The organism is Streptomyces canus, from assembly GCF_030816965.1.
GTDB classification, from domain to species: Bacteria; Actinomycetota; Actinomycetes; order Streptomycetales; family Streptomycetaceae; genus Streptomyces; species Streptomyces canus_E.
This window is the reverse complement of the sequence record NZ_JAUSYQ010000002.1, coordinates 9477217-9531887: the sequence shown is the minus strand read 5'-3', so window position 1 is coordinate 9531887 and position 54671 is coordinate 9477217. Positions and strand designations below refer to the sequence as shown.

At 71.5% G+C, this 54671-nt stretch carries 58 protein-coding genes and 1 pseudogene (2 of these 59 only partly in view); 22 read left to right on the top strand and 37 right to left on the bottom strand.

The annotated features are described in order from the left end of the window. On the top strand, positions 1-149 hold the 3' portion of the coding sequence (locus QF027_RS44520; protein ID WP_266511975.1) for a DUF4235 domain-containing protein. 148 nt of this gene lie to the left of the window's left edge; 149 of the gene's 297 nt are visible here — the last part of the coding sequence; its start codon lies off the left edge, out of view; the stop codon is at positions 147-149. 1 nt (position 150) lies between these two features. On the opposite strand, the gene QF027_RS44515 is transcribed toward QF027_RS44520, so the two are convergent. From QF027_RS44515 to QF027_RS44505, 3 genes are all read right to left on the bottom strand, one after another. Then, a complete protein-coding gene (locus tag QF027_RS44515; RefSeq protein WP_306973176.1) occupies positions 151-543 on the bottom strand; it encodes a VOC family protein in 393 nt (130 codons plus the stop codon). 78 nt (positions 544-621) lie between these two features. Then, positions 622-1089, bottom strand: a complete 468-nt coding sequence (locus tag QF027_RS44510; protein WP_307081184.1) for a pyridoxamine 5'-phosphate oxidase family protein — start codon at positions 1087-1089, stop codon at positions 622-624. Between the two features lie 22 nt (positions 1090-1111). After that, positions 1112-1645: a GNAT family N-acetyltransferase gene (locus QF027_RS44505; protein ID WP_307081183.1), complete on the bottom strand. Its 534-nt coding sequence runs from the start codon at positions 1643-1645 to the stop codon at positions 1112-1114. A gap of 91 nt (positions 1646-1736) precedes the next feature. Between QF027_RS44505 and QF027_RS44500 the strand changes: the two genes are divergently transcribed. Together QF027_RS44500 and QF027_RS44495 are read left to right on the top strand one after the other, a co-directional pair. Next, positions 1737-2099, top strand: a complete 363-nt coding sequence (locus QF027_RS44500; RefSeq protein WP_307081181.1) for a DUF1304 domain-containing protein — start codon at positions 1737-1739, stop codon at positions 2097-2099. Then, positions 2096-2659, top strand: coding sequence for a TetR/AcrR family transcriptional regulator (locus QF027_RS44495; RefSeq protein ID WP_266511964.1), 564 nt, complete (start codon positions 2096-2098; stop codon positions 2657-2659). The genes QF027_RS44500 and QF027_RS44495 overlap by 4 nt, the downstream gene beginning before the upstream one ends. A gap of 7 nt (positions 2660-2666) precedes the next feature. Here QF027_RS44495 and QF027_RS44490 read toward each other — a convergent pair whose 3' ends face one another. Together QF027_RS44490 and QF027_RS44485 are read right to left on the bottom strand one after the other, a co-directional pair. Next, the gene (locus QF027_RS44490) at positions 2667-3506 is read right to left on the bottom strand and encodes a hypothetical protein (RefSeq protein WP_307081179.1); all 840 of its coding nucleotides are present in this window, start codon (positions 3504-3506) and stop codon (positions 2667-2669) included. 61 nt (positions 3507-3567) lie between these two features. Then, on the bottom strand, positions 3568-4494 hold the full coding sequence (locus QF027_RS44485; protein ID WP_307081177.1) for a GlxA family transcriptional regulator: 927 nt from the start codon (positions 4492-4494) through the stop codon (positions 3568-3570). A gap of 164 nt (positions 4495-4658) precedes the next feature. Here QF027_RS44485 and QF027_RS44480 point away from each other — a divergent pair, with 164 nt between their 5' ends. Then, positions 4659-5444: an NADP-dependent oxidoreductase gene (locus QF027_RS44480; protein WP_307081175.1), complete on the top strand. Its 786-nt coding sequence runs from the start codon at positions 4659-4661 to the stop codon at positions 5442-5444. Positions 5445-5448: 4 nt separating this feature from the next. Here the strand turns inward: QF027_RS44480 and QF027_RS44475 are convergent, their stop codons facing one another. Continuing rightward, positions 5449-6555, bottom strand: coding sequence for an NAD(P)-dependent alcohol dehydrogenase (locus tag QF027_RS44475; RefSeq protein ID WP_306973183.1), 1107 nt, complete (start codon positions 6553-6555; stop codon positions 5449-5451). A gap of 42 nt (positions 6556-6597) precedes the next feature. After that, positions 6598-8052 carry an aldehyde dehydrogenase family protein gene (locus QF027_RS44470; RefSeq protein WP_307081173.1) on the bottom strand — a complete coding sequence of 485 codons (1455 nt, stop codon included), beginning with the start codon at positions 8050-8052 and terminating at the stop codon, positions 6598-6600. 103 nt (positions 8053-8155) lie between these two features. On the opposite strand from QF027_RS44470, the gene QF027_RS44465 reads away from it, so the two are divergent. Next, on the top strand, positions 8156-8593 hold the full coding sequence (locus QF027_RS44465) for a MarR family winged helix-turn-helix transcriptional regulator (RefSeq protein ID WP_057612947.1): 438 nt from the start codon (positions 8156-8158) through the stop codon (positions 8591-8593). 118 nt (positions 8594-8711) lie between these two features. Next, on the top strand, positions 8712-9143 hold the full coding sequence (locus QF027_RS44460) for an anti-sigma factor antagonist (protein WP_307081171.1): 432 nt from the start codon (positions 8712-8714) through the stop codon (positions 9141-9143). 7 nt (positions 9144-9150) lie between these two features. Here QF027_RS44460 and QF027_RS44455 read toward each other — a convergent pair whose 3' ends face one another. Continuing rightward, positions 9151-10104 (bottom strand): ribose-phosphate diphosphokinase, encoded by a 954-nt coding sequence (locus tag QF027_RS44455; protein ID WP_307081169.1) that lies wholly within the window; start codon positions 10102-10104, stop codon positions 9151-9153. Positions 10105-10324: 220 nt separating this feature from the next. Here QF027_RS44455 and otr(A) point away from each other — a divergent pair, with 220 nt between their 5' ends. Beyond that, complete coding sequence (otr(A), locus tag QF027_RS44450; protein WP_307081167.1) at positions 10325-12172, top strand: tetracycline resistance ribosomal protection protein Otr(A); 1848 nt, start codon at positions 10325-10327, stop codon at positions 12170-12172. Positions 12173-12178: 6 nt separating this feature from the next. Here otr(A) and QF027_RS44445 read toward each other — a convergent pair whose 3' ends face one another. Then, the gene (locus QF027_RS44445) at positions 12179-13372 is read right to left on the bottom strand and encodes a cytochrome P450 (RefSeq protein WP_306973188.1); all 1194 of its coding nucleotides are present in this window, start codon (positions 13370-13372) and stop codon (positions 12179-12181) included. Between the two features lie 151 nt (positions 13373-13523). Between QF027_RS44445 and QF027_RS44440 the strand changes: the two genes are divergently transcribed. Beyond that, positions 13524-14186 carry a DUF4230 domain-containing protein gene (locus tag QF027_RS44440; RefSeq protein ID WP_307081165.1) on the top strand — a complete coding sequence of 221 codons (663 nt, stop codon included), beginning with the start codon at positions 13524-13526 and terminating at the stop codon, positions 14184-14186. Here the strand turns inward: QF027_RS44440 and QF027_RS44435 are convergent, their stop codons facing one another. The 6 genes from QF027_RS44435 to QF027_RS44410 are packed head-to-tail and all read right to left on the bottom strand — an operon-like array spanning position 14187 to position 17918. Beyond that, positions 14187-15947 (bottom strand): complex I subunit 5 family protein, encoded by a 1761-nt coding sequence (locus QF027_RS44435; protein WP_307081163.1) that lies wholly within the window; start codon positions 15945-15947, stop codon positions 14187-14189. Further along, the gene (locus QF027_RS44430) at positions 15947-16294 is read right to left on the bottom strand and encodes a sodium:proton antiporter (RefSeq protein WP_062040132.1); all 348 of its coding nucleotides are present in this window, start codon (positions 16292-16294) and stop codon (positions 15947-15949) included. The genes QF027_RS44435 and QF027_RS44430 overlap by 1 nt, the downstream gene beginning before the upstream one ends. Next, positions 16294-17037, bottom strand: a complete 744-nt coding sequence (locus QF027_RS44425) for an MnhB domain-containing protein (protein ID WP_306973191.1) — start codon at positions 17035-17037, stop codon at positions 16294-16296. Before QF027_RS44425 ends, QF027_RS44430 begins: the two co-directional genes overlap by 1 nt. After that, positions 17034-17294 carry a hydrogenase subunit MbhD domain-containing protein gene (locus QF027_RS44420; protein WP_306973192.1) on the bottom strand — a complete coding sequence of 87 codons (261 nt, stop codon included), beginning with the start codon at positions 17292-17294 and terminating at the stop codon, positions 17034-17036. The genes QF027_RS44425 and QF027_RS44420 overlap by 4 nt, the downstream gene beginning before the upstream one ends. Further along, positions 17287-17739 carry a monovalent cation/H+ antiporter complex subunit F gene (locus tag QF027_RS44415; RefSeq protein ID WP_307081161.1) on the bottom strand — a complete coding sequence of 151 codons (453 nt, stop codon included), beginning with the start codon at positions 17737-17739 and terminating at the stop codon, positions 17287-17289. Before QF027_RS44415 ends, QF027_RS44420 begins: the two co-directional genes overlap by 8 nt. Beyond that, the gene (locus tag QF027_RS44410) at positions 17736-17918 is read right to left on the bottom strand and encodes a hypothetical protein (protein ID WP_306973194.1); all 183 of its coding nucleotides are present in this window, start codon (positions 17916-17918) and stop codon (positions 17736-17738) included. Before QF027_RS44410 ends, QF027_RS44415 begins: the two co-directional genes overlap by 4 nt. Positions 17919-18133: 215 nt before the next feature. On the opposite strand from QF027_RS44410, the gene QF027_RS44405 reads away from it, so the two are divergent. Both QF027_RS44405 and QF027_RS44400 read left to right on the top strand, forming a co-directional pair. Next, positions 18134-18697: a VanZ family protein gene (locus QF027_RS44405; protein ID WP_306973195.1), complete on the top strand. Its 564-nt coding sequence runs from the start codon at positions 18134-18136 to the stop codon at positions 18695-18697. Between the two features lie 111 nt (positions 18698-18808). Then, on the top strand, positions 18809-20029 hold the full coding sequence (locus QF027_RS44400; protein WP_307081159.1) for a glycoside hydrolase family 16 protein: 1221 nt from the start codon (positions 18809-18811) through the stop codon (positions 20027-20029). 7 nt (positions 20030-20036) lie between these two features. On the opposite strand, the gene QF027_RS44395 is transcribed toward QF027_RS44400, so the two are convergent. The 3 genes and pseudogenes from QF027_RS44395 to QF027_RS44385 all read right to left on the bottom strand — a co-directional run bounded on the left by QF027_RS44395 (position 20037) and on the right by QF027_RS44385 (position 22176). Continuing rightward, positions 20037-20273, bottom strand: a complete 237-nt coding sequence (locus QF027_RS44395) for a hypothetical protein (protein ID WP_069760801.1) — start codon at positions 20271-20273, stop codon at positions 20037-20039. Positions 20274-20316: 43 nt separating this feature from the next. Beyond that, positions 20317-21370, bottom strand: a pseudogene (locus QF027_RS44390) (DNA topoisomerase IB). Further along, positions 21367-22176, bottom strand: coding sequence for an SDR family oxidoreductase (locus tag QF027_RS44385; RefSeq protein ID WP_306973197.1), 810 nt, complete (start codon positions 22174-22176; stop codon positions 21367-21369). The pseudogene QF027_RS44390 and the gene QF027_RS44385 overlap by 4 nt, the downstream one beginning before the upstream one ends. Before the next feature lie 180 nt (positions 22177-22356). On the opposite strand from QF027_RS44385, the gene QF027_RS44380 reads away from it, so the two are divergent. From QF027_RS44380 to QF027_RS44365, 4 genes are all read left to right on the top strand, one after another. Beyond that, a complete protein-coding gene (locus tag QF027_RS44380) occupies positions 22357-23394 on the top strand; it encodes a PHP domain-containing protein (protein WP_307081157.1) in 1038 nt (345 codons plus the stop codon). 39 nt (positions 23395-23433) lie between these two features. Next, entirely contained in the window at positions 23434-24090 is a 657-nt protein-coding gene (locus tag QF027_RS44375; protein ID WP_307081155.1) for an HAD family hydrolase, read from the top strand. A 29-nt stretch (positions 24091-24119) separates the two neighbouring features. Continuing rightward, entirely contained in the window at positions 24120-25289 is a 1170-nt protein-coding gene (locus QF027_RS44370; RefSeq protein WP_306973200.1) for an FUSC family protein, read from the top strand. Positions 25290-25586: 297 nt separating this feature from the next. Beyond that, positions 25587-26546, top strand: a complete 960-nt coding sequence (locus QF027_RS44365; protein ID WP_306973201.1) for an SDR family NAD(P)-dependent oxidoreductase — start codon at positions 25587-25589, stop codon at positions 26544-26546. A gap of 618 nt (positions 26547-27164) precedes the next feature. On the opposite strand, the gene QF027_RS44360 is transcribed toward QF027_RS44365, so the two are convergent. Then, the gene (locus QF027_RS44360; RefSeq protein WP_306973202.1) at positions 27165-27821 is read right to left on the bottom strand and encodes a M15 family metallopeptidase; all 657 of its coding nucleotides are present in this window, start codon (positions 27819-27821) and stop codon (positions 27165-27167) included. Positions 27822-27925: 104 nt separating this feature from the next. On the opposite strand from QF027_RS44360, the gene QF027_RS44355 reads away from it, so the two are divergent. Continuing rightward, entirely contained in the window at positions 27926-28954 is a 1029-nt protein-coding gene (locus QF027_RS44355; RefSeq protein WP_307081153.1) for an SDR family oxidoreductase, read from the top strand. Between the two features lie 21 nt (positions 28955-28975). On the opposite strand, the gene QF027_RS44350 is transcribed toward QF027_RS44355, so the two are convergent. The 5 genes from QF027_RS44350 to QF027_RS44330 form a co-directional block, all read right to left on the bottom strand. Beyond that, complete coding sequence (locus QF027_RS44350; protein ID WP_307081151.1) at positions 28976-29218, bottom strand: hypothetical protein; 243 nt, start codon at positions 29216-29218, stop codon at positions 28976-28978. A gap of 61 nt (positions 29219-29279) precedes the next feature. Continuing rightward, positions 29280-30560 carry an ROK family protein gene (locus QF027_RS44345; protein ID WP_307081149.1) on the bottom strand — a complete coding sequence of 427 codons (1281 nt, stop codon included), beginning with the start codon at positions 30558-30560 and terminating at the stop codon, positions 29280-29282. A gap of 6 nt (positions 30561-30566) precedes the next feature. Continuing rightward, entirely contained in the window at positions 30567-31610 is a 1044-nt protein-coding gene (locus tag QF027_RS44340; RefSeq protein ID WP_307081147.1) for a phosphotransferase family protein, read from the bottom strand. Between the two features lie 56 nt (positions 31611-31666). After that, a complete protein-coding gene (locus QF027_RS44335; RefSeq protein ID WP_306973206.1) occupies positions 31667-32566 on the bottom strand; it encodes a DUF3626 domain-containing protein in 900 nt (299 codons plus the stop codon). A 70-nt stretch (positions 32567-32636) separates the two neighbouring features. Then, positions 32637-33644: a quinone oxidoreductase family protein gene (locus QF027_RS44330; RefSeq protein ID WP_307081145.1), complete on the bottom strand. Its 1008-nt coding sequence runs from the start codon at positions 33642-33644 to the stop codon at positions 32637-32639. Between the two features lie 138 nt (positions 33645-33782). Here QF027_RS44330 and QF027_RS44325 point away from each other — a divergent pair, with 138 nt between their 5' ends. Then, the gene (locus tag QF027_RS44325; protein WP_306973208.1) at positions 33783-34370 is read left to right on the top strand and encodes a CGNR zinc finger domain-containing protein; all 588 of its coding nucleotides are present in this window, start codon (positions 33783-33785) and stop codon (positions 34368-34370) included. Here the strand turns inward: QF027_RS44325 and QF027_RS44320 are convergent. Beyond that, on the bottom strand, positions 34334-35644 hold the full coding sequence (locus QF027_RS44320) for an erythromycin esterase family protein (protein WP_307081143.1): 1311 nt from the start codon (positions 35642-35644) through the stop codon (positions 34334-34336). The genes QF027_RS44325 and QF027_RS44320 overlap by 37 nt on opposite strands. Before the next feature lie 225 nt (positions 35645-35869). On the opposite strand from QF027_RS44320, the gene QF027_RS44315 reads away from it, so the two are divergent. The 3 genes from QF027_RS44315 to QF027_RS44305 all read left to right on the top strand — a co-directional run bounded on the left by QF027_RS44315 (position 35870) and on the right by QF027_RS44305 (position 39515). Further along, positions 35870-37147, top strand: a complete 1278-nt coding sequence (locus QF027_RS44315) for an FUSC family protein (RefSeq protein WP_306973210.1) — start codon at positions 35870-35872, stop codon at positions 37145-37147. A gap of 35 nt (positions 37148-37182) precedes the next feature. Next, a complete protein-coding gene (locus tag QF027_RS44310) occupies positions 37183-38205 on the top strand; it encodes a hypothetical protein (RefSeq protein WP_307081142.1) in 1023 nt (340 codons plus the stop codon). A 92-nt stretch (positions 38206-38297) separates the two neighbouring features. After that, entirely contained in the window at positions 38298-39515 is a 1218-nt protein-coding gene (locus QF027_RS44305; RefSeq protein ID WP_307081140.1) for a lactonase family protein, read from the top strand. On the opposite strand, the gene QF027_RS44300 is transcribed toward QF027_RS44305, so the two are convergent. Continuing rightward, positions 39483-40208, bottom strand: a complete 726-nt coding sequence (locus QF027_RS44300) for a DUF2470 domain-containing protein (protein ID WP_306973212.1) — start codon at positions 40206-40208, stop codon at positions 39483-39485. The genes QF027_RS44305 and QF027_RS44300 overlap by 33 nt on opposite strands. A 90-nt stretch (positions 40209-40298) precedes the next feature. Continuing rightward, positions 40299-40907 (bottom strand): TetR/AcrR family transcriptional regulator, encoded by a 609-nt coding sequence (locus tag QF027_RS44295; protein ID WP_306973213.1) that lies wholly within the window; start codon positions 40905-40907, stop codon positions 40299-40301. 107 nt (positions 40908-41014) lie between these two features. Here QF027_RS44295 and QF027_RS44290 point away from each other — a divergent pair, with 107 nt between their 5' ends. After that, a complete protein-coding gene (locus tag QF027_RS44290; RefSeq protein WP_306973214.1) occupies positions 41015-42535 on the top strand; it encodes a cytochrome P450 in 1521 nt (506 codons plus the stop codon). Here the strand turns inward: QF027_RS44290 and QF027_RS44285 are convergent. Beyond that, entirely contained in the window at positions 42503-43324 is an 822-nt protein-coding gene (locus QF027_RS44285) for a pentapeptide repeat-containing protein (RefSeq protein WP_307081137.1), read from the bottom strand. The genes QF027_RS44290 and QF027_RS44285 overlap by 33 nt on opposite strands. A 161-nt stretch (positions 43325-43485) precedes the next feature. Here QF027_RS44285 and QF027_RS44280 point away from each other — a divergent pair, with 161 nt between their 5' ends. Beyond that, on the top strand, positions 43486-43686 hold the full coding sequence (locus tag QF027_RS44280) for a DUF5999 family protein (RefSeq protein ID WP_306973216.1): 201 nt from the start codon (positions 43486-43488) through the stop codon (positions 43684-43686). Position 43687: 1 nt separating this feature from the next. Here the strand turns inward: QF027_RS44280 and QF027_RS44275 are convergent, their stop codons facing one another. The 9 genes from QF027_RS44275 to QF027_RS44235 form a co-directional block, all read right to left on the bottom strand. Next, positions 43688-44293 (bottom strand): hypothetical protein, encoded by a 606-nt coding sequence (locus QF027_RS44275; protein ID WP_307081134.1) that lies wholly within the window; start codon positions 44291-44293, stop codon positions 43688-43690. A 108-nt stretch (positions 44294-44401) separates the two neighbouring features. Continuing rightward, positions 44402-45703 carry an alpha/beta fold hydrolase gene (locus tag QF027_RS44270; RefSeq protein ID WP_307081132.1) on the bottom strand — a complete coding sequence of 434 codons (1302 nt, stop codon included), beginning with the start codon at positions 45701-45703 and terminating at the stop codon, positions 44402-44404. A 104-nt stretch (positions 45704-45807) separates the two neighbouring features. Beyond that, entirely contained in the window at positions 45808-46833 is a 1026-nt protein-coding gene (locus QF027_RS44265; RefSeq protein ID WP_306973219.1) for a LacI family DNA-binding transcriptional regulator, read from the bottom strand. An 80-nt stretch (positions 46834-46913) separates the two neighbouring features. Then, positions 46914-48338: a BNR repeat-containing protein gene (locus QF027_RS44260; protein ID WP_307081129.1), complete on the bottom strand. Its 1425-nt coding sequence runs from the start codon at positions 48336-48338 to the stop codon at positions 46914-46916. Positions 48339-48369: 31 nt separating this feature from the next. Continuing rightward, a complete protein-coding gene (locus QF027_RS44255; protein ID WP_062040203.1) occupies positions 48370-48690 on the bottom strand; it encodes an L-rhamnose mutarotase in 321 nt (106 codons plus the stop codon). Between the two features lie 17 nt (positions 48691-48707). Next, positions 48708-49787, bottom strand: a complete 1080-nt coding sequence (gene rhaS / locus QF027_RS44250) for a rhamnose ABC transporter substrate-binding protein (RefSeq protein ID WP_306973222.1) — start codon at positions 49785-49787, stop codon at positions 48708-48710. A 55-nt stretch (positions 49788-49842) separates the two neighbouring features. Next, positions 49843-50853, bottom strand: coding sequence for an ABC transporter permease (locus tag QF027_RS44245; RefSeq protein ID WP_266556048.1), 1011 nt, complete (start codon positions 50851-50853; stop codon positions 49843-49845). Next, entirely contained in the window at positions 50846-51886 is a 1041-nt protein-coding gene (locus tag QF027_RS44240) for an ABC transporter permease (RefSeq protein ID WP_306973223.1), read from the bottom strand. The genes QF027_RS44245 and QF027_RS44240 overlap by 8 nt, the downstream gene beginning before the upstream one ends. After that, a complete protein-coding gene (locus QF027_RS44235) occupies positions 51883-53400 on the bottom strand; it encodes a sugar ABC transporter ATP-binding protein (protein ID WP_306973224.1) in 1518 nt (505 codons plus the stop codon). The genes QF027_RS44240 and QF027_RS44235 overlap by 4 nt, the downstream gene beginning before the upstream one ends. A gap of 274 nt (positions 53401-53674) precedes the next feature. Here QF027_RS44235 and rhaI point away from each other — a divergent pair, with 274 nt between their 5' ends. Continuing rightward, positions 53675-54671 carry the 5' portion of an L-rhamnose isomerase gene (gene rhaI, locus QF027_RS44230; protein ID WP_306973225.1) on the top strand. Its footprint extends 164 nt past the window's final position, so only the first 997 of its 1161 coding nucleotides appear in the window; it begins with the start codon at positions 53675-53677; the stop codon falls past the right edge of the window.

Sequence of the window (54671 nt, the reverse complement as noted above, 5' to 3'; positions counted from 1 at the left end):
ACCGCGGCTGGGGGGAGATCCTCCTGGCGGCCGCCATCCAGGGCGCCATCTTCGCCGCGGTGCGCAGTGCAGTGGACCGCACGGGCGCAAAGGCCATCGAGCGGTCCACCGGCACCTGGCCGGCCTCCGAGAAGGGCGGCCGGGACTGACTCAGCCCTGTTTGGGCGCGGTCGGTGTGACCATGCGCAGGGTGAAGGAGTGGCCGGCGGGGTCGGCGTAGCCGCGTTCCTCGTACGGCCCCGAGGGGTCCTTCGTCTCCAGTGGGCGCCCGCCGAGCTCCACCACCTTGCGCTCCGTCGCGTCCAGGTCGTCCACGACGAAGTCGATGTGGGCCTGGAGGGAGTTCTCGGGACGGGGCCAGCTCGGCGGTGTCGCGTTCACGTCGCGGCGGAACCCGAGCCGGAAGCCGTCCGCGCCCCTGATCTCCACGCGGTTGGCGGTCGCGTCCGTCTCCTCGGCGCCCAGCAGCTCCTTGTAGAACACGGCGAGCTTCTCGGGCTCGGCACAGTCGAGCACGACGACCCCCGCTTTCACCAGTGCCATGTCTCCTCCGAAGGGTTCGGCCACGGGGTGTTGGCGCCCCGCGGCCTTGTACCTTGCGGATATCCCGGCACGGCCGATTCAGTCGGCGACCAGCCACTGTCCCTCCGACATCAGCTCACGCCCCATGAGCTCATCGGCCTCCCGCCAGGCCTGCACCCGCTGCGGGTGGACCCTGAAGTACAGGTAGGGCGTGGTGAGTCGGCGGGGGTCGAAGCCGGTTCGTGCGGCGAACCGGTCCCCCTCCTCGCCGGTCAGTTCGGCCTGGGTGACGGTGTCGACGGTGCCCTCGATCATCACGACGTCCCGGGTGGGCCCGAGGCCGAGGCGCACCCTGCCGGTCGCCTTCAGGTTACGGCCGGTGGGGCTGTTGGCCGGGGTGGCCAGGAGGATGGTGGAGCCGTCCCAGAGGAACGAGAGCGGGACGAGATACGGCACCCCCGAGCTGTCGTCCGGAGCGGTGGCGACCCAGACGTCCTCGTCGTGTTCCAGTCGGTTCAGGGTGTCCTGCTTACGCTGCTCGGCGGAGCGTGCGGGCTGTGCGGCCATCGGCGGGCGTCCTCCTGCTGGATCATCGGCTGAGGGCATCAGTCTGGCCGTTCCCACCGGATTCCACCTTCGCGTTTCCGCCGAGGTCGTACCGCAACGTGACGGCCTGGGCCCCGAACCCCTGGCGCTCGTAGAAGCGGATCGCGTCCGGGTTGGCCGAGTAGGCGCTGACCTCCGCCTGCGCGGCCCCCTCGGCCCCGGCCCAGGCCAGGAACTCCTCCACCAACCGCCCGCCCACCCGCGAACGCCGATGGGCCGGGCGGACGTACAGGCTGTTCAGAGTCGCCGACTTGACGGGCCGCACGGGCGAAGGTTCGGTCAGGGATCCCGTCAGGTGTCCGACCACCTCACCGTCGTGAACCACCACCAGGACGAGCCGCGCCGGGTCCGCGAGGGCCTGCGTGTACGACGCGGCCCCGTGCTCGCGCGGCCAGTCGATGTTGACGCTCGCATCCCTGGTTCCGGCGTCCTCGGCGAACAGACCCGCGCTGGAGGCGACCAGGCCCGGGATGTCGTCGGGACGGGCGCGGCGGACGGTCAGGTTGTGATCGGTCATGGCGCGCACGCTAGCGGTCGGCACTGACAGAGGACTTCCAGGACAGCTGTCCAGTTATAGTGGACACACGTCCAAGAAGTAGGGGAAGCTGATGGAGATCCTGGCCAATGTGCTGGTCGCCCTGGTGACGGCGCTGCACGTCTACATCCTGGTGATGGAGATGTTCCTGTGGCAGAAGAAACCGGGGATGTCCTTTCACGGCTTCGACCGGGAGATGGCCCGGGCCACCGCCGCCCTGGCCGGCAACCAGGGGCTGTACAACGGGTTCCTCGCGGCGGGACTCGTGTGGGGGCTCGTGGCGGGGGATCCGACCGGGTTCCGGGCGCAGGTCTTCTTCCTGGTGTGCGTGATCGTCGCGGGTGTGTACGGCGCCGTCACCGCCAACGTCCGGATCCTCGCCGCTCAGGCGCTGCCCGGCGCACTCGCCCTGGCCGCCGTGCTCGTAGCGCAGTGACCCGCGCCGCACCCGAGGACCCGCGGGCGGCCCGCACCCGGGCGCGGCTGCGGGAGGCGCTGCTCGCGGAGTGCGCCGAACGGCCGCTGGAGGAGGTCGGCGTGGCTGCGCTGGTGCGGCGGGCCGGGGTCGGGCGGGCGACCTTCTACGTGCACTACGACGGCCTGGAGGCGCTCGCCGTCGACGCCTGCGCGGACGTCGTACGGGACGCCGTGGAGGCGCTGCACGCCTGGCGCGGGCGGCCGGATCCGGTGCACGCGCCGCCCGCGCTCGCGGAGTTCTTCGGCTCGCTCACCCCGCACACCGCCCTGTACCGGTCCCTGCTCGCACCGGGCGGCGGCGGCCCCCTCGGCAGGGTCCTGCACCGGGACCTGAGGGCCTACAGCCTTCGGGAGCGCGAGCTCGCGGGCGCGGCGGACGCTCCCCTGGTCGCCTCCGCGGTCGCCGCCACCTTCGCCGGCGTACTGGCCGACTGGCTGCACGGCCTGCTCGACGCCACCGCGGCCGACATCGCCGACCAGGTCTGGCAGTTGCTGGTCGCGCTGCACGCGAGCCGGTGAGGCCGGATCACATGCAGGCCAGGTGTTCCTTGAGCTGGGGCCAGGCCTCCACGCCGTCAGCTGTGCGGACGTACGCCGTGCGTCGGTCGTCGGTCAGCCACAACTGCCGGTCCTCGTACCGGTATCCGGTGTCGTGGGCGCCGGCCGGCATGCCGGCCGAGCCGTCGTAGGCCGTGGTGAGCGTGCCGGAGTCGAGCAGGCCCTCGGGGTCGCGGGCGTACATCCGTTCCCCGAGGTCCAGGAAGTGCACCTCACCCCAGCCGCAGTGGTCGTCTCCGGGACCGCTGCTCACCTCGGTGGTGGGCACCCGCTCGCCCACGCGGCCGGTCCAGATCTCGTAGCCGTGGGAGTCGGTCCAGTCGGCCGGGAGTTCGGAAGGATCGCAGGACGCGCTGGTCTCCGGGCCCCAACCGGGCCTGTCCTGCTGGTCCTTGGCGACCACGACCGCCACTTTGGTCCGCCCGTCGACGTCGTAGGAGTACAGCACGCGGTCCGTCTCCCGGCGCTCGACGCGGTAGCCGGATCGGGGGTCGCCCGGGTCGAACAGGCCGAAGTACAGCTTCAGTCCTTCCTCCGGGCTGTCCCCGCCGTCGTCCCTGCTCCAGCCGTCGGGGCCGTTGCCGTTGTAGATCTCCCCGGCGCACTCCAGGGCTCGGCCCGCGGCCCCGGAGGCAAGCCGCAGCGCCTGCGGGGTGTGCTCGTCCAGTTCCTTCGTGGGGACATTCAGTGGTCCGTCATAGGGCGCGCTCGGCACCGTACCGTCGACGACCACGTCGTCCCCGGAGTCACACCCCACGACCACCATGACCAGCACCGCACCCAGCACCGCCGTCAGCCCTTTGCGCATCCCGGCCCCCGTTGCTCCGCCTGCTCTCATGATCCTTCGACGCCGCGGGGCACCGGAACGTTCAGCGCGCCGCCGTCTGGAACGTGCGACGGTACACCTGCGGTGACACCCCGATCGCCGCGTGCAGGTGCTGTCGCAGGGACGCGCCCGTGGCGAACCCGACGCGGCCGGCGATCTGGTCGACAGCCAGGTCGCTGGACTCCAGGAGGTGCCGGGCCCAGGCGACGCGCTGCTGGATGAGCCAGCGGCCGGGGCTCATGCCCACCTCGTCGTTGAAGCGGCGGGCGAAGGTGCGCAGGCTCATCCGGGCGTGGGCGGCGAGGTCGGCCAGGGTCAGGGACTCGTCGAGGCGCTCCAGCGCCCAGGCGCGGGTCCCGGCGGTACTCGCGGCGCCCTGTTCCGGGACCGGCTGCTCGATGTACTGGGCCTGGCCGCCGTCCCGGAACGGCGGGACCACACAGCGGCGCGCGACGGCGTTGGCGAGTTCGCTGCCGTGGTCCTTGCGGACGAGGTGCAGGCAGACGTCCACGCCGGAGGCGGCTCCGGCCGAGGTGAGGATGCGGCCGTCGTCGACGAAGAGCACGTCGGGGTCGAGGTCGATGTGCGGGAACATGCTCCGGAAGCGGCCGGCGAGCTGCCAGTGGGTGGTCGCCCGGCGGCCGTCCAGGAGACCGGCCGCGGCGAGGACGAAGGCGCCGGTGCAGATGGAGACGATCCGGGCGTCGGGCCGGACGTACGCGAGGGCCTCGCGCACCTCCTCCGGGAGCTCGGCGGGCATCCGCTCCGGCGAGACGGGGGTGATCACCACGGTGTCGGCGGTGGCCAGGATCCCCGGCCCGTGCTCGACGCCGATGGTGAAGTCGGCGTTGCTGCGCACCGATCGACCGTCGACCGAACAGGTCAGCACGTCGTACCGGCCGTCGGCGGCGCCGAGGATCCGGCTGGGGATGCCCAGCTCGAAGGGGTAGACGCCGTCCAGGGCCAGCACCGGACGACCATGAGCACTTTGAATCCTCCCCCAGCTGAAGCAGGGGGATTCCTGGCTCACGCTGCCTGCGGGTCAGCGACCCGACAGGTCTTCCACGATCAACACCAGCCGGGTTGAAACCAGCCCGGTTTGATACGGCAAAGCTTGGAGGTGCATGTGCTGTCTTGGCTCTCGATCAGCACGGTGTACGCGCTTGGTTCTCGCAACGCACGGCGTGCGGCTTACCCGATCAGGCGGTCGGCATCGGGGTCGCCACCTTCACGCCCGGTGACGAGGTGTTCGGCATGCTGCCGTACCCGTGGGGTCATGGTTCGCACGCCGAGTACGTCGTCGCGCCGGTGCGGGCCCTCACGCACAAGCCGTCGTCGATCGACCACACGCAGGCCGGCGCGCTGCCGCTGGTGTCGCTGACCGCGTGGCAGGCGCTGGTCGAGAACGCGGAACTCCGGCCGGGGCAGAGGGTGCTGGTCCACGCGGCGGCCGGTGGGGTGGGTCATGTGGCCGTGCAGATCGCCAAGGCGCGGGGCGCGTACGTGATCGGTACCGCGAGCGCGGGCAAGCACGACTTCCTGCGCGAGCTCGGCGCGGACGAGGTGATCGACTACCGGGACACGGACTTCACCGAGGCGGTGAGGGACGTCGACGTGGTGCTGGACACGCTGGGCGGCGAGACCTCCGTGCGCTCGCTGCGGCCGGGCGGGATCGTGGTGTCGATCCTGCCGGTCGGCTCGGACGAGTTCGGCGAGGAGGCCGAGCGGCTGGGCGTCAGGGCCGTGCGGATGCTCGTGGACGCCGACCGCGCCGGGATGAACGCGATCGTGGAGCTGGTGGAGAAGGGCGAGCTGCGGGCCACGATCGCGGGGACCTTCCCGCTGGCCGATGCCGCCGAGGCGCATGCGCTGGGCGACACCGGCCGTACGACGGGGAAGCTGGTTCTGGTGGTCGGTTGACCCGTCAGAACGTCAGCACGGGCTTGATCGCCTTGCCCGCGCCCATGTCCCGCACCGCCTGGTCGATGTCCGCGAACGGATAGGTGCTGATCAGGCGGTGCAGCGGGAGGCGTCCCTCCTTCACCAGACGGACCAGGGCGGGGATGAAGCTCTGTGTCTCGGCGTCGCCGAGGGTGAGGCCGACGACGCGCTTGCCGCCGAGGAGCCCGTTGACGTCGAGGGAGACCTCGGTGCCGAACGGCGGTGCGCCCACGACGACCACCGTGCCGCGCGCGCCGAGCGCGTCGACGCCCTGGCGCAGGACGTTGACGTTGCCCGTGGTCTCCACGATGCCGTCCGCGCCCTGACCACCGGTGATGGCTGCGAGCGTCTCGCCGAGGTCCTCCTCGGCCGCGTTGACGGTGTGGGTGGCGCCCAACTCCCGTGCCAAGGCGAGGCGTTCGCCGACCCGGTCGACAGCGACGATCGTCGTGGCGGGGGTGAGGGCGGCGGCCATGACGGCGGAGAGGCCGACCGCTCCGGCGCCGAGCACGACGATCGTGGAACCGGTGACCGGCTTCAGGACGTTCCACACGGCGCCGACGCCGGTCTGCACTCCGCAGCCGAGCGGGGCGATGGACTCCAGCGGCACGTCCTGGTCGACCTTGACGAGGCTGCGCTCGTCGACCAGGGCACGCTCGGCGAACGAGGACTGGCCGAAGAAGTGCCCGCCGAGCGGCTCGCCGTCGCGGCTGATGGTGCTGGTGCCGTCGGCCCGGCGGCCGCCGAGGAGGTTCAGCGGCAGCCAGGCGGCACAGTAGGCGGGGTGGCCGCCGTCGCAGTTGCGGCAGTCGCCGCAGGAGGTGAAGGACAGTACGACGTGGTCGCCGGGGGCGACGCCGGTGACGGCCGATCCGACGGCCTCGACGACTCCCGCGCCCTCGTGTCCGAGGACGCCGGGCAGCGGGAAGGGCAGTCCGCCGCTCGCCACCCCGAGGTCGGTGTGGCACAGACCGGTGGCGACCATGCGGACGAGCGCCTCGTGCGGTCCGGGCTCGTCGAGTTCGATGTCGGAGAGGGTGAAGGGTGCTCCGCCGGACTCGACGACGGCGGCGCGGGTGGTGGTGGGCATCGTGCGAACTCCCTTTGTCTTGGGGCGTGTTCGGGCGCGCGCTCAGTCGAGCGAGACGACGACGGACTTGACCCTGGTGTAGGCGTCGAGCGCCTCGGGGCCGTACTCGCGGCCGTAGCCGGAGTCCTTGACCCCGCCGAACGGCACCGCGGGGTCGAGCATCGCCCAGTCGTTGACCCAGACGATGCCCGCCTGGAGTCGGTCGGCGACCCGGTGCGCGCGGGCGAGGTTCGTGGTCTGGACGCCCGAGGCCAGGCCGTACGGCGTGGAGTTGGCGAGGGCGACGGCCTCGTCCTCGGTGTCGAAGGGCTGCACGGTCAGCACCGGTCCGAAGATCTCCTCCTGCACGACCCGGGAGTCGTTGGAGAGGTCGGCGATCACGGTGGGCTTGTAGTAGAAGCCGCCGTCGAGGTCGAGGCGCTCACCGCCGCAGACGATCCGGCCGCCCTCCTTGCGGGCCAGGTCGACGTACTCCTCGACCTTCTTCAGGTGCTTCTCCCCCGCCATAGGACCGACGACGGTCCCGGGGTCGCGCGGGTCGCCGACCGGCACGCCGGGCACGGCGTCGGCGAGGATGCCCAGCAGGGTGCTGTGGACCGAGCGGGCCACGAGCAGGCGCGGGCCGCCCATGCAGAACTGGCCGGTGTTGAAGACGAACGCCTTGATGATCGCGCCGACCGCCTTCTCCAGGTCGGCGTCCTCGAAGACGATGTTGGCCGCGTTGCCGCCGAGCTCTATGGTGACGGGCTTGAGCGCCTCGCCCGCGGTGGCCGCCACGTGCCGGCCGATCGCGGTGGAGCCGGTGAAGGCGACCTTGTCGACCCCGCGGTGGCGCAGCAGGGCCTCGCCGGCCACCGGCCCGGTGCCGGTGACCACGTTGACGACGCCGTCCGGGACGCCGGCCCGCTGGAACAGTCCGGCCATGTAGAGGGCGCTGAGCGGGGTCTCGTCGGCCGGCTTGTGCACGACCGTGTTGCCGGCGGCGAGCGCGGGGCCGATCTTGGAACCGGCGAGGATCAGCGGGAAGTTGAACGGGGTGATCGCGGCGACCACGCCGAGCGGCTCGCGCTTGGTGTACGCGAGGGCGTTCATGGGCGTGTTCCGGACGGCGCCGTCCAGGGAGTGAGCGAGGGCCGCGAAGTGTTCGTAGTCGTTGGCCGCGTTGGTCACGTCCACGGCGTGGCACAGCGAGATCGGCTTGCCGACGTCCAGGCTCTCCAGCTGGGCGAGTTCGTCGGCGTTCTCGCGGATCAGCTCGGCGACCCGGTGCAGGATCCGGCCCCGCTCACGACCGCTGAGTCCGGACCAGGCGCCGCCGTCGAAGGCCTCCCGGGCGGAGCGGACGGCCGCGTCCACGTCGGCGGCTCCGGCCTCGGCGACGGTGGTGACGACCGCGCCCCGGGACGGGTCGACCACCTCGGTGCGTGCGCCGTCGGCGGCCTCACGCCACTGGCCGCCCACAAACAGCCGTCCGGGTTCGATCTCGATGGGGGACATCGCGGCTCCTCAGCTTCGTCGCCAAGATTTCAACAAACAGGATTCCTGTTGGTTCGCAGTCTCATTACAGACAGGTTTCCTGTCAATGGTCTAGCCTGAACCCATGCTCGACACACAGGTGACCAAGGCGCCCCCGTCGCTCCTCTACATGGTGAAACAGGTGGAACTCGTCGTCCGTTCCCATCTGGACGAGCTGGTCAGGCCGTCCGGGATCACCGCTCTGCAGTACACGGCCCTCACGGTCCTCGAACGGCACGACGGACTGTCGGCGGCTCAACTGGCCCGGGACTCGTTCGTCACCGCCCAGTCGATCGCCGATCTCGTGCGTTCCCTCGAGACCCGCGGACTGGTGCGCCGGGAGCGCAACCCGAAGAACCGCCGCGAACTGCTGATCCTGCTGACCGAGGAGGGGCGCGCGCTGCTCGCACAGCACGAGGGCCCCGTACGGGAGCTGGAGGAGCGGATGGTGCGGGACCTCACCGCGCACCAGACCGAGCAGTTCCGTCAAGCGCTGACCAGAGCCTGGCACGCCCTGTCGTGAGCCGGGCGCGAGCCCCGCGTGAACCCGTTGCGAACTGACGGCCGCAATTCGCAGACATATGTCAATCGAACATGCTCAAATTCACTCCATCGAGGGTAACTTGCAGGGCGGGGAACGGATGTGCACGCACCCCATGCCGCCTGTGGAGCCGGTTGGAGGCGATGTCGTCGTGCAGCAGGAATCCGCACCGCTGTCCCGGCATCTGCGCGTCCACCAGGACCGCGGTCACACGGTGCTGGAGTTCCGCGGGGAGATCGACATCGCCGCGGCCGTGGAGCTCCTCCCCCACCTGGACCGCGTCACGGGGCGTCCCGGCGCACGGCTGGTCATCGACCTCAGTGCCGTGGAGTTCTTCGACTGCTCCGGCCTTCGGCTGCTGTACCGGGCCCGTTCGCGGGTGCTCGACAACAACGGCAGGCTGCTCCTGGTCTGCACACATCCGCTCACCCTGCGGGTCATCCGGGTGACCGGCCTGGCCCGGCTGCTGCCCCCGCTGCCGTCGCTGGACGCGGCCCTGGGCCAGCCCGAGGCCACGTCCGAGACGTTATGACCGTGCGCTATTCGCTCCGGGGCGCGTCGAACAGGGCGCTGACGGACTCACCGTTGTGAATGCGCCGTACGGCCTCGGCGAGCGCGGGGGCGATGGACAGGATCCGCAGCTTGTCGGTGCGCTCCTCGTCGGGGACCGGCACGGTGTTGGTGCACACGATCTCCAGTACGTCGGGCTGCTCGCCGATCCTCTTGAGGGCACCGTCCGCGAACAGGCCGTGCGTGCACGCGACCCGGATGGAGCGCGGACCCAACTCCCTCAGTCTGTCGAGCAGTTCCAGGACCGTGCTGCCCTTGGCGATCTCGTCGTCCAGCACGATGACGTCCCGTCCGGCGACCTCGCCGATGACGTCGCTGATGCTGACCCGGTCGTCGGCGAACCGCTGCTTGGCGCCCGCGGCCACCTGGGCGCCGATCAACCGGGCGAAGGCGGCCGCCTCCTTGGCGTTGCCGAGGTCCGGGGAGACGACGGTGGTGCGGGAGAGGTCGTACCGCCGGAAGTGCGCGGCCAGCTCGCGCAGGGCGTGCAGGTGGTCGACGGGCACCGAGAAGAAGCCGTGCACCTGCGGGGAGTGCAGGGTCATGGCGAGGACACGGCTCGCTCCTGCCGACACCATCAGGTCGGCGACGAGCCGCCCGCCGAGGGAGATGCGGGGCTCGTCCTTCTTGTCGGAGCGGGCGTAGGAGTAGTGCGGCATGACGACGGTGATCCGGCGCGCCGAGGCACCGCGTGCCGCGTCGCACATCAGCAGCAGCTCCACCAGATGCTCCTGGACCGGCCTGACCAGCGGCTGGATGAGGAAGACATCCCGCTCCCGGCAGTTCGCCTGGAGCTGCACCTCCAGGCAGTCGTTGGCGAACCGGCTGACCCGGGTAGGGCTGAGCGGCACACCGAGATGCGCGCAGACCTCGGCCGCCAGCTCGGGGTGGGCGCTACCGCTGAACACGGCGATGTCTCGCACGGACCTGCTCCTAGGATGATCATCTCGGGCTGCCGCGCTCATGCTACTGGGCTCGCCCACCGGCCGCCCGGCAGCCGATATTCGGTTGCGGTCCCCCTGCGGCGGGGCGACATCATGGCGATGTCCGAGCCCTCTCACGTCAGGATGCCCCGCATGCGCCGACTCCTCGAAGTCACCCAGTGCCCCCTTCGGCCCACGGCTTCCGAGGACTCGACCCCGTATGCACACCCTGAACATCGGCATTCTGGCCCACGTCGACGCCGGTAAGACCAGCCTCACCGAGCGCCTGCTGTTCGACCACGGCGCGATCGACCGGCTCGGCAGCGTCGACACCGGTGACACCCGCACGGACGACGGCACGATCGAGCGGCAGCGCGGCATCACCATCCGCTCAGCGGTCGCCTCCTTCACCGTCGGCGACACCCGGATCAACCTCATCGACACCCCGGGCCACTCCGACTTCATCGCCGAGGTCGAGCGCGCCCTGGAGGTACTCGACGGCGCGGTGCTGCTGCTGTCCGCCGTGGAGGGCGTGCAGGCGCAGACCCGGGTACTGATGCGGACCCTGCGCAGACTGCGGCTGCCCACCCTGGTCTTCGTCAACAAGATCGACCGGGCGGGCGCCCGCGCCGAGGGCCTGCTCGCCGACATCCGGCGCCGGCTGACGCCGCACGTCGCCCCGCTGACGCAGGTGGCGGGCATCGGCACGTCCGACGCCCACGTGAAGGTCCTCGTGAAAGACGACCGGCGACTGGCCGAGGCTCTCGCCGATGTGGACCCGGACATCCTCACCGCGGTCGTGGACGGCCCCGCGCCCACCCCGGAAGACCTCGACAAAGCCCTTGCCGCCCGCACCGCCGACGGCTCCTTCCACCCGGTGTTCTTCGGCTCCGCCCTCGGCGGCCAGGGCATCCCCGAACTGGTCGAGGGGATGATCCGACTGATCCCCCGCCCTCCCGCGACATGCGCGGGTGATCCGCGCGGGACGGTGTTCGCAGTGCGGCCCGGACCCGGCGGCGAGCGCACCGCGTATCTGCGGCTCTACGGCGGTGAGGTGACCGAACGGCAGCGCCTCACCCTCCTCAGGCGCGAGGCCGACGGGACGACCAGCCGGGTGTCCGGGCGGGTCACCCGTCTCGCCGGGCCGCTGACCGCGGGGAACATCGCGGCGCTGACCTTCTCCTCGGGCCTTCGCGTGGGCGACCGGCTCGGCGAACTCACCGAGCGCGCACCGCAGTTCGCGCCCCCGACCCTGGAAACTCTGGTCACCGCCCGTCACCCCGAACAGGCGGCTCGGCTGCGCTCGGCGCTGCTGACCCTCACCGACCAGGACCCGCTGATCCACGCCCGTCCCACGACCGGGGGCGCCACCACACTGCTCCTGTACGGCGAGGTCCAGATGGAGGTGCTCGCGGCGACCCTCGCCCAGGACTTCGGCGTCGAGGCGGACTTCGAGCCGGCCCGGGTCCGGTATCTGGAGCGACCGCGCGGCACCGGGGTAGCGGGCGAAGAGAATCCATGGCATCTCGGGACCCGCTACTGGGCGACGATCGGACTGCGGGTCGAGCCGGGCGAGCGGGGCTCCGGCGGGGGGTTCGCGTACGAGACGGAACTCGGCGCACTCCCCCGGGCGTTCCACCAGGCCATCGAGGAGACGGTCCACGCGAGCATGCGGACCGGGCTGACGGGGGCGACCGTGACGGACTACCGGGTCGTCCTCGTCCGTTCCGGTTTTGTCGGGCCGCTCAGTACGGCCGCCGACTTCCGGGGGCTCACGCCGATCGTGCTGCGCCGGGCTCTGGAGCAGGCCGGGACGCGACTGTTCGAGCCGTACCACGCGTTCGAGGCGGAGGTCCCCCTCGACGCGCTGGCCCCGGTGACCGCGCAACTCGCCTCGGCGGGGGCCGAGTTCACGGGCACGACCGGCGGCTCCACCGCATGGCTGATCACCGGGGAGCTCCCGGCCCGGAGGGTGCGCGAGATCGAACTCCGACTGCCCGGTCTCACGCGCGGTGAAGGGGTGTGGTGGTCCAGGCCCGCGGGCGACCGGGAGCTCAAGCCTCACTAGGAGTACTCACCAGGACACCGGCAACCGCAGCGGCCCCCGTGTCATCTGTCCCTCCCGCCACTCGATCGTCTCCGGCGTGAACTCGGCCCGCAGTCCCGGGAACCGGACCGCCAGCCGATGCAGGGCCAGCCCCAGCTCCAGGCGGGCCAGCCATGCGCCCAGGCAGTGGTGGGGACCGGCACCGAAGACCACGCTCGGGGTCGTGAGAGGGGCGAACAGATCGGTCTCGTCGGTCTGCGGGAAGACGTCGGGGTCCCTGTTCGCCGCGTTGGTCTGGACGGCGACCACCGCACCGGCGGGAATCGTCACCCCGCCGACCTCGACCTCCTCCACGGCCCGGCGGATCAGCCCGGGCAGCACCCTGCCCTCGCTCAACGGGATCGTGCGCAGGAGTTGTTCGACCGCGGCCTCGGCCGCTTCCTGGCTCTCGGCGAGGCCCGGCCAGGCCTGCCGGCCGTCGGTGAGGAGGTGGACGACGATGTTGCCGAGGGCGGTCATCGTCGTCTCGTGTCCGGCGACGACCAGGCCCAGGACCAGGACGACCAGTCGGGGCTCCTCGATCCCGAGGCCGTCCCCGGCGACGACCAGGGCGCTCACCAGATCGTCGCCCGGCTCCTTGCGCCGCTCGGCGACCAGCTCCGCGCAGAACTGACCGAACTCCCGCATGGCCGCGCCGACTTCCTCGGCACTGTGCGCACCTCCGGACAGGGCGTGGTCGGCCCAGTCCCGGATGCGCTCCCAGTCGGCGTGTTCCAGGCCCATCAGCCGGGAGATCACCGACACCGGCAGCCGGCGGGTGAACCCCTCGACGATGTCGGCGGGTTGCGGCTGCCCCGCGAGGTCGTCGAGGAGGGTCTCCACCACGGAGGCGGTCCAGGGCCGCCAGCGGGCGATCGCGCGTGGGGTGAAGGCCCGCTGGACCGTGCCCCGCAGCAGTTGGTGGGGCGGGCCGTCCTGGTTGAGGAGGCCGTCCGGGGAGTCCAGCAGGTTCGGTACGACGAGAAGCGGCGGGGCGTCCGCGTCCCTGAGGGACTTCCTGTTGAAGCGGGGGTCCATGAGCACCTGACGCACGTCGGCGTAGCGGGTCACGAGCCACACCGGGGTGCCGGTGGCCAGGGTGGTGAGCCGGGGCGGGCCGTTCTCGGGCAGGGGGATGCGGTGCATGGGACGAAGGGTGCGGGACGTGCTGTCTGTGCTCATCCGGGTCTCCAGACAGGCCGGTACGCAGAGTTCCCCACGCTAGTGCGCCCCGCCGTGTCCCGTCAGTGTCCCAATCGGCCAACAAGACGGTCCGGCAGGGCTTTTGGGGGTCATCCCTGGGCATCCGTGCAGTAGGAAGGAGGGCCGTCGCATGACGACTCCCATCAGGCGCGTGTCCAGGCGCATGCCCGGCTGGGCGAAGATACTCACCGCCGTCGTGGTGGTGCTCGTGGTGTTCTTCGCCGGGATCCGGTTCAGTGTGCTTCCTGGCCTCAAGGACCTGTTCGGCACGGAGACCCACGACCGTTCGGGTCCCGCACTTCTGGAGTCCATCCAGGACATCAGCCGTTACGACGCCGCCTCCGGCAATTTCCAGGTCGTCGTGGACCTGGAGAAGGACACCAAGTACCTGCCCGACGCGATCCGCGGCTCCCGCACCCTGTATGTCGGGGCGGGCGCCGTCGACGCCTACGTCGACCTCGGCAAGGTCGCCAAGAACGACGTGACGGTCAACGAGGACCGCACGGCCGCCACCCTCCACCTGCCGCACGCGCAGCTCGGCAAGGCCACGCTGGACGCCGACCGCTCCTACGCGGTCTCCAAGCAACGCGGTCTGCTCGACCGGCTCGGTGACTTCTTCTCCGACAACCCGAACAGCGAACAGGCTGTGCAGAAGCTCGCGGTGAAGCACATCACCGAGGCGGCGAAGGAGAGCGAGCTGACCAAACGGGCCGAGACCAACACCACCAACATGCTCAAGGGACTGCTGAACTCGCTCGGCTTCAAGAAGGTCGAGGTCACCTACGGCAGCTGATCAGCCGCCGAGCATGCCCGGCAGGGTGAGGGCGCCGAGCACGGTGGTGCCCACCAGCACCCATGCCACATAGTCGCCGACGTGCCCGGACTGCAGACGCCGTAGCGGCAGCGCCCGCTCCGGTGCGGCGAACGGCTTCGGGCGCATGACGGCGAGGAAGGCGAGGACACCGGCCAGCACGGTCGAGACCAGGCCCAGCAGGACCCCGTCCGGGGTCCAGTGGACGGAGGTGAACACCCCCGCGGACCCGGTCTCGTTCACGGAGTGCGCGACCACCTTCGCGAAACCGGGGGCCACGCCGACGGTCACGGCTCCGGCGAGCAGTACGGCAGGCACCGCCGTCATGGTGTCCGGGACCCGGCTGAGCCGGTGACGGGTCTCGGGCCGCTCACCGGAGCCGGTGGTCTCGTACCCCGAACCGACCTCGGGCCTGGGGCCCAGGCCGCCGAACACCCGGGCGGCGACCCGCAGCACGGCCGCGGCGGTCACCGCGCTCGCCGCCACGTACAGCACCGTGAGCGGGCCTCCCACGGCCTCCTCCGTCACCGACTTGCCGAGTGCCGTGCCGAACGGCGGCAGGCCCGCCAGGCCGAGGGCTCCCAGGACGAACAGCACGGCGACGCCCTTCAGTTCGCGGGCCCTGCCGTGCAGGGCGTGCTCGTCGACGCTGCCGTACCGGTCGAGGAGGATGCCGGTGCACGCGAACAGCGCCGCCTTCACTCCGGCGTGGCCGAGGACGTACAGGGCGATCCCGTCGTCGGCCTCGGGCTTGAGAACGCCGATGCCGATGAGGAAGAGCCCGGTGTGGGCGACCGTCGAGTACGCCAGGAGCCGTTTGATGTGCCGCTGGTACCAGCACATCACGGCGCCGATCACGGCCGTCAGCGCGCCCAGCGCCACGAGGGCCCGCTCGAACTCGGGGGCCGGGACGCCGCCGGGTCCGGAGAAGACCGTGCCGTAGACGCGCCAGACGCCGAAGGCGCCGAGTTCGACCATGACACCCGACAGCAGCATGCACACCGGGGTGGGGGCTACGGCGTGCGCGTCGGGCAGCCAGAAGTGGAAGGGGACGGCGGCCGCCTTGACCAGCAGTCCGGTCATGACCAGGACGAACGCGGCGAGGACCAGGGCGTCGGGGCGTCCGTGCGCGTCCAGCCCGCGCCCGATCCGGTGCATGCCGAGTTCGCCGGTGCGCGCGTACAGCAGCCCGATGCCCATGAGCATGGCGTAGGCGCCGAGCGAGGTGACGACCGCGAAGGTCAGCGCGCCCTGCACGGCCCTGGCCTCCTCGACCCGGTGCCCGGTGAGGGCGTACGCCACGACACTCATCAGCTCGAACCACACGAACGCGTTGAACAGGTCACCCGCGATCGCGAACCCGCACATGCCGCCCTGGAAGAGCAGCAGGAGCGCGGGGAAGGAACCGGCATGGCCGCGCGGCGGTTCGTCGAAGTAGTGCCAGGAGTACGCCAGTGCCGCCAGGGTGAGCAGGGAGGCGAGCGCGGCCATGCCGAGGCCGGGGCCGTCCCCGGTCAGGACGATGCCGACGCTCTGTCCGTCCACGGGTGTCCAACCGCCGGCCCACTCCAGGAAGGGCGGGGAGCAGTTCAGCAGGAGGACGAGGGCGAGGGCAGCCGTGCCCGCGGAGACCGCGCAGCCGACGGTCTCGGCGACGGGCCGGGGCACCAGGCGGCCGCCGGCGACCAGCAGGGCGGCGCCGAGCAGCGGTACGGCCACCAGCAGGGGCAGCGAATCGTCCATCAGCCGCGCAGCTCGGAGAGTTCGTCGGGGTCGACGGTGCCGTGCCGTTTGGAGATCTGCACGACGAGGGCGAGCAGCAGGGCGGTGACCGTGGCGCCCACGACGACATCGGTCAGCGTCAGGGCCTGCACGACCGGGTCGACGACCGGGCGGGAGCCGGGTTTCAGGTCGGAGAAGACGGGGGCGGTGGCGCCGTCGCGGTAGCCGACCGTCAGCAGCAGGACGTAGGTGCCGGCCTGGCACACGGACAGGCAGCCGACGGCGTGGATCAGGTTGCGGCTGGTGGCGAGGCCGTAGCAGCCGGCCAGGAAGACCCATCCGGCCACCAGATAGGGAAAGACATCCATCACTTCCCGTTCCCCTCCTCGATCTCGACGGCCTGGTCCAGGAAGCGGGCGAGCAGGACGACGACCGCGCAGGCGACCTCCATGCCGACGGCCGCGTTCAGCAGGGGGACGGTGCCGCCGGAGGACAACGTGTTGAAGGTGCCGTACGGCAGCACGGTGTTGGCGAGGAAGGCCGTACCGCCGATGAGTCCGGCGAGCCCGGTGACGACGTAGGCGGAGGTCGCGATCGCGTCGCCGGTCTCGTACAGGCCGACCGGCCGGACACGTTCCAGGGCCCGGTAGTCGGCACCCAGGTAGAGCAGGTGCAGGGAGGTCGCGGCGACGACCCCGCCCTGGAAGCCGCCGCCGGGGCTGAGCTGGCCGTGTGCGATCACGTAGAGGCCGGTGAGCAGGGCGACGGGGAGGACGAGGAGGGCGTGGCGGCGGACCGGGCGGGCCACCTTCTCGGGGGCAGCGGGGCGGTCGCGGTGTTCGTCGCGGGTCTGCCGCAGCAGGATCACGCAGCCGATGACGGCCGCGAAGAGGATGGTCATCTCGCCGAGAGTGTCGAAGGCGCGCTGGTCGAAGTTGACGGAGGCGATGACGTTGGCGGTGTGCCGGGCCAGGGAGGCGTGGACGGCACGGTCGCCGTAGGGGTGGCGGTCACCGCCGAAGGCGGGCAGGTCGAGGGCGGCGGCCACGAAGAGGGTCGCCAGGCCCGCGCCGCCCACCGCAAGGAGCCACAGTCGGACGCGTCGGCTCACCGGTGGCGTCCTTCCTTCCGCCCGCGCCGCTTCACCGTGTGGACCGCGAGCAGGAGCAGCAGCGGGGTGAGGGCGGAGCCGACCGCCAGCTGTGACAGGGCCACGTCGGGTGCCTGGAGCACGGTGAACAGGACCGCGAGGACCACGCCGAGCACGGACAGCACGAGGGCCTGGCGCACGGGGTCGCGGACGGCCACCGCCGCCGTCGCGGAGACGGCGACCAGCAGCAGTGCGACGACGATCACCGCGTCAGCCACGTCGGACCTCCGGGAACCCGCCGGACAGGGCATGTGAGGCGACGACGTTTCCGCCGATCAGCAGGACGCCGACGACCAGGAGCTTGGCCATGGCCCGGCTCGGCCCGACGGCCACGCACAGCGTGGGTACGACCACCGCGCCGAGCGCGGCGGCCGCGTAGGTCAGGCCCCAGGCGCTCGGCGGGTCCTCGGCCAGTTCGTCGGCGAGCAGCCTGGCGAAGACGAGCGTGCCGACCGGGCCCAGCAGGGCCAGGACCAGAGCGAGATCGACGTAGGAGGGACGGTCGTAGCCCTGGGAGAGCAGCAGGAGGGCGGGGCAGGCGAACGCGGTGCACAGGTTCTGTGCCACGACCCGGCGCCTGAGCGGCCCGGTCGCGACGCCCCACACGGTGGCGCCCACTCCCCCGCCGAGGGTGACGGCCGCCGTGAGGATCCAGCCGTTCACCGGCCCGTCACCGCCCGTCGGGCGGCCCGGGCGGCGAGTGCGCCGAGACAGGCTGCGCCCGCGCCGACCACGAGTTCCAGGGTGTCCACGGTGCTGATGAACACGAGCCAGAGGACGGCGAGCGCGGCCCACCAGCCGAGGAGTTCGGCCGTGGTGAGGAGTGTCGTACGCCCGTTCATGCGCCACCTCCTCGCAACCGCGGCCTGGGAAAGGTCCGTCGCGCGCCATCCAAACACCGGCCCGAGGGCGTGCGGTGGCGACGCGCGCGGTACTCAGCCCGGAGTGCCCCGACCGTACGAAGGGAAACCGGGAACCCGTCGGGGCGCGGCGGCATTCTCGGGCCGTTCAGGGGTAATCGCCTCACGACACGGGGAAGTTGAGAGTGGAGGACTTCATGGCCTGGGCGCCCTCACGTTCGCGAGCGGGGTCGGACACCGGCACCGCCAAGACCGAGCGCGCGGCGAAGCCCGCCCGCCCGCGGCGCGATCCGCTCTCCCTCGTCGTCCGTTTCGTGGCGATGGTGTTCGCCTTCGCGTTCATGGTGGCGTTCGCCGTCGTCCTGGCCCGGCTGACCCTGGAGCCCTCGCCCGCGTCGGTGGACCTGACCCACACCAACCTGCATCCCGGCGCCTCCCTCAAGGCGTATATGGACCAGCCCGAGATGCGGGATGCCGTCAAGCAGATCGGCGGGAACATCCTGCTGGGCGTGCCGTTCGGGATCCTGGTGCCGATCGTGGCTCCCAAGACCCGTGGGCTGCTGCGGATCCTGCTGCTGACGGCCGTGGTGATGCTGCTCGTCGAGTTCGCGCAGGGAGCGCTGGTGGAGGGGCGGGCGTTCGACATCGACGACGTCATCCTCAACACGGCCGGCGCTCTGATCGGCTATCTGCTGCTGGGGCGGCGGCTGAGCCGGGCGGTGCACAAGAGGCCGACCGTCAAGCCGGCGAAGAAGGCCTGAGGAATCCCTCCTGGCTCAACTCCTGGTCCGTACCAAAGTATTGACGGCCCCTTAACTCACTCCTTAAATCAAGAGGCGACACCTTCACCCCCCCACCTCGAAGGAAGAGCCGTGGCCGCCTCACGCCTGCTGCGCAGATGTCTCCTCGCCGCCCTGTCCGCCGTCCTGATCCCGTCGGGTACCGCCCAGGCGGACCCACCAGCCGTCTCCGCCGCCGCGGTGACCTTCTCCGACACCTTCGACGGGCCCGCCGGAGCCGCCGTCGACTCCTCGAAGTGGCAGATCGAGACCGGCGACAACGTCAACAACCATGAGCGGCAGTACTACACGTCGGGCAACAAGAACGCCGCTCTCGACGGCCAGGGCCATCTCGTGATCACGGCCCGGCGCGAGAACCCGGCGAACTACCCGTGCTGGTACGGCACCTGCCAGTACACCTCGGCCCGGCTGAACACCTCCGGGAAGTTCACGGCGCAGTACGGGCACGTCGAGGCGCGGATGAAGATCCCGCGCGGGCAGGGCATGTGGCCGGCGTTCTGGATGCTCGGGACCCCGGTCAACTGGCCGGACTCGGGCGAGATCGACGTCATGGAGAACGTCGGCTTCGAACCCTCGACCGTCCACGGCACGATCCACGGTCCCGGCTACTCCGGCTCGGGCGGCATAGGCGCCGGCTACTCCCTGCCGAACGGCCAGGCCTTCGCGGACGCCTTCCACACCTTCGCCGTCGACTGGGCACCCGACTCGATCACCTGGTCCGTGGACGGGAACGTCTACCAGCGCCGCACGCCCGCCGACCTGGGCGGCCGCACCTGGGTGTTCAACAAGCCGTTCTTCCTGATCCTGAACCTCGCGGTCGGCGGCTACTGGCCCGGCGACCCGGACGGCTCCACGGTCTTTCCGCAGCAGCTCGTGGTGGACCACGTGTCGGTGACCACCGGCGACACGGCGACGGGGGCGGCGATCCGGGGCCTGGCCGGCAAGTGCGTGGACGTCGCCGGGGCGAACCCCGCGAACGGGACGGCCGTCCAGCTCTACGACTGCAACGGCACCGCCGCCCAGCAGTGGACGGTCGGCTCGGACGGCACGATCCGCGCGCTCGGGAAGTGCCTGGACGTGACGGGCGGCGGCACCGCGGACGGGACGGCGGTCCAGCTCTACGACTGCAACGGCTCCGGTGCCCAGCGGTGGACCGTCACGGGCGCACGCGACATCGTCAACCCGCAGGCCGACAAGTGCCTCGACGTGACGGGCAACAGCTCGGCCAACGGCACCCGGCTGCAGCTGTGGACCTGCACAGGCGGCGCCAACCAGAAGTGGACCGTCGGCTGAGCCGGGATCAGTGCCGGGTCCAGGTGAACTTGTCTCCGCCCACCCAGCGGACCACGTCCGGGTCGTCCAGGTCGTGGACCGTGATGCCGAAGGCGGCGGCCGCCTCCAGGACGTCGGTGACGGCCCTCGCCTCGCCGACCACTTCCCCGTCGATCTCCACGATCCGGAAGGGAGGCGTGGTCGGCTGGACCCCGAGCACGATGATCCGCGGGTTGGCGATGTGAGGGCTCGCGATTTCGGTCATGAATAGAGCGTAGAACGCAAGGCCCGGGAGCGAGTGGCGCACGTCAGCCGCCGAGCAGGGCGAGGACCGCCGCCTCGACCGCTCCCTGGGTGGCCGGCCGCCCGAAGTCCCCGTGTTCGCCCAGCCGGGTGAGCGCTGGGGCGATGCTCTCCCCCTGCTCGAACAGCTCGAAGACCCGAGGGTCGATGTACGAGGCCCGGCACACCGCGGGTGTGTTGCCCAGGTAGTGGCTGACCTCGCGCACGGCCCGGGCCATCTGCCGGCGGCGGGCCGTCGGGGTGACCCGGGCGTCCTCGGCGGTGACGGCGAGGGCGACGGCGGCGAGCACCATGGCGTGCCAGGTGCGGAAGTCCTTGGCGATGGGGGTCCCCCCGGCTCGAGCGAAGCCGAGAGTAGGGGGAGTCGGTGCCGGACAGCCGGCGCAGCGCCTCGTTCAGATCGCCGCCGTGCAGGTCGCGCCAGGCCGCCCGCTCCCAGTAGGCGAACAGCCGGTCCCCGCCGCGCCTGCGGCGCTTGAGCGCCCCTACGACGGCCAGGGCGTCCTCGTCGACGAGCGCGCGGACGAGCTCGACGCCGCCCTTGGCCGGGTAGGCGAAGGTGAGCTCCTCGCGGCCGCAGGTGACGTGCTCACGGAGCGTGGTCGTCAGGCCGTAGGTCTCCATCCGGCGGGTGTGCCGGTCGCTGCCGCTCCGGAAGAACCCGAGGTCGAGCAGGCGCACCGCGCAGGCCGTGACCCGGGTGCGGGTCAGGCCCCGGCCCGCGAGGTCCTCGGCGACCCGCTCGCGCAGCGCGGGCAGGGCCCGGGCCACCTCCCGCACGTGCTCGTGCTTGGCCTGCTCCTGCTGGGCGCGGAACCGCTCTTGGTACAGGTACTGGCGGCGACCGGCGTCGTCGGGGCCCACGGCCTGGAGATGGCCGTTGGGCCAGGGACAGATCCACACCTCGCGCCAGGCGGGCGGGATGGTCAGGGCACGGATGCGGGCGAGCACGTCCGGGTCGGTGATCGACCGGCCGTCGGAGTCCCGGTAGCGGAAGCCCCGGCCACAGCGGACACGGGTGAAGCCGGGGCGGTCGGACGTACTGGTCCGCAGTCTCAAGGGCGCCGCCACTCGTCGTCCTCGAGGTGCGAGCCGGCCTGCGGGCCCATCCGGAGCATGCCGCCGTCGACACTCCAGGACGCGCCGGTGACATACGTGGCCTCGGGGCCGGCGAGGAAGGCGATCACGGCGGCCACCTCACGGGCGTCCCCCGGACGGCCGAGCGGGACGCCGGGGCGGTCCTCGGTCCGAACGTCTGTGTCGTCCTGGCCGGTCATCGGGGTGGCGATCTCCCCGGGCGCGACCGCGTTGACGGTGATGCCGTGCTCGGCGAGTTCCAGGGCCATGACCTGGGTGAGCAGCCCGAGGCCGCCCTTGGCCGCGCAGTAGGGGGCGGCGCCGACCCGCGGCTGGTGCTCGTGGACGGAGGTCACGTTGACGATCCGGCCGCCCGAGCCCTGCCGGATCATGTGCCGGGCGGCCCGCTGGCCGCACAGGAAGGGACCGACGAGGTCGACGTCGAGGACCTCGCGGACGGTGTCGAGCTCCAGGTCGAGGAAGGGCGTCATGGTGCCCGTGCCCGCGTTGTTGACCAGCACGTCGAGGCGGCCGAGCCGGTCGCACAGTTCGTCGACCGTGCCGGCGGCGACGGGCAGCCGCGTGAGGTCCATCTGGGCCACGACGGCCCGCTGCCCGTGGGCGCGGACCTCCTCGGCGGTCTCCTCGGCACCTTTGAGATCGGTGTGCCATGTGATGCCGATGTCCATCCCCGCCCGGGCCAGCCGGACGGCGGTGGCCCTGCCGATGCCGGAGTCGGCTCCGGTGATCACGGCCACCTTGCTGCGGGGTGCGGTGGGGGCGGACATCTGGGCCTCCTCGGGAAGGGGGGCGTCGTCAGGGGTGACGAGGCGGTTGCCGGACGTCCGGAGTCCGAGGTCCGAGTGACATCCGACGAGGCATCGCAGTACCCGGCGGCGTACCCGACAAACCGCTCGCCCGTCGTGCGGGCCCCGTGGGCGTGGGGAACTCTGGAGGAGGAGGTGGTGATGGATCCCGTCGAAGCCCTGGACCGGATCGCCTTCCTGCTGGAGCGGTCCCTGGCACCGACGTACCGCGTGCGTGCCTTCCGTACGGCGGGCCGGGTGCTGGCCGAGCTGCCCGCGGACGAGGTGCGCGAGCGCGCGCAGGCCGGGTCGCTGGAGTCCCTCAAGGGCGTCGGCCCGAAGACGGCGCAGGTGGTGCGTGAGGCGCTGGCCGGAGGGGTGCCCGGCTACCTGGAGAAGCTGGAGGGTGAGTCCACCGCGCCGCGCGCCGGGGGCGGCGACCGGCTGCGGGCGCTGCTGCGGGGCGACTGCCATCTGCACTCCGACTGGTCGGACGGCGGCAGCCCGATCGAGGAGATGGGCCGCACGGCCGCGGAGCTCGGCCACGAGTGGGCGGTGCTGACCGACCACTCGCCGCGGCTGACGGTGGCCCGGGGGCTGTCCCCGGAGCGGCTGCGGGAGCAGCTGGACGTGGTGGCGGCGCTGAACGAGACCTGGGCGCCGTTCCGGCTGCTCACCGGCATCGAGTGCGACATCCTCGACGACGGCTCGCTGGACCAGGAACCCGAACTCCTGGACCGCCTGGACGTCGTGGTCGTGTCCGTGCACTCCAAGCTGCGCATGGACGCCCGCTCGATGACCCGGCGCATGGTGGCCGCCGTGCACGACCCGCACGCGAACGTCCTCGGGCACTGCACGGGGCGGCTGGTGACCGGGCGGGGGCGGCCCGAGTCGGAGTTCGACGCGGACGAGGTGTTCGCCGCGTGCGCCGAGTCCGGCACGGCGGTGGAGATCAACAGCCGTCCGGAGCGCCTCGATCCACCGCGCCGGCTGCTGCGCCGGGCGGTCGACGCGGGCGTGCTGTTCTCGGTGGACACCGACGCGCACGCGCCCGGCCAGCTCGACTGGCAGATCCTCGGGTGCGCGCGGGCGGAGGAGTGCGGGGTGCCGGCCGAGCGGATCGTGACCACCTGGAGTCTGGAGGAGCTGCTGGCCTGGTCCCGGGAGGGCCGGGTGCCGTCCCGAGTGGCGAACGTCTGACGTGGTACTAGGGAGGGCACGACAGGAAAGGGGCGGTTCATGCAACGCGCGGCAGTGTTCGACGTCGACGGCACTCTGGTGGACACCAACCACCTGCATGTGACGACGTGGTGGGAGGCGCTGCGGCAGGCGGGCCACCGGGTGCCGATGCATGCCGTGCACCGGGCCATCGGACTCGGCTCCGACGACCTCGTCGCCCATCTCCTGGGCGACGACCGCGACAAGGACCAGGACGAGGAGCTCAGCGCCGCCCACAAGGCCCTGTACGGGCAGTACTTCGACCGGCTGCCGGCGCTCCAGGACGCCGGGCGGCTGCTGCGCCGTCTCGACCAGGACGGCTGGCGGGTGGTGCTCGCCACCTCGGCGGGCGGGGCGGAACTGTCCGCGCTGCGCCGGGCGATCTCCGCGGACGACGCGATCATGGCCACCGCGAGCGCCGACGACGTGGCGGAGGGCAAGCCCGCCCCCGAGCCCGTCGAACACGCGCTGGAGCTGGCCGGGGTGCCCGCCGAGCGCGCGGTCTTCGTCGGCGACACCGTCTGGGACATGCGGGCCGGCTCCCGGGCGGGTGTGCGCTGCGTCGGCGTCCTGTGCGGCGGCATCCCTCGCGCCGACCTGGTGGAGGCGGGCGCGCAGGCGATCTACGACGATCCGGCCCATCTGCTGGCATCCCTTGCGGACAGTCCTCTGGCATGACCTGCCGGACAGCACGGAACCCACAGCGGATGACTGGTGTGACGGAAGCTCTACGTCGACAGCCCCGCCCGACGCACGCGCTGCGGGAGGAGGCACGTGCCGTCGGCCGGGCGGCCCGTGCCGCCTGCCGTGGGCCGGGGCGGGAGCGCGATCTGCTCGTGCAGTCGCTCAAGGCCTCGGCCGCCGCGATCCTCGCCTGGCTCGTGGCGGGCGTGTGGATGGGCGACCCGATGGCCCTGATGGCGCCCTGGGTGGCGGTGGTGCTGGTGCAGGCCACCGTGTACAGCTCGCTGGTTCAGGCCGCTCGGCAGTTCACGGCGATCTGTGCCGGGGCGCTGCTGGCGTCCCTTGCCCTGGCCGTCACCGGGAACACGCTGGGTGCCGTGGCGCTGTCCGTACCGCTGCTGATGCTGCTGGCGAACTGGCCGCGCTTCGGCGACCAGGGGATCTACGGCGCCACCACCGCGCTGTTCACCCTCGCCACCGGCGCCGCCGACGTCTCCGCCGTCGGCCACCGGGTGGGGCAGGCCGCCCTCGGTGCGGTCATCGGTATCGCCGTGAACGCCTTCGTGATTCCGCCGATCCATCTGCGGGACGTACGGGAGAACCTCGCGGCGCTGGCCCGGGAGGCGGGCGACGTACTGCACATCGTGGCCGGTGACCTGCGGGACGGCGAGTGGGACGCGCAGGGCTGGTCGCATGGCTCGGCCCGGCTGGAGCGCCGCCTGGACGCGCTGCGGTCCGCCCGTGGCTGGAGCCGGGAGAGCCTGCGTCTGACCGCCGCCCCGCGACGTGCCGTACGGCGGCTTCCCGCGTCGATCCCGCCGGAGCAGGACGACGAGCGCTGGAGCCGTGTCACCGGGCACATCCGCGCGCTCACCCGGACCCTGGCCGTGGCCGCCGACGATAGCCGCGCCCCCGCGCCACCCGCCAGGCCGGTGCTGGACGCCTACGCCGACCTTTTGCAGCTGATCGGCGACGCCTGTCACGCGGAGAGCGACCGGCTGCTGACGGCCGACGGCGCGGCCCGTCCGGACGACCATGCCGAGTCGGCGATGCGCGAGCTGCGCGGACAGTTGCAGGACGGTCTGCGGGAGCACGCCGGGCAGGGGGGCGACGGCACGACGGTGCTGGGGAGTCTGCTGCTGCAGGCCGAGAACCTGTGGAGCGAGACCGTTCCGACCGGTCGGCACGGGTGACACAGCTCACCCGGGAATGCCCTCAACGGCGGAACACCACAGGGTGGTTGCCGGTTGAACAGACCGTGGGTACGGACGGGACAGTGTCCCCGGGCCTCACCTTTTGCCCACAGGGACGATCGTTCGGCTGAAGCCCTGTGGAGCCTTTCGCCGAGAGGCGACCGCCGTCCGTGCCCACCACTGGACCGCCCCGACCGTGATTCCCCCGTCCGGTCGGGGCTTCCTCTTGTCCGGGCCCGGTGCCCCGGACGGCGTGGGCTTGACTTCGAGAGCACTCCAATTCGTAGCGTTCCCGTCATGAGCACTGCACAGCACAAGATCGGTTCGGGGTTCGGCGCCCACAGCACCGCCGATGACGTTCTCGCGGGCATCGACCTGTCCGGCAAGCTCGCCATCGTCACCGGCGGCTACTCGGGGCTCGGTCTGGAGACCACCCGGGCGCTGACGAAGGCAGGTGCCCGGGTCGTCGTCCCGGCCCGGCGTCCCGACACCGCCTGGAAGGCCCTGGCCGGCCTCGACGGTGTCGAACTGGACGAACTGGATCTCGGCGACCTGGAGAGCGTGCGCGCCTTCGCCGAGCGGTTCCTCGATTCGGGCCGCACGGTCGACTTCGTCATCGACAACGCCGGGATCATGGCCTGCCCGGAGACGCGGGTCGGGCCGGGCTGGGAGGCGCAGTTCGCGACCAACCACCTCGGTCACTTCGCGCTGGTCAACCGGCTGTGGCCGGCGATCGAGCCCGGCGGCGCCCGCGTGGTCTCGGTGTCCTCGCGCGCCCACCACTTCTCCGGGATGCGCTGGGACGACGTCCACTGGCGGACCGGCTACGACAAGTGGCAGGCCTACGGCCAGGCCAAGACGGCGAACGTCCTGTTCGCCGTCCACCTCGACAAGCGCGGCGCCGACCGCGGTGTGCGGGCCTTCTCGCTCCACCCGGGCGGCATCCTCACCCCGTTGCAGCGCCACCTGCCCAAGGCGGAGATGGTGGAGCGCGGCTGGATCGACGAGCAGGGCAACGTGCTCAACCCCTCGGGCTTCAAGAGCCCGGAGCAGGGCGCGGCCACGCAGGTGTGGGCGGCGACCTCGCCCCAGCTGGCCGGGATGGGCGGGGTCTATCTGGAGGACTGCGACATCGCCGAGCCCGCCGTCGACGGCGACGAGAGCAGCGGCGTCAGGGCGTGGGCGACCGACCCGGAGCAGGCGGAGCGTCTGTGGACGCTGTCGGCGGAGCTCACGGGCGTGAACGCGTTCGGCTGAGCCTTCGGGCCGGCCGGCGTCGTGATCAGTGGGGCCCTTTGACACGGCCGGCACCTGGGCCCCGGGCGCCCTCAGCACGGCCGGACCTGCCCCCCGGCGCCCTCAGCACGCCCGGACCTGAACCCCCTGGCGCCCTCAGCACGGCCGACGCCCAAACCTCCGAGCCCCCACTACACGGCCGGCACCTGGGCCCCGAGCCCCCTCAACACAGCCGACACCCAAACCCCCGAGCCCGTTCCGCACGGCCGGCACCTGGACGCCCGAGCCCCTTCCACACGCCCGGCACCTGGACCCTCGGACCCCTTCCACACTGCCGACATCCAAACCCCCGAGCCCCCTCAACACAGCCGACACCCAAACCCCCGAGCCGTCTCGGCACGGCCGGCACCTGGGCCCCGAGCCCCTTCCACACGCCCGGCACCTGGACCCCCGGCCCCCTTCCACACAGCCGACACCCAAACCCCCGAGCCCCCTCAGCACAGCCCACACCCAAACCCCCGAACCGCCTCGGCACGATCCGCGCCGAGGCCCCGGCTCCTCGGGAGAATCGGTGCCCCAGGGACGACGCGTCGAGATCCTCAGTCCCTCCTGAGGAGATCCCGGGGCCTCCGCCAGGCGCTACGTCGCGTCGAGTTCCTTCGCGCCGTACAGCGCGGCGGGCGCGCCGGTCTCCAGAGCCCAGTAGCGGTCGCCGTAGGACCAGTGCCACCACTCGGTCGGATAGTTGACCAGGCCCGCCGCGCTCAGCGCCTCGCCCAGCACGGCCCGGTTGGCCTTGGCCTCCTCGGAGATGTTGCCGGCGCCCGTGTAGCAGGCGCCGTCACTCTCCTCCGGATTGGCGTTCATGGCGGTGCCCAGGTCGAGTTCGCGGCCGCCGGCGTCGGCGAGCGTGAGATCGACGGCCGCGCCGGCACTGTGCGGGGCTATCTCGGGCGGGGAGACATAACGGCTGGCCGCCGAGCGGATCCGGTCGGCGGACCAGTCCGGACGGGCGGCGCGCAGTCCGTCGGCGTACGTCTCGAAGTAGTGCCGCTGGAGGGCGGGCGGCCGGTACCCCTCGACGAAGAGCAGGCGCAGGCCGTCGGGCAGCAGAGCCTGCGCCCGGAGCAACCGGTCGAGGACACCCTGGCGCAGATGGACCTCGGCACCCCGGGAGTCCTCGTGCTTGCGGTCGTCGACGCGGAGGTGGGGGCGGACGTCCACGAGGGGTTCGCCGTTCTCCTCGACCGGGACGGCGGCGACACGCGCGTCGGACATCAGGATGATCTCACTCATGGGGTGATCATCTCGTGGCCGCGGACCGTGCCGTGCACCGCGTGCATCGCCGGGGGCCGGGTACTCGGGGAGTTCCCCGCCCCAGCGGCCCGAAGGAGCCGAACGTGAGCACTTCAACCGGCAGCAGGATCGTGGTCACGGGCGCCACCGGCAACGTGGGAACCAGCGTGGTGCGCCTACTCTCCGAGGATCCGGAGGTCGGCTCCGTACGGGGCCTGGCCCGGCGGATCCCGGACTGGTCGCCCGCGCGGACCGAGTGGTCCGCGGTCGACCTGGCATCGGAACAGACCGACCTGACCGAGGAGTTCGCGGGCGCCGACGCGGTGGTCCATCTGGCGTGGGCGTTCCAGCCGACGCACGACCCGGCGATGACCTGGCGCACCAACGTCCTCGGCTCGATCCAGGTGTTCGAGGCGGTCGCGGCGGCCAAGGTGCCGACGCTGGTGCACGCGTCGTCCGTGGGCGCCTACTCCCCGGGTCCGAAGGAGCACGCGGTGGACGAGTCGTGGCCGACGCACGGCTGGCCGGACGCCGCGTACTGCCGGGAGAAGGCGTATCTGGAGCGCGCCCTGGACACCTTCGAGCGCGACCACCCCGCCGTCCGGGTCGTACGGATGCGTCCGGCGTTCCTCTTCAAGCGGGAGTCGGCGAGCGAGCAGCGCCGCATCTTCGGCGGCCGTTTCCTGCCGGGCCAGCTGGCGCGGCCCGATCTGCTGCCCTTCCTCCCCGACATTCCCGGTCTGCGCGTGCAGGCACTGCACACCGACGACGCCGCTCAGGCCTACGCACTGGCGGTGCGCTCGGACGTGCGGGGCGCCTTCAACCTGGCGGGCGAGCCGCCGGTCGACGCCGAGTTGCTGGCCGGGATGCTCGACGCCCGTCCCGTACGGCTGCCGCGCACCGCGGCCCGCTCGGCGATCGCGGCCGCGTGGGGCCTGCATCTGCTGCCCGCGTCCCCGCATCTGTTCGACGCGGTCCTGCGACTGCCGCTGATGGACTGCACCCGTGCGCGTACGGAACTCGGCTGGCACCCGGAGCACACGGCGACCGAGGTACTGGAGGAGTTCCTGCACGGGATGCAGCAGGGCGCGGGGGCGCGGACGGAGCCGATGAAGGGCCGCAAGGTCGGCTGAGCGGCCCTCGCGGCCCTGGCGTCAACCGGTGGACTCCTCGGCTCCCGGGTGCTCCGGGTGCACGGTGTCCGACCGCGTCGCTCCCTGCCGGCCGGTGCCCGCCTCGTCGGTGTCGGGGACGGCCTCGGGCTCGTCGGTGCCGGGTTCCTTGTCCGGGACGTCGGCGACCTCCCAGGGGTCCTCACCCTCGCCCACCTGCTGGTCCGGCAGATCCCGCGGGACGGGGTCACCGTTCTCGCCGGGCGCTTCGTGACGGTGGTCCACGGCGTCCTCCCTTCGCGTTCATCGCGGGAGCGCGAGTACCTCCGCGCAGGTCGGCGAAACGTCAGTGCGGGGCCCGCTCCTCCAGGGCCGTCCGCCAGGCCGGTGCCGGTCCCTCGGGGGTGGGTTCGGGTCGCCGTCCGCCGCGGGCGAAGAAGTCGGCGAGCGGAAGGATGGCCGCGCCGACGGTGACCGCGTCGGGCCCGAGACGGCCGAGGTCGACGGTGACCTTCTCGGCCGGGTACCGCAGCGCGTACGCCGTCGCGTGGCGCCGTACGGCGGGCAGGAACCGGGCGCCGAGCTGGAGCCCGGCCCAGCCGCCCACGATGATCCGCTCGGGCTGGAAGAGGTTGATCAGGTCGGACAGGCCCGCGCCCAGGTACTCGGCGGTCTCCTCCAGGACGGCGAGGGCCACCGGGTCGGCCTCGGTGCCCTCGGCCGGATGGGCGGCGGTGAGCATCGCGGCCAGCGCGGTCTCCTCGTCGGCGCCCTCGGGCGGGCGGCCGCCCGCTTCCCGCCAGCGCTCGAGCAGCGACTCGGCGCCGGCGTAGGCCTCCAGGCAGCCGAGAGCACCGCAGCGGCAGCGGCGCCCCCTGACGCGTACGGTCAGATGCCCCCATTCGACCGCCCGGCCCTGCTCCACCTCGGGCGTCACCAGACAGGCGCCGACGCCGGAGCCGAAGAGGACCACGACGGCGCTGCGAGCGCCGCGGCCGCCACCGAACCACATCTCGGCCTGGCCGAGGGTCTTGGCGCCGTTGTCGATGAAGTACCGGACGCTGCCGGGCAGCAGGGAGCCGGTGCGCAGCAGTGCCTCCAGCGGGACTGCGTCCCAGCCGATGGTCTGGCCGTGCACGACGGCCCCGCTGCGGGGGGTGTGCGCGACGATGCCGGGCACACCGATGCCGACGCCGAGCAGCGCCTCGGGCTCGGTCCCGGTACCGGCGAGCACCTCGGCGATGCCGTCGCGGATGTGCCCGACGATGGCCTCGACGTCGTAGCTCTTCTGGGTCAACGGGCGTTCGGCGCGGGCGAGTTCGGTGAGGGTGAGGTCGAACAGCTCGACGCGCACCCGGGTCTCGCCGACGTCGACGCCGATCATGTGGCCGCTGCCGGGGGCCACCCGCAGCAGGGTGCGGGGGCGTCCGCCGTCGGAGTCGACGCTGCCGGCCTCCTCCAGCAGGCCGTCGGCCACCAGGTCGGCGACGACATTGCTGACGGAGCCGGAGCTGAGCCCGGTGACCGGGCCGAGTTCGAAGCGGCTGAGGGGGCCGTCGAAGTAGAGGCGTTGCAGTACGGCAGTGCGGTTGGCGCGTCTGAGATCGCGTACGGTGCGTCCGTTCAAGGGTCTTCAGGCTCCTGCGACCCGGGCGAGGGCCTCGATCTCGTCCAGGGCGGCGACGAGTTCCGGTGCGACCGCCGACTGGACCCAGCGTTCCTTCTCGTCGTCGACCGCCCGCGGGACGGTCTCGGTGAGCATGATCAGGTAGAGGTAGGCGCGGTAGAGGGCCAGGCGCACCCGGGCCGGCACGTCGAACTCCGCCCGGCCGCCCTCCTCCCGGTAGCCCGCGAGGAACGCCTCGTCCTTCTTGATGTCCCCGAGCAGCGCCAGGGACACGAAGTCGGCGAGGGGGTCGCCCCAGAGCATCCGCTCCCCGTCGATGAGCCCGCCGATGCAAAGCTCCCCGTCCGCCCGGCGGTCCAGCAGGATGTTGCCGTCCCACAGGTCGAAGTGGACCAGGGCCGGGACCGTGACCTCGTCGAGGGCGGGGAAGCCGGCCCTCAGTGTGCTCGCCACCTGGTCGACGGAGCGGGGCAGCCGCGCTCCGTAGTCCCGGGCGTCGTCCAGGACGGCCTCGATCATGGCGGTGAAGGCGGTCCGCCAGTCGGGGGCCAGCGGACCGAGAGCACCGGAGGGGTAGCCGAAGCCCGGCCCGGTCACCGTGTGCAGCCGGGCCACCTGGCGGCCCAACTCCCTTCGCAGCGGAGCCCGTTCGGCTTCGGCCACCGAGCCGTCCCAGGGCTCGCCGGGACACGCGGTCATCAGCAGGTGCGGTACGGCGGCCTCCTCGCCGAGGGCCACGACGTGCGGCGCCGCGACCTCGGCCACGGCGGCGGCTCGGTAGAACTCGGCCTCGGAGACCAGGAGTTCACGCTCGTAGCGCAGGCCGGGAACGGTGGACGCGGGCGGGACCTTGAGGACGTAACGGGTGCCGTCGGTCAGCAGGAGTTCCTCGACGGTGTTGTACGTGCCGCCGCTCAGCGGCCGCAGCCCGGCGAGGCGGCCGGGGTCGAGACCCGCGCCCTCCAGCACCCGTCGGGCCCATTCCCAGGAGTCCACCAACGTCCCGCCCCCTTCTCCCTGCTCGGCAGCCGTCCGGTCGGCGTCGGGCATGTGTTCCGGGAACAGGGTACGGAACGCGTCCCGCACACCGGGCGCCATTGGCGGGCCTACACGCCCGGACTGCTCACCACCGGCGTCCGGCCCCCCGCGGCCTCCTCCGCACGAGCCGTCGCCTCCGGCGCCCCGAAGCGAGCCAGTGTGTGCCAGACCATTTTCAGGTGCTGGAGTTCGTAGCGGCCCGTCCGGGCGGCGTCGCCGATGATGCGCGGGTCGACCATGCCGTCCTCGGCGATGCTCGCGCCCAGGTCGGCGTACTCCTGTCCGCGGTAGTGGGCGTGGCGGTGCAGTTCGGCGACGGTGATGCGGTAGCCGGGGTGCCACTCGACGGGGACGGGCAGCAGGTGTGCCGCCGCCTCGACAGGAGTGTTCCGGTAGCTCGCGTCCAGGACGAGGGCCTCCACGTCGCGGGCCAGGTCGACGCCGCCGTGCACCTGGGCCTCGATGTAGTCGTCGAGGGCGTCCTGCTCGTCCGCCTCCGCGAGGGCGATCAGGGACATGCCTGCGGCGATCCCGAAGTGGACCGGCTCGGCGGCGCTGTCTGGGTAGCAGAAGGTGGCGCGGGCCAGCGGCTCGCCGGACAGCCGGAAGTGCGAGGAGCCGAACCGCGGGGCCGCGCCCACCACTTGACGACGGAAGTTCAGCGCGCCGTACACGGGCCGGTCATGGGCGTCGGCGTCGTCGTAGGCACCGCCGAAGATCCGGCTCTCCCAGCGCCAGCGGTCGCCGCCGGGGTGCGCGGTCAGCCCGCCGTTGCTCGTGCCGGTGACGAACTGCGAGTGGTAGGCACCGTCCTGGGCCAGAGCCTCCAGGAGGGGCAGGCCGCGCGCCACGCGGTCCGGATGGAAGTTCAGCGTGATGCGCACGTCCGGGGCGACGGCCGGCCCCTCCGAGACGGCCGCCACATGGTTCAGCGCTGCCCGTGCTCGTGCCGACCCCACTGGATTCACCGGCGTCTCCTCGCCCCTGACTCACCCACGACTCACCGGATGATCACCTGGCGAGGAGGACGCCCGCATCTCATTTGCCGAATTCCGGTCCGACCGAGAGCACGATCTTGCCGCGGTTGTCACGCCGTTCCAGCCGCTCGTGGGCGGCCCGCGCCGCTTCCAGGGGTACGACGGTCTCGATCGGCACGCGATAGCCGCCGGCGGCGACCCGGTCGGCCAGTTCCCGCAGGTCGGGGCGCGGGTCGTAACCGTGGATCTGGAGGTTGGTGAGCTGGAAGCCGAGGATCGAGGCGTTCTTGGGGTAGAAGTCGCGCGTGTCGACGGTGCTCGGTTCCAGGGCGACGTTGGCGAGGGCCACGACCCGGCCGCCGTGGCCCACTTCACGCAGACTGCGCCCGAAGGCCCGGCCGCCGACGGTGTCCAGGACGACGTCGGCGCCACGGCCGTCGGTGAGCCGGAGCACCTCCTCGACCTCGGCGTCGCCGGGGAAGGCAGAGGTGTCGACGGTGACGTCGGCACCGAACTCCCCCGCCCAGGCGGCCTTCTCGGCCGAACCGGCCAGGGCGATGACCCGCGCCCCTGCCTCGGCGGCGATCTGCACGGCCGCGGTGCCGACACCGCTCGCGGCCGCCTTCACCACCACGGTGTCGTCCTTGGAGACACGGGCGAGGTGCCGCACGCAGTACCAGGCGCTGAGCCAGGCGATCGGCAGGGCGGCCGCCCGGGCCAGGTCCACGCCGTCGGGGAGCACCACCAGGTGGGTGGTGGGCACCGTCGCCAACTGGGCGTAGAAGCCTGATGACTTGCCGCCGTCCAGGGCCATGACCCGCTGTCCGGGCGCGAAGTCGGTCACCCCCTCCCCCACCTCCACGACGACCCCCGCCGCCTCGGCACCCGGGATGAGCGGCGGGCGTCCGCCGCGGTGGTAGAGGCCGGCCCGGAGCAGGGCGTCCACCCGGTTCACCCCGGCCGCGGCGATCCGCACCAGCACCTCTCCGGGACCCGGCACCGGGTCGGGGACGTCGACCGGCACCAGTACTTCCGGTCCGCCGAACCTGTCGATCCGCACCGCACGCATACCGCACCTGCTCTCTGCCCGGCCACCCGAGCAACTGACACCGGTTGAAGTGGTGTCACCATCCGACACCTCCTCAACCGGTGTCAAGAGGGCGAGCCCTCCGACCCAACACCCCATGAACCGGTGTACGCTCGTCGTATGACCGGCAGCCCCGCCCCCGCCGACCCGGCTCTCGCGTTCCCGTTCATCGGCGGCCGCCCCTGTCTGGACTTCGCGGCCACCCTCGGCAAACGGCACGCCACGCCGCTGGAGCGACTTCCCGACACCGCGGCCCTCGCGCGCTGGTTCACGGAGGCGGAGCTGGCCACCGACGAGGGTGCAGTGCGGGTCACCGCTCGGGACCTGACGGACGCACGCCTCCTGCGCGAGGCCCTGTACGGCCTGGTCCGCGCCGCGATGGCCGGCCGGGTACCCGACCCGGCCGACGTGGAGCGGGTCAACGCGGTCGCCGCCCAGCCGGATCTCGCGCCGCAACTGGGCCCGTCCCGCTGGACGGCGCGCAGTCCGGCCCGCGCGGCCCTGGCGACGGTGGCGCGGGACGCCGTACTCCTGGTGCGGGGCCCGCTCCTGGAGCGGGTCAAGGAGTGCGAGAACCCGGGCTGTTCCCTGCTGTTCCTCGACGACTCGCAGGCCCGCCGCCGCCGTTGGTGCTCGATGGACCGCTGCGGCAACCTCGCGAAGATCGCCGGTTACCGGTCCCGCAGCCGGGCCGCCTCCACCCGGTGAAGGTGGATCAGGATGTCGTGGGTGCGGGCCAGGGCAACGTCGTGCGGGCCGTCGGGGTAGGCGGTGCCGATCCGGTAGGTCGGGCGGGCCTGGCGGAGCCACGCGCGCGCCGGTGAGCCGACGGTCCGCAGGTCGACCGCGTAGTCGCGGTGCCTCACCCGGTCAAGGGTCCGCTCGTTGCTGCCGGGGGCGGCCGGGCCCACCGTCCAGCGCCGGACGGCGGTCTCGTCCTGATCGGTGGCGTTGAACGAGCCCCGGTCGAAGGTCAGGCCGATGTTGACGTACGCCGCTCCCAGGCCGTCGCGCAGGAAGGCGCCCTGCATCTTGGGGTAGGCGGGGTCGTAGCTCTCGTAGCCGACATGGGCGTCGTGCGCGGACAGCAGGACCCTTGTCCCGGTGTGCCGTCGCCACCAGAGCACGTTGGCGGCCATCGCCTGGTCGCGGTAGCGCATGGCCTCGGCGATCTGTCCGGGCTCCTCGAAGTCGAAGGCGTACTGGCGGGCGGTGCGGTCGATCGCCGTGGCGTCCTGGACGGTCCGGTCGTCGGCCCCCGCCCGCCTCACCAGCTCCAGCGCCTCGCCGGTGCGTTCGGCCATCTCCCTGCGTTCGGGGTACGGCTGGCCGAGGTAGCTCTCGATGTACGGTCCCGTCGGCACGGTGGGCCGCAGCCCGCGGTACAGCCCCTTGAGGCGCTCGCCGGAGCCGGGGTCGGCGGCGGCCACGCGGGCCACGACCGTGTCGTACACCTCGGGTCCGGTCCAGGCGGTGTCGTCGCCGATGAGGCGGACGGGGTCGGCGGGGTGGCGGATGTTGTACGTCCGCATCCACTCGACGAGCCGCAGATAGTCGGTGTTGTTCCACCACTGGTAGTCGCGCTGGAACTCCTCGCGCATGATGCGCCGCGGGTCTCCCTTGCCGTGCACCACGTAGTCGTCGAGCCGCAGGCCGGTGCTCCAGGGGGCCTCCAGGGCGAAGGTGCGAAAGCCCTTCTCCTCGACGAGGTGGCGGAAGAGGCGGTCCTTGAGGGCGAAGAAGTCGTGCGAGCTGTGCGTGGCCTCGCCGACGCCGACGACCTCGGCGTCGGCGATCATCCGGTCGAGGGGGCGCAGATCGCGGGTGTCTCCGCCGGGTTCGACGGTCCGCAGGGGGTGCGCGGTACGGTCGAGGGCCTCGACGACGGACGGGGCCGGTGCCCGGGTCGTCGCCGCCGCCGGCACGACGGTGCCCAGGGTGATGAGCAGGGTCAGGATGGTCGAGGTCCGTTTCCAGGTCATCGCTCCACGCTTTCGCCCCCGACCGGCCGCGGGCCATCCGGCGGTCCACCGTCGACACCGGGGGTTTTCCCCAGGGATCGCCCGAGGTCGTGCCGGGTGTCCGCCGTCACTGCCCTGGCCCCTTGCCGTCAGCCGGCCGCACCCCACAATGTGAGCACGCTTGCGGACAGTTACGGTCCGCAAGGAGTGCACCGGACGCCTATGTGGAAGAGGAACACCCTGAGGATGCGAGATGTACGTGAGTGGACGGCGTCCCTGGTGCGGTTTGTGAAGCGGCGCCGGGACCCTGTCGTCGTGCAGACGCTGCGGTCGGCGGGCGCGGCGACGATCGCGTACGTCATCGCGCTGCGGCTCAGCCCCGAAGCGGCGCCGCTCACGGCTCCCCTGACCGCGCTGCTGGTCGTGCAGGTCACCCTCTACTCCACGCTCACCACCGGCATCCGCCGGGTGAACTCCGTGGTGACCGGGGTCCTCGTCGCCATCGCCTTCAGCCTGCTGGTGGGTCTGACCTGGTGGAGCCTGGCCCTGCTGATCGTGGCGTCGCTGGTGGTCGGACGGCTGGTGCGGGTCGAGGAGTTCGTGCCCGAGGTGGCGATCAGCGCGATGCTGGTGCTCGGGGTGACGACCGTCGGGGACACCGCCTGGGCGCGCGTGGTGGAGACGCTGATCGGCGCGGTCGTCGGCCTCGCCTGCAATCTGCTGCTCGCTCCCCCGGTGTGGGTGGACGAGGCGGGCGAGTCGATCGAGGGGCTGGCCCGCCGACAGCGGAAACTGATGCTGCGGATGGGCGAGGAGGCCGCGGGCCGTACACCCGTGGAGCTGGCGACGGCCCGGCTGCACGAGGCGCGCGAGCTCGACCACGACATCGTCGAGGTGGACGCGGCCCTCCGGCAGGCAGAGGACAGTCTCAAACTGAACCCCAGGGTGAAGGAGGGCCTGCTGCACCGGGTGGTGCTGCGTACCGGCCTGGACACCCTGGAGATCTGCACGGTCGTGCTGCGGGTCCTCGCCCGCACCCTCACCGACCTCGCGAAGCAACGCGACCCCTTCGCCGACGAGCCTTACGCGATCGACGAGACACATGCTCCCGAGCCGCTGTTCGGGCCCGAGACCGGTCGTACGGTGGAGCAGTTGCTGTCCGAGATCGGCGACGCCGTGGTCAGCTTCGCGGTCCTGGTCACCACCCATGTCAGCGTGAGCGCCGAGTCCGCGGAGGCCCGGCTCACCGCCGAGCTGCGCCAGGCCACGGCGACCCGCGACAAACTGGCCCAGCTGCTGCTGGAGGAGATCCAGCGCGACTCCCGCCACTGGCAGCTGCACGGCGCCGTCCTCACCGAGGTCAACCGCATCCTCGACGAGCTCGACACCGAGCACCGCTCCCGCCGCCTGCTGGAGGAGCTGGACCGGGCCGCTCGCGAGCAGCGCGAGCGGATGCCGCATCTGACCCGGCTCCAGGAACGGTGGCGCGGGAACCGCCCGGTGCTCTCCCGTCGTTCCAGGTGAAGCAGGCACATCGAGCAGACACAGGGGGCGGGCCGATGACTGGCACGAGCGTGCGGATCGACGGGAACACACTGCGGCTGCCGGGCGGTGCGGCGGTGCGGTTCGTGCGCACCCTGCGGCTGCCCGAGACGGGCACGCATCCGCTGCCGCCGGGGCTCGGCGAGTTCCCGGTGCGCCGCGTCTGCGACTATCCCGACACGGTGCCGGAGCAGTGGGGGGCCCGCGGCGGGGTGATGCTGCCGGTGTATCTGCGCGAGGCGATGTGGCTGAGCTTCGGGAGCACCACCGAGCCCGCCGCCCTCCAGGTCGGGGTGGGCAAGGTGTGCGCGGTCTCCGGGAAGCCCTGGAGCGACCGGCTCACCCGTGACCCGCAGAACTACGTGGTGCTGCCCCGCCAGCCGTGGCTGGACGGCATCAACTCCGGCAAGGGGACGGTCCGCCAGTTCGTCGCCGTGCCGCTCGGGCTGGGCGCGACCGTCGAGGGGCAGGTCACGGGCGAGGAGGTCTGGGGCGGCGTCCAGCTGCAGTCCTTCCCGCTGGCCGAGGAGCGGCTGACCGAGTGGCGGGAGGCGCAGCGGCGGCTGCGGTCGGTGAGCAGGCCCGCCATGGGTTACGGCGCTGCCGTGCCCATGGCGATGGCCGCGCCCGCCGCTCCTGCGGGGGCACCCCGCAGCGCTCCGGCGATGGGGCTCGGCGTCGGCGGTTCCATGCGCCAGGAGGTCTACCGCGACGACCGGCCGCTGTCGGACTGGGCGGAGACACCGGCCGGCCGGGTGTTCGTGCACCTGGTGACACCGCCCGAGTGGCGCCGCATCACCGGGGAGGCTCCCCCGCCGTCGCCCGTGGACCGCGCCGCGTACACCAACGCGGGGCTGCCCTGGTTCGACTACTACGACCAGGACGCGGAGGACCTCGCCCCGACGGATCCGCTCGAGGGCGTGAAGCCGGTCGGCGACTGGCTCGGGGACGATCACGAGCCCTGGCAGCCGCCGGGATCGCACCAGGTCGAGCAGCTGGGGGACGCACCGGGCAAGCCGGTCCAGGACGGCGACTGGTAGCGGGCCGCGGGGGCTCGGGTTGCACGGGGCGCGTGATCCGGGTGAAGGTGGCTGTCACGACCGCGACGATCGATCACCCGGGGTGCGCAGGGATGGGCAGTGCGAACGGCGGCTGCAGCAGGCGCGGCTTCGTCGGCGTTCTCGCGGGAGCCGCCTCGGGGCTCGTCGGCTGCTCGACGTCATCCGGATCGTCGTCGGAGCCGGTGCCCTCGCAGCCTCCCGGCTCCCCCGGGACGGTCTCACCGAGCCCGGCGAAAACACCGTCAGCGCCGGCTCCGGCCGGCCCCCGCCCCCTCTACCTCGGCACCTACACCTCCGTCGAGGGCGGCGGCAACGGCATCGGCGTCGCCAGGTACGACCCCGGCAGCGGGCGTATCACCGGCACCGGCACGATCACCGGCGTCACCAACCCCTCGTATCTCGCGCTGCATCCCGACGGTCGCACGCTGTACGCGGTCGCCGAGCAGGACGCCGGTGCCGTGACCGCCGTACGCCTGTCCGACCGCAAGATCCTGGGGAGCCGCGGCACCGGCGGGGCGGGGCCGTGTCATCTCTCGGTGCATCCGGGCGGCCGCTGGCTGCTCAGCGCGAACTACGGCTCCGGCAGTGTGGCCGTGCATCCGATCGACTCCTCGGGAGCGCTCGGCGAGCGCAGAGATACGGTCACGCACTCCAGTCCGGCGCCGGGGCCCGGCCAGGAGGGCCCGCACGCCCACCAGTTCCTCACCAGTCCCGACGGCGGCCATGTGCTCGCTGTCGACCTGGGCACGGACACCGTCTACAGCTATCGCCTGAACGAACGGACCGGCACTCTCACGGAGGTCTCGCGGGCGCAGACCAGGGCCGGTGCCGGACCGCGCCATCTCACCTTCCATCCCGGGGGCCGGTACGCCTACCTGGCCAACGAGGCCGACAACACGGTGGCGGTCTGCGCCTACGACCGCAGGACCGGCCGCCTCTCCGTCGGGGCGGCGCAGTCCACGGGAACGGGCTCGGGCACGAACTACCCGGCACAACTGCTGGTCACCGCGAACGGCTCGTACGCCTATCTCGCCAACCGGGGCCACAACAGCCTCACGCGCTACGCGGTGGAGGCGGACGGCGCCCGGCTCCGGCTGCTCGACACGGTTCCGGTGAACGGCGACTTCCCGCGGCAGATCGCCTTTTCGCCGGACGGGACACTGCTGTTCACGGCGAACCAGAGGTCCAGCAACGTCAGCGTGTTCCGCATGAACACAGCGAGCGGTGACCTGCGGTCCGCCGGCCGGCCGTTCGCCTCACCCGTCGCGGTCTGTGCGCTGCCGCTGTAGGGCACGCGGGCAGGACGCGGCGCTCGCCTGCTTCAGCAGGACGTGCATGCGCTCCGTCAGCCGTGCCACGTCGTCCGCGGGAGCGTGGAAGGGCAGGCGTACGTCGCCGTGGGCGCGGGCGCGCTCGATGCGCAGCGTCAGTCCGTGCCGGTCCACGGCGAGGGGCTGGACTCGGACCGCGCCGTGCAGGCTGTCGGCGTCGACGAGCCGGGTGAGCCGCTCGACCGCGTCGGGGTGGCAGTCGGCGAGGTGGGTGAGCAGCCGGGCCTCGGCCGTGGCGAGCGGGTCGGGCTCGGCGGCGGCGAACTCGTCGAGGTCGACGACCACCGCGCCGGACGGCCGGCGCAGCACCACGCGCGTGGCCTTGAACTCCAGCCGGCCGTCCCCGGGGACGAACCAGCCGGCGATCCACAGCCGGGCGCGGATACGGCTGCGCACGGGGACGGGTGCCACGTCGGCGAACTCCAGGACGGCGGACGGCTCGCCGCGGGGCGCGCAGATCGCGGCCGCGACCAAGGTGCTGTCCTCGGGCACGTCCAGTGTCACCCGCCCGTCCTCGGCGACGGTGTGCGCGCCGACGAACTCCTCCCGGCCGCCCTCGGCGGTCACCGCGCAGGACCACGAGGCGGCGAGCACCGACCGGGCGTGTTCCGCCGCGGAAGGCGCGGCCGTCCAGGTTTGGCTGTCACCCATCCATTCCCTCCCAAGGTAAGGCTTGCCTAACCTATCGAAGATCGGCGGCGAAGCCAACCGTGGGACGCGTGACGGACGTGCGCATTCCGGTCAGGGCCTGAGAACGCCGAGCAGGGCCCGCGCGCACAGATCGCGCACCTGTTCCCGGGAGAGGTCCGAGCCTCTCAGCCACTCCAGACAGACGGCCGTGGTGAAGGCCAGCCAACCGCGGACGGCCAGCTGAAGGTCGGGGCGCTCTTCGGCCTGGGCCCCGAACTCCGGATCCGCGGCCAGCGCCGCCAGGATCTGCCGCTCCTGTGCGGCCAGCGCCCGCTGGTAGACCTTGCGGACGGACTGGTCCCCCGCGGCGTCGGCACGGTGGAAGGCGCGGTAGCCGTGCGCGTGTGCCGACACGTACTCCAGATAGGTGTCCAGCCCCGCGGTGAGCTGCTCGCGCACCGGGACGCCGGGCACGGCCGCGGTCATGGCCAGCATCCGCCCGCTCTCGCGCTCGACGACCGCCGCGAAGAAGTCCCGCTTCGTCGGGAAGTAGTGATAGAGCAGCCCGCGCGAGACACCGGCGATCTCCGCGACCTGCTCGATCCACACCTCGTCGTACGGGCTCTCCGAGAACAGCCGCGCCCCCACCGACAGGAGCTGCTCCCGGCGCTCCTCGGTGCTGAGCCTGCGGCGCGTGCGCTCGCCCTGCTTCCCGGCCATGCCCGCACCTTACTTGACGCCGGTTCAACAACGGGATCAGACTGAGCCGCGTTGTTGAACCCACGTACAACGCGCTCAACTGCCGCTGGATCAAGGGAGATCTCGTCATGGCGGAGACGACGACAAGGGCCGCGCAGCCGAGGGGTTTCCGCAGTGCCGAGCTGGGCTGGCCGGAGCTGCACCGCATTCCGCACCCGCCGCGCCGACTCCCCCTGCTCGGTGACGTCCTCGGCGTCAACCGGGCCACCCCGCTCCAGGACTCCCTGCGCTTCGCTCGCCAATTGGGGCCGATCTACCGGCGCAAGGCGTTCAACAGGGAGTTCGTGTTCGTCTGGGGTGCCGAGCTGGTGGCGGATCTGGCGGACGAGGCGCGGTTCGCGAAGCATGTCGGCCTGGGGGTCGCCAATCTGCGGCCGGTCGCCGGCGACGGGCTGTTCACCGCGTACAACCACGAGCCGAACTGGCAGCTGGCACACGACGTGCTGGCACCGGGCTTCAGCCGCGAGGCGATGGAGGCCTACCACCCGATGATGCTGGCCGTCGCCGGGCGGCTGACGGACCACTGGGACCGCGAGCAGGCGGCGGGCCGGTCGGTGGACGTCCCCGCCGACATGACCAAACTGACGCTGGAGACCATCGCGCGGACCGGGTTCGGCCATGACTTCGGCTCCTTCGAGCGGGACCGGCCGCATCCCTTCGTGACGGCCATGGTGGGCACCCTGACCTACGCACAGCGCCTCAACTCCGTGCCCTTCCCGGCTCTTCTGCGGCGTGCCGCGCAGCGCAACGCGGACGACATCGCCTACCTCAACCGCATGGTCGACGACCTGGTCAGGGCCCGGCGCGCGGTGGGCGGGGACGGCGACCTTCTCGACCGGATGCTGGAGACGGCCCACCCGGAGACCGGTGAGCGGCTGTCGCCGGAGAACGTCCGCCGACAGGTCATCACCTTCCTGGTCGCAGGTCACGAGACGACGTCGGGTGCGCTCTCCTTCGCCCTGCACTACCTCTCCCGGCACCCCGAGGTCGCGGCACGCGCGCGTGCCGAGGTGGACCGCGTCTGGGGCGCGGCCGCCGTGCCGGGGTACGACCAGGTGGCGAAGCTGCGGTACGTGCGCCGGGTGCTGGACGAGTCGCTGCGGCTGTGGCCCACGGCACCCGCGTTCGCCCGGGAGGCCCTCCAGGACACCGTGCTGGCCGGGCGGCACCCGATGCGCCGCGGGGCGTGGACGCTGGTGCTCACGCCGATGTTGCAGCGCGACCCCGACGTGTGGGGCGCAGACGCCGAGCGGTTCGATCCGGACCGCTTCGACCCCAAGGCCGTACGCTCGCGTCCCCCACATGTCTTCAAGCCGTTCGGCACCGGGGCCCGGGCCTGCATCGGGCGGCAGTTCGCGCTCCACGAGGCCACGCTGGTGCTCGGTCTGCTGCTGCGCCGCTACGAGCTGCGGGCCGACCCCGGCTACCGGCTCAGCGTGACCGAGCGGCTGACGCTGATGCCGGAGGGGCTGCGGCTGCGCCTGGAACGGCGGGCGGGCAGTGGCGCTACGGCCGCCCCCGGGGCGGATTCCGACGAGGTCGCGGCCGCCTCGGAGTCACGCTGTCCAGTGTCCAGGGCGGGTGACTGAGTCCGGCAGCCGGGTGCCGGCGTTGCCCCGGGCCGCGTTCAGCTGGGGCTGGGTGAGGAAGAAGGCGCCCGTCAGGTCCGCGTCCGTCAGGTCGGCGTCGCGCAGATCGGCACCGATCAGATCCGCGCCGCGCAGGTCGGCTCCGGTGAGGTCGGCCGCTATGAGGTAGGCCCCGCGAAGGCTGGCTCCGCGCAGGTCGGCGCCCTTGAGACGGGCGCCCATCAGATCCGCGCCCCGGCGGTTCTTCTTTCTGTCAGCGGCACCGGATCCGGCCCGCACCAGCTCACTGGTCCTGAGCAGAAGGACGTTGACCTCCTGCCGGTGCGCGGGGACGTCCAGCGCGGCGAGTTCTTCGGCGGTCCCCCGGGTGAGCGCGTCGGTCCGCTCCAGCATGCGGCGCAGGTCGGCGTGGACCGGGCGGGCGGCGGGCAGGGTGAGTGCCTCGGTGAGGTACCAGAGCAACTCGTGGAGCTGGCGCACGACCGGGAAGACGTCGAACATCCGGCGGGCGTCCTCGCGCGGGCCGGTACGCCAGTCCCGGCCGCCGAAGGTGACCTGCGAGACCTTCTGTCCGGCGCCGAAGCAGTCGTAGACCGTGCATCCGGTGTAGCCCTCGACGCGCAGCTTCGCGTGGATGCCGCACCGGTGGTCGTCCCGGAGGTTCGGGCAGGGCGTGCCGGCCGGCTTGTCGCGGGCGAAGTCCGCGGAGGCCGTGAAGGGCAGGGCGACACAGCACAGGCCGAAGCACCGCGCGCAGTCGCCGCTGAGGTCGATCAATTGTTCTTGCATCGCCGCCCAGCCTAACGGCCCGCCGACCGGCCGACCTGACGAGAACTCACCGATGAGATTCCGGCGATGTGGGGGTCTCCTCATCCAGCGGAAAACAAGCTCGGCTACCACAGAGATATAGGCCGAACCGAGGCAGGAGCCGAACGCATCGAGGAGATGTCATGTGCAGCCATCAGCCCCCGTGTCCCACCGCCGACAGCCCCTGTCACCACACCGCGGTGATCGTCTCGGCCCATCCCGAACAGGGCTGGAGCCTGCTGTGCAACGGCACCATCGTCTTCGACGACACCGGTGAACTCCTGCCGGACGGGCGGGTCGTGAGCCCGCACCGCACACCTGGCACGCTGGCCACGGCCGCCTGAGTCAATACCGTTGTGCCTTCGCCACCTTGGGTATCAGTACCGGCTCGGTGGGCTTGCGGCTGACGGCGACCGGCTGGGCCCTCTCCCCCGGCTCGAGGTCCTCGGCGCCGACGTACCGGGTCTCGGCCACCTTGCCGGACGAGTCCAGGAAGTCGACCTGGGCGGCGTACGAGGCCGTCTTGTCGGTCTTGTTGGTGATGGTGACGACGACGGCGAGCAGACCGCCGGTCTCGGAGCGCGGCTTGCCGGTCATGGTGACGTCGGACATCGCGTTGCCCGCTCCGTCGACCTTGGCGAGCTCGGTCCGCGCGGCCTTGTTGGCCAGCTCCACCTCCGCGGAGACGGAGGCCTCGAAGGAGGAGGCGGCAGCCGAGGCGGACGCGGCCCGCTTCGAGGCCTCGGCCCGCACCGAGGCCTTGGCGGACGCGAGCGCGGAGGCCACGTTGCCGGAGAAGGAGGCCGTGTCCGGGGCCGTGGGCCTGGCGGAGGACGTCGACGAGCCACCGGAGTCGTCGTTGCAGGCCGCCAGGGTGAGCGCGCTCGCGGCGGTCAGGGCCACGGCGAGGGCGGCGATCCGGGACCGTCCGTGGGGTGACGGTGTGCTCATCGACTGACGTCCTCTCGACTCCGGCGTCGACACATGGCCGAAATGAGCCTTATGCCGGAATCGAGAGTGCGGCATGCCGCCGCCCACGGGCCGTCCGGGTGTCCGGCGTCAGGCCTCCTCGCGGGCGAGGGCGAGCAGCCGGTCCAGGACGCGGGGGCCGCCCGCGCGGACTCCGTCGTGCTCGAACTCGTCCGTCACCCAGGTGCGCAGACCGCGGATCGCGCGGGCGGTCTCGAGGGAGTGGGCCGTGTCGACGTACATGTCGTCGTGGTAGACGGCGGCGGCGACCGGGACCTCGTTGGCGGCCAGGCGGGCCGGGTCGTACAGGGGCTGCCAGTCGGTGCGGGCGGCGAGGAGTTCGGCCGTCTCGCGCAGCGGGCGCAGGGCCGGGTCGCAGTCGAACAGCCAGGGATGGATGGACTCGCCGGTGAACAGCAACGGCTCGTCGCCGGCGAGGGACTTGGCCGCGTCGAACTGCGGGAACTCGGCGCGCACCCGTTCGGCCGACCAGGCGGTGGGCCGCTCGCCCTGGCCGTAGGTGGCCTCGTGGACGAGGGCGTAGAGCGGGTGGGGCGCGTAGGAGAGGAGGCCCTGGACCTCTTCCTGGAAGGCGTCGGAGAGCTCGGGCCCCCGCGGCGTGCGGACGAACGCGTGCTCCAGGAGGTAGTGCAGCCGGTGGCTGCCCTCGCTGCCGCCGAGGAGGATGCCGAGCGACTGGAAGGCCTCGACGGTCAGCCGGTAACCGTTCGGCAGGGTCACGTCGTGGGTGAGGAGGTGGTCGCCGATACGGCGGGCCCGCTCGACGTCCTGCGGATAGCGGGCGTAGTGCGCCGCGACCTTGCGCTCCACGCGCGGGTAGGCGGCCCGGTACACGTCGTCGGCGTGGGCGTCGAGAGAGGGCAGACCGCCGGTGATGACGGCGGCGGCGAGACCCTCGGGGGCGAAGGACAGATAGGTCGTCGTGCAGAAGCCGCCGAAGCTCTGCCCGAGGACGGTCCAGGGGGCGCCGCCGGTCACCTGGGCGCGGATCGCCTCGCAGTCGCGGACGATGGAATCGGCGCGGAAGCGGGCCAGGTAGTCGGCCTGTTCGGCGGGGCCGCCGCGCAGCGGGAGCGTCTGGCGGTTGGCCGGTGTGGAGTGGCCGGTGCCGCGCTGGTCGAGCAGGAGGACGCGGTACTCCTTCAGGGCCCGGCCGAACCAGGCCCCCTTGCCGACGAAGCGGTTCGCCCCGAAGCCCGGGCCGCCCTGGAGATAGACCAGCCACGGCAGGTCCTGTCCCGCCTTGTCGCTCGCGACGGCCTCGCGGGCGTAGAGCTCGATCGTCTCCCCGGCCGGGTCGTCGTGGTCGAGGGGGACGGTGAAGCGGCGGTCGGTGAGGACGAGGCCGGGCTGGCGGTAGGTCGCGGTCAACAGGGCTCCCGGGACGGACGGACATTCTGTGGACGCGTCCCAGTTCAGCACATGTTCGTCCGCCGTCCGACCCCTTCGATCATGAAATCTTACTGACTCTCGGGTCAGCGGGCCGCCAGGCTGGAGCGCCGCACCACCAGTTCGGGCTGGAGCACCACCCGGCGGTGGTCGTGCCGCTTGCCGGTGGTCTCCGCCTCCGTCTCCTCCAGAAGCAGTTCGGCGGCCAGGGCGCCCATCGTGACGGCGGGCTGCCGGACCGAGGTGAGGGGGACGGCCGCGGCGGCGGCGAACTCGATGTCGTCGTAGCCGACGATGGCGAGGTCGTCGGGGACCGTGATCCCCGCCGCGTACATGGCCTGCAGGACGCCGAGGGCGAGCAGGTCGTTGGCGCAGAACACGGCGGTCGGGCGGTCGGCCAGGCCGAGGAGACGGGCGCCGGCGTCCCGGCCCGCGGCCACGTCGAGCCGTTCGGTGGGCAGCTCGCGCAGGTTCTCGGGGCCCAGGCCCGCCTCGGACAGCGCGTTGAGGGCGCCGGTGCGGCGGTCGCGGACCTGGTTGAGGCCGGGCGGGCCGCTGACGTAGGCGATGGAGCGGTGCCCGGCGTCCACGAGGTGGCGGACGGCCAGGGCGCCGCCGGCGACGTCGTCGACGGAGACCGAGCACTCGGTGGTGCCTTCGGCGACCCGGTCGACGAGGACGAAGGGGATGCCGTGGCGGCGGAAGGAGTCGATGTTGCGGCCGGAGGCGTCGGTCGGGGTGAGCAGGACGCCCCGGACCCGCTGCTCCGCGAAGAGGGACAGGTACTCCGCCTCCTCGCTCGCGCTCTGGGCGCTGTTGCAGACCATGACGCCGAGGCCGTCCTCGCGGGCGGCCCGCTCGGCGCCGCGCGCGACGTCGACGAAGAAGGGGTTGCCCATGTCGAGCACGAGCAGACCCATGATCCGGCTGCGGCCCGCGCGCAGTTGACGCGCGGACTCGCTGCGGACATAGCCGAGCCGGTCTATCGCGGACAGGACGCGCGCCCGGGTCTCGGTGGCGACGGAGTCCGGACGATTGATGACGTTCGAGACCGTGCCGACGGAGACTCCGGCGGCGCGGGCGACGTCCTTGATACCCACCGACTGGGCCATCGGGCAGGGACCTCCAGGAAGACGGGGGGCGACAGGACGACCTTCACATTATCGTCGAGCCGCCCCCACACCGGTCACGATCAGGCAGGCAGTGCGAAGTCGACGACGTGGAGCGCCGAGGGGGTCGTACCGCTCGACTTCTCCTGGTACATGAACGACAGCACGTTGCTCTGTGCGACCCGCATCTCGTCGATCACGACCTCGCCGAAGGCGTTGAGGCCGCTGCCGTCGAACAGGACCGTCCAGTCGGTGTACCCGGACGCCTTGGAGGCGCCGGCGATCCTGCCGAACGGGAAGATCGCGTAGGCGTTGTCGTACTTGTCCAGGATCAGTTTGGTGCGCTGGCTGGAGCCGAGCACGACCGGTATCTCGGTCTTCTGCCAGGTGCCCGAGGAGTTCTTGCGGACGTGGAATGCGCGGCCGTTGGCGGTGCGGTCGGAGACGTAGTTCGTGGTGCACTGACCGAAGCGGCCGGGGACGTACGAGATGATCGCGTGCGGCAGGCCCGAGGAGTCCGTGAACTGGCTCTCCTGGTTCATCAGGGAGTGGTCCGGGTTCAGCGCGTCGATGACCAGGCCGCTGTCGGTGACAGCGACCTTGTCGGAGCCGCCGGTGGTGCCGACGACGGTGCCGGCGTTGTTGCGCCAGGTGCGGCCGCGGTCGTCGGAGTAGACGTAGCCGGTGTCGTGGTTGGTGATGCCGCCGCTGTTGCACATCACGGCGCCGTTCTGCTCGCGCCAGGTGAAGAAGGAGTGCAGCCGGCCGTTCGTGTCGTAGTCGATGCCGTGCAGGTACATGTTGCGGGCCGTCGAGGAGCCGTGCTCGCTGGTGTAGGTGCCGGTGGAGGCGGACCACTCGCCGAGGTCGGTCCAGGTCGAACCGTCGTACTCCGCAAGGGCGTTGCGGCCGTTGCCGGATATCCCGGCCCGGTAGCTGAGCTGGAGCTTGCCGTCGGGGGTGGAGACGAACTGCGGGTAGGTGAACTGCGACGTGAGGGCCAGGCCGTCCAGGGTGGACTGGGGTGCGCCGAACCGGGCGGCGGTCCAGGTCAGTCCTGACGGGTTGTCCATGAGGCCGGCGACCGACTTGACGTAGGTGAAGCCGTCGCTGTGCGAGTCCATGTTGAGGTGGAGGCGGCCGTCCACCTTGGAGACGCCCATGGAGATGACGTTGTGGGAGTCGCTGGTCTTGAGGGTGTGTCCGACCTGGACGGTGGACCAGGTGCTCCCGCCGAGGACGCGGCGGCCGACGACGGCGTTCTTGTCGGCGGTGTACCAGACGGCGTACTGATAGCCCTTGTAGGTCAGCAGGCCGTTCTTCTGGAACGAGTTGTTGTTGACGAGGCCGTCGTAGGAGACGAAGAAGACGGCCTGGCTGTCGAGCGTGGTGGTGCCGGTCCGGGTGACGGAGGGGCCGGGGTCGGCGGCGCGGGCGGTGCCGCCGGTGAGCGCGGTGGTGGACATGGCGGACACGATGGCACCTGCGAGCAGTGTGCGTCTTTTCATGGTGCGGCTCCTGCGGTCCTGATGGGGAGGGTCAGGCGAGGTGGAACACCTCGGTGAGCGGTTTCATCGCCTCGTCCGGGCGGGCTCCGTCGAGGGACTCGAAGAACTCGCCCATCTCGGCCTGCCAGCGGGCGTTGACCTCGGTGGCTTCCATACCGGCCTTGGCGGCCTCGAAGTCCTCGGTCTCCAGATAGCCGACGAGCAGGCCGTCGTCGCGCAGGAAGAGCGAGTAGTTGTGCCAGCCGGTGGCCGAGAGTGCGTCGAGCATCTCCGGCCACACGGCGGCGTGTCGTTCGCGGTACTCGGCGAGCTTGTCCTGACGGACCTTGAGGAGGAAACAGACGCGCTGCATGAAGTACCGCTCCGGAACTAGAAGTTGAACTGGTCGATGTTCTTGGCGGTGAACACGGTCGGCTTGCCGAGGTTGATCACGCCGTCCTTGCCGATGGTGTACGTGGTGCCGCCGGCCTTGAAGGTCTCGCCCTCCTTGCCGGTGATCTGGCCGGAGACCAGGGCGACGGCGGTCTGGGCGGCGAGCGCGCCGAGCTTCGACGGGTCCCACAGCTCGAAGCCCTCGACGGTGCCGTTCTTGACGTACTTGCGCATGTCGTTGGGGGTGCCGAGGCCGGTCAGCTTGACCTTGCCCTTGTACTTGGAGCCGGAGAGGTACTGGGCGGCGGCCTTGATGCCGACGGTGGTCGGGGAGATGATCCCCTTCAGGTTCGGGTACTCCTGGAGCAGGCCCTGGGTCTGCTGGAAGGACTGCTGGGCGTCGTCATTGCCGTAGGCGACCTTGACGAGCTTGATGTTCTTGTACTTCGGGTCCTTGAGCTCGTCCTTCATGAAGTCGATCCAGGTGTTCTGGTTCGTCGCCGTCTGCGCGGCGGACAGGATCGCGATCTCGCCCTTGTAGCCGATCTGCTCGGCGAGCAGCTGCACCTCGGTGCGGCCCAGGTCCTCGGCGGAGGCCTGCGACACGAAGGCGTTGCGGCACTCCGGCTTGGTGTCGGAGTCGTAGGTGACGACCTTGATGTCGTTCGACATGGCCTGCTTGAGGGCGGTGCACAGGGCGCCCGGGTCCTGCGCGGAGACGGCCATCGCGTTCACCTGCTGCTGGGTGAGCGTGTTGACGTAGGAGACCTGCCCGGCGGTGTCGGTGGCGCTGGACGGACCGACCTCCTTGTACTTCGAGCCCAGCTCCGTCAGGGCCGCCTCGCCGCCCTTGTCGGCGGAGGTGAAGTAGGGGTTGTTGACCTGCTTGGGCAGGAAGCCGACGGTCAGGCCCTTCTTGGTGGCCGCGTTCGGGTCCGCCTTGGCGGTGGAGGCCGCCGAGGCGCCCTCGTCCTGCACGTCCTTCTTGGTGGTGCCGCCGCACGCGGTGAGCGCGAGGGCGAGGGAGGTGCCGGCGGCGAGGGCCGCGCAGGAACGGCGGAGGGATGACTTACGCATGACGGATCTTCCTTACGAGGGTGAGCGGATACGAGGTTTCCTTGAGCGCCCGGACCTATGCGGCCGGTGTGGGCGCCTTGGACGCCGGTGTCGAGGCGGCTCGGCGGCCGGCCCTCGCAACCGAGATCTGCCGTGCGACCCGCGGGCCGAGCACGGAGAGGACGAGCAGAACGCCGGTGACGACGATCTGGGACTGGGCGGAGACGTCCTGGAGGCTCATCACGTTCTGCAGTGCGCCGAGCAGGAAGACTCCCGCGATCGCACCGCCGAGCGTGCCCTTGCCTCCGTCGAAGTCGATACCGCCGAGCAGCACCGCGGCGACCACGGAGAGTTCGAGGCCGGTCGCGTTGTCGTAGCGGGCGCTGGCGTAGTGCAGCGCCCAGAAGATGCCGGTGAGCGAGGCCATCAGGCCGGTCACCGTGAACAGGATCAGCTTCTGGCGCTTGACCCGGATGCCCGCGAAACGCGCCGCCTCCTCGCTCGCACCGGTCGCGAACACCGACCGCCCGAACGGCGTGGCGTGCAGGACGACCACGGCGATCGCGAGCAGGACGACGAAGGGCAGGAAGGCCTGCGGGATGAACGTGTCCCCGATGCGACCCGCCGCGAAGTCCAGGTACTGCGTCGGGAAGTCGGTCACCGCGTCGGAGCCGAGCACGATCTGCGCGATGCCCCGGTAGGCGGCGAGGGTGCCGATGGTGACCGCGAGGGAGGGCAGGCCCAGCCGCGTCACGAGCAGGCCGTTGACCAGCCCGCACACCACACCGAGGACCAGGCAGATCGGGATGATCACCTCGATCGTCAGGCCCTGGTTCCACAGGGCGCCCATCACCGCGCCGGACAGACCCGCGGTGGAGGCGACCGAGAGGTCGATCTCGCCGGAGACCACGAGCATGGTCATCGGCAGGGCGATCAGCGCGATGGGCAGGGTGTTGCCGATCAGGAACGACAGGTTGAGGGCGTTGCCGAACCCGTCGACCGTTCCGAAGGACAGCAACAGGACCACGATCAGGAGGGCGCCGACGACCGTGTCCCAGCGGATCGCGCGGCTGAGGGACTCAGGCATGGCGGGCGTTCCTCTTCTTCAGGGCCAAGGCCACGCGCAGCGCGACGATCCGGTCGACCGCGATGGCGAGGATGAGCAGGATGCCGTTGATGGCGAGCACCCAGACCGAGCTGACGCCGAGGGCGGGCAGCACACTGTTGATGGAGGTCAGCAGCAGGGCGCCGAGAGCCGCGCCGTAGACGCTGCCGGAGCCACCGGTGAAGACGACACCGCCGACCACGACCGCGCTGACGACGGTCAGTTCGTAGCCGTTGCCGGTGCCCGAGTCGACGTTGCCGAACCGGGCCAGGTACATCGCGCCGGCGAGACCGGCGAGGCCGCCGCAGAAGGTGTACGCGGCCAGGATCCGCTTGCGCACCGGGATGCCGGCGAGCCGCGCGGCCTCGGGGTTGGAGCCGAGTGCGTACAGCTCGCGTCCGCTGCCGAAGTGCTTGAGGTAGTAGGCGGTGGCGATGAGCACGGCCAGCGCGATCAGGGCCAGGTAGGGCACCGCGGAGATGCCGCCGGAGCCGAAGTTCACGAAGCTGTCCGGAAGGTCGGCCGCCGTGATCTGGCGGGAGCCGACCCAGATGGAGTCGATGCCCCGGATGATGTAGAGCGTGCCGAGGGTGACCACGAGCGCGGGCACCTGGCCGAGGCTGACGAGAAGGCCGTTGAGCAGGCCGAAGCCGACGCCGAACAGGACCGCGAGCCCGATCGCCACGACGGGGTTCCCGCCGCCCTGGAGGTAGGTACCGGCGGCGAAGGCGCTGATCCCGAGGATGGAGCCGACCGAGAGGTCGACGTTCCTCGTGATGACCACCAGGGACTGTCCGGTGGCGACCAGGACCAGGATGGTGGCGTTCAGCAGCAGGTCCTTGATGCCCTGCTCGGTGAGGAAGTCGCTGTTCCCGATCTGGGTGACGACGATCATCACCAGGAACACGGCCAGGATGGCGAGCTCGCGCATCTTGAAGACGCGGTCGACGAGCCGGGTGGCACCGGCTTTCGGCACCTCGGCGGGAGGGGCCTGCTGGGGGGTGGTGACCGTCATGCGGCGGCCCTCCCGGTGGCTGCGGCCATCACGGTTTCCTCGGTGGCGTCGGAGCGCGGGATCTCGGCGGTGAGGCGGCCCTCGTGCATCACGAGCACGCGGTCGGCCATGCCGAGGATCTCGGGCAGGTCGGAGGAGATCATCAGGATGGCCACCCCGTCGGCGGCCAGCTCGCTGAGCAGCCGGTGGACCTCGGCCTTGGTGCCGACGTCGATGCCGCGGGTCGGCTCGTCGACGATGAGCACCTTGGGGCCGGTGGCCAGCCACTTGGCGAGGACGACCTTCTGCTGGTTGCCGCCCGACAGGGTGTTGACGGTGTCGGCGATTCTGGCGTACTTCACCTGGAGCTTGACCGCCCAGTCGAGTGAACGACTGCGTTCGGCGCCGCGGTCCATGAGGCCGGCCTTGACGGTCGTGCGCAGGCCGGTGAGGCCGATGTTGCGCTCGATGGACATGTCCATCACGAGGCCCTGGGCGCGCCGGTCCTCGGGGACCAGGGCGAGCCCTGCGGCCATCGCGGTGGAGGGGGCGCCGTTGACCAGGGCCTTGCCGTCCACGGAGACCTCGCCGGCGTCCCAGCGGTCGATGCCGAACACGGCTCGGGCGACTTCGGTACGGCCCGCTCCGACGAGTCCCGCGAGGCCGACGATCTCGCCCTGCCTGACCTCGAAGGAGACGTCGGTGAAGACACCCTCCCGGGTCAGCCGGCTCACCGTGAGCGCGACCTCGCCGGCCCGCACGTCCTGCTTGGGGTACAGCTCGTCGAGGTCGCGGCCGACCATGCGGCGGACGAGGTCGTCCTCGGTCATGCCCTCGATCGGCTCGCTGGCGATCCAGGCGCCGTCGCGCAGGGTGGTGACCCGCCGGCAGATCTGGAAGATCTCCTCCAGGCGGTGCGAGATGAACAGGACGGCGGCGCCCTGCTCGCGCAGCGTCTTGACGACGCCGAAGAGGCGGGCCACCTCGCTGCCGGTGAGGGCGGCGGTCGGCTCGTCCATGATCAGGACCCGGGCCTCGAAGGACAGCGCCTTGGCGATCTCGACGATCTGCTGGTCGGCGATGGACAGGCCGCGCGCCGGGCGGTCGGGGTCGAGCTCGACCCCGAGACGCTGCATCAGCGCCAGGGTCGCGGCGTGCGTGGCCTTGTGGTCGATCCGGCCGAGGGCGCGCCGGGGCTGGCGGCCCATGAAGATGTTCTCGGCGATCGACAGGTCGGGGAAGAGCGTGGGCTCCTGGTAGATCACGGCGATCCCGGCGTCGCGGGCGTCACCGGGACCGTGGAAGACGACCGGCTCGCCGTCGAGCACGACCTGGCCGGTGTCCGGCCGGTGCACTCCCGCGAGGGTCTTGATGAGGGTCGACTTGCCCGCGCCGTTCTCGCCGGCGAGGGCGTGTACCTCCCCGGGAAACAGCTCCAGGGAGACGTCCCGCAGGGCGCGAACCGCGCCGAAGGACTTCGAAATGTCCCTGAGCGCGAGAACCGGGGCCGGACCCGTGGTGGACGGGTGGGTCATTGGGGGCTCCTCGACGACGCCGGCGGGACGACCCTCTCGGCGTCGTGAAAGGTTTCAACTTGGTTGCCGGGACGTTAGGCATGGAGCGCATGTCACGTCAATGGGTTCGTGTCGAAAATGTTTCGATGGACTCAGGTCACGGCAGGGTCACAGGCAACAGCCTTGGTCGCAGGGGTTGACACCCCTTCGAGGTCACCATACTTTCGCGTCTTGAATCGTTTCACAGTGAAGCTGTTCGCAAGCCCTTCGGACCCGACGTCACAGGAGCCCTCAAGTGACCGAGCTCGCCGCGGTGAAGGCCGCTCTCAAGACCCAGGCAGTCGAGACGCCGTCGTGGGCGTACGGGAACTCCGGAACCCGCTTCAAGGTCTTCGCCCAGCAGGGGGTACCGCGTACTCCGCAGGAGAAGCTGGAGGACGCGGCGCAGGTGCACGCGTTCACCGGGGTGGCCCCGACCGTGGCCCTGCACATCCCCTGGGACAAGGTCGAGGACTACGCCGCGCTGGCGAAGTTCGCCGAGGAGCGGGGCGTGAAGCTGGGCGCCATCAACTCCAACACGTTCCAGGACGACGACTACAAGCTGGGCAGCATCTGCCATCCCGACGCCTCCGTGCGACGGAAGGCTCTCGATCATCTGCTGGAGTGCGTCGACATCATGGACGCGACCGGGTCCCAGGACCTGAAGCTGTGGTTCGCCGACGGCACGAACTATCCCGGTCAGGATGATCTGCGGGCCCGGCAGGACCGGCTGTCCGAAGGCCTGTCCGAGGTGTACGACCGTCTGGGGGACGGGCAGCGGATGCTGCTCGAGTACAAGTTCTTCGAGCCGGCCTTCTACTCGACGGACGTGCCGGACTGGGGGACGGCGTACGCGCACTGTCTGAAGCTCGGCCCCAAGGCGCAGGTCGTCGTCGACACCGGGCACCACGCGCCTGGCACCAACATCGAGTTCATCGTCGCCACGCTGCTGCGGGAGGGGAAGCTCGGCGGGTTCGACTTCAACTCGCGGTTCTACGCCGACGACGACCTCATGGTGGGGGCGGCCGATCCGTTCCAGCTGTTCCGGATCATGTACGAGGTCATCCGTGGCGGCGGGTACACGTCCGACGTCGCCTTCATGCTCGACCAGTGCCACAACATCGAGGCGAAGATTCCGGCGATCATCCGGTCCGTCATGAACGTCCAGGAAGCGACCGCCAAGGCGCTCCTGGTCGACCGGGACGCTCTTGCCGTGGCTCAGCGCGAGGGTGACGTGCTGGAGGCGAACGCGG

Bases quoted from the DNA above. Each gene is read 5' to 3' on its own strand.
- QF027_RS44515 (WP_306973176.1), bottom strand. From the start codon at position 543: ATGGCACTGGTGAAAGCGGGGGTCGTCGTGCTCGACTGTGCCGAGCCC.
- QF027_RS44510 (WP_307081184.1), bottom strand. From the start codon at position 1,089: ATGGCCGCACAGCCCGCACGCTCCGCCGAGCAGCGTAAGCAGGACACC.
- QF027_RS44505 (WP_307081183.1), bottom strand. From the start codon at position 1,645: ATGACCGATCACAACCTGACCGTCCGCCGCGCCCGTCCCGACGACATC.
- QF027_RS44500 (WP_307081181.1), top strand. From the start codon at position 1,737: ATGGAGATCCTGGCCAATGTGCTGGTCGCCCTGGTGACGGCGCTGCAC.
- QF027_RS44490 (WP_307081179.1), bottom strand. From the start codon at position 3,506: ATGCGCAAAGGGCTGACGGCGGTGCTGGGTGCGGTGCTGGTCATGGTG.
- QF027_RS44475 (WP_306973183.1), bottom strand. From the start codon at position 6,555: ATGCCCACCACCACCCGCGCCGCCGTCGTCGAGTCCGGCGGAGCACCC.
- QF027_RS44470 (WP_307081173.1), bottom strand. From the start codon at position 8,052: ATGTCCCCCATCGAGATCGAACCCGGACGGCTGTTTGTGGGCGGCCAG.
- QF027_RS44465 (WP_057612947.1), top strand. From the start codon at position 8,156: ATGCTCGACACACAGGTGACCAAGGCGCCCCCGTCGCTCCTCTACATG.
- QF027_RS44460 (WP_307081171.1), top strand. From the start codon at position 8,712: ATGTGCACGCACCCCATGCCGCCTGTGGAGCCGGTTGGAGGCGATGTC.
- QF027_RS44445 (WP_306973188.1), bottom strand. From the start codon at position 13,372: ATGAGCACAGACAGCACGTCCCGCACCCTTCGTCCCATGCACCGCATC.
- QF027_RS44440 (WP_307081165.1), top strand. From the start codon at position 13,524: ATGACGACTCCCATCAGGCGCGTGTCCAGGCGCATGCCCGGCTGGGCG.
- QF027_RS44435 (WP_307081163.1), bottom strand. From the start codon at position 15,947: ATGGACGATTCGCTGCCCCTGCTGGTGGCCGTACCGCTGCTCGGCGCC.
- QF027_RS44430 (WP_062040132.1), bottom strand. From the start codon at position 16,294: ATGGATGTCTTTCCCTATCTGGTGGCCGGATGGGTCTTCCTGGCCGGC.
- QF027_RS44410 (WP_306973194.1), bottom strand. From the start codon at position 17,918: ATGAACGGGCGTACGACACTCCTCACCACGGCCGAACTCCTCGGCTGG.
- QF027_RS44405 (WP_306973195.1), top strand. From the start codon at position 18,134: ATGGCCTGGGCGCCCTCACGTTCGCGAGCGGGGTCGGACACCGGCACC.
- QF027_RS44395 (WP_069760801.1), bottom strand. From the start codon at position 20,273: ATGACCGAAATCGCGAGCCCTCACATCGCCAACCCGCGGATCATCGTG.
- QF027_RS44385 (WP_306973197.1), bottom strand. From the start codon at position 22,176: ATGTCCGCCCCCACCGCACCCCGCAGCAAGGTGGCCGTGATCACCGGA.
- QF027_RS44380 (WP_307081157.1), top strand. From the start codon at position 22,357: ATGGATCCCGTCGAAGCCCTGGACCGGATCGCCTTCCTGCTGGAGCGG.
- QF027_RS44375 (WP_307081155.1), top strand. From the start codon at position 23,434: ATGCAACGCGCGGCAGTGTTCGACGTCGACGGCACTCTGGTGGACACC.
- QF027_RS44370 (WP_306973200.1), top strand. From the start codon at position 24,120: ATGACTGGTGTGACGGAAGCTCTACGTCGACAGCCCCGCCCGACGCAC.
- QF027_RS44365 (WP_306973201.1), top strand. From the start codon at position 25,587: ATGAGCACTGCACAGCACAAGATCGGTTCGGGGTTCGGCGCCCACAGC.
- QF027_RS44360 (WP_306973202.1), bottom strand. From the start codon at position 27,821: ATGAGTGAGATCATCCTGATGTCCGACGCGCGTGTCGCCGCCGTCCCG.
- QF027_RS44340 (WP_307081147.1), bottom strand. From the start codon at position 31,610: ATGCCCGACGCCGACCGGACGGCTGCCGAGCAGGGAGAAGGGGGCGGG.
- QF027_RS44330 (WP_307081145.1), bottom strand. From the start codon at position 33,644: ATGCGTGCGGTGCGGATCGACAGGTTCGGCGGACCGGAAGTACTGGTG.
- QF027_RS44325 (WP_306973208.1), top strand. From the start codon at position 33,783: ATGACCGGCAGCCCCGCCCCCGCCGACCCGGCTCTCGCGTTCCCGTTC.
- QF027_RS44320 (WP_307081143.1), bottom strand. From the start codon at position 35,644: ATGACCTGGAAACGGACCTCGACCATCCTGACCCTGCTCATCACCCTG.
- QF027_RS44315 (WP_306973210.1), top strand. From the start codon at position 35,870: ATGCGAGATGTACGTGAGTGGACGGCGTCCCTGGTGCGGTTTGTGAAG.
- QF027_RS44310 (WP_307081142.1), top strand. From the start codon at position 37,183: ATGACTGGCACGAGCGTGCGGATCGACGGGAACACACTGCGGCTGCCG.
- QF027_RS44305 (WP_307081140.1), top strand. From the start codon at position 38,298: ATGGGCAGTGCGAACGGCGGCTGCAGCAGGCGCGGCTTCGTCGGCGTT.
- QF027_RS44300 (WP_306973212.1), bottom strand. From the start codon at position 40,208: ATGGGTGACAGCCAAACCTGGACGGCCGCGCCTTCCGCGGCGGAACAC.
- QF027_RS44295 (WP_306973213.1), bottom strand. From the start codon at position 40,907: ATGGCCGGGAAGCAGGGCGAGCGCACGCGCCGCAGGCTCAGCACCGAG.
- QF027_RS44290 (WP_306973214.1), top strand. From the start codon at position 41,015: ATGGCGGAGACGACGACAAGGGCCGCGCAGCCGAGGGGTTTCCGCAGT.
- QF027_RS44285 (WP_307081137.1), bottom strand. From the start codon at position 43,324: ATGCAAGAACAATTGATCGACCTCAGCGGCGACTGCGCGCGGTGCTTC.
- QF027_RS44280 (WP_306973216.1), top strand. From the start codon at position 43,486: ATGTGCAGCCATCAGCCCCCGTGTCCCACCGCCGACAGCCCCTGTCAC.
- QF027_RS44275 (WP_307081134.1), bottom strand. From the start codon at position 44,293: ATGAGCACACCGTCACCCCACGGACGGTCCCGGATCGCCGCCCTCGCC.
- QF027_RS44265 (WP_306973219.1), bottom strand. From the start codon at position 46,833: ATGGCCCAGTCGGTGGGTATCAAGGACGTCGCCCGCGCCGCCGGAGTC.
- QF027_RS44260 (WP_307081129.1), bottom strand. From the start codon at position 48,338: ATGAAAAGACGCACACTGCTCGCAGGTGCCATCGTGTCCGCCATGTCC.
- QF027_RS44255 (WP_062040203.1), bottom strand. From the start codon at position 48,690: ATGCAGCGCGTCTGTTTCCTCCTCAAGGTCCGTCAGGACAAGCTCGCC.
- rhaS (WP_306973222.1), bottom strand. From the start codon at position 49,787: ATGCGTAAGTCATCCCTCCGCCGTTCCTGCGCGGCCCTCGCCGCCGGC.
- QF027_RS44245 (WP_266556048.1), bottom strand. From the start codon at position 50,853: ATGCCTGAGTCCCTCAGCCGCGCGATCCGCTGGGACACGGTCGTCGGC.
- QF027_RS44240 (WP_306973223.1), bottom strand. From the start codon at position 51,886: ATGACGGTCACCACCCCCCAGCAGGCCCCTCCCGCCGAGGTGCCGAAA.
- QF027_RS44235 (WP_306973224.1), bottom strand. From the start codon at position 53,400: ATGACCCACCCGTCCACCACGGGTCCGGCCCCGGTTCTCGCGCTCAGG.